The sequence below is a fragment of the Acidovorax sp. SUPP1855 genome, from assembly GCF_030158955.1.
GTDB lineage: Bacteria > Pseudomonadota > Gammaproteobacteria > Burkholderiales > Burkholderiaceae_C > Paracidovorax.
This window is the reverse complement of sequence record NZ_BQXI01000029.1, coordinates 1-55,781: the sequence shown is the minus strand read 5'-3', so window position 1 is coordinate 55,781 and position 55,781 is coordinate 1. Positions and strand designations below refer to the sequence as shown.

General features: G+C 69.4%; 50 protein-coding genes (1 of these 50 running past the window's edge). 24 read left to right on the top strand and 26 right to left on the bottom strand.

The window, feature by feature from the left end:
* Nucleotides 1-626, top strand: the 3' portion of a protein-coding gene (locus AVMA1855_RS20955; RefSeq protein WP_284427188.1) for an ABC transporter substrate-binding protein. 517 nt of this gene lie to the left of the window's left edge; the window shows 626 of its 1,143 coding nt (coding positions 518-1,143); its start codon lies off the left edge, out of view; its stop codon occupies nt 624-626.
* A gap of 22 nt (nt 627-648) precedes the next feature.
* Here AVMA1855_RS20955 and argE read toward each other — a convergent pair whose 3' ends face one another.
* Nucleotides 649-1,803: an acetylornithine deacetylase gene (argE, locus tag AVMA1855_RS20950; protein ID WP_284427187.1), complete on the bottom strand. Its 1,155-nt coding sequence runs from the start codon at nt 1,801-1,803 to the stop codon at nt 649-651.
* Nucleotides 1,804-1,888: 85 nt separating this feature from the next.
* Between argE and AVMA1855_RS20945 the strand changes: the two genes are divergently transcribed.
* The 4 genes from AVMA1855_RS20945 (at nt 1,889) to AVMA1855_RS20930 (ending at nt 6,740) form a co-directional block, all read left to right on the top strand.
* Complete coding sequence (locus AVMA1855_RS20945) at nt 1,889-3,094, top strand: M20 aminoacylase family protein (RefSeq protein ID WP_284427186.1); 1,206 nt, start codon at nt 1,889-1,891, stop codon at nt 3,092-3,094.
* A gap of 161 nt (nt 3,095-3,255) precedes the next feature.
* A complete protein-coding gene (locus AVMA1855_RS20940) occupies nt 3,256-4,359 on the top strand; it encodes a M14 family metallopeptidase (RefSeq protein WP_284427185.1) in 1,104 nt (367 codons plus the stop codon).
* Nucleotides 4,360-4,516: 157 nt separating this feature from the next.
* A complete protein-coding gene (locus tag AVMA1855_RS20935) occupies nt 4,517-6,376 on the top strand; it encodes a methyl-accepting chemotaxis protein (protein ID WP_284427184.1) in 1,860 nt (619 codons plus the stop codon).
* A gap of 109 nt (nt 6,377-6,485) precedes the next feature.
* Nucleotides 6,486-6,740: an acyl-CoA-binding protein gene (locus AVMA1855_RS20930; protein WP_272567015.1), complete on the top strand. Its 255-nt coding sequence runs from the start codon at nt 6,486-6,488 to the stop codon at nt 6,738-6,740.
* Nucleotides 6,741-6,820: 80 nt separating this feature from the next.
* On the opposite strand, the gene AVMA1855_RS20925 is transcribed toward AVMA1855_RS20930, so the two are convergent.
* Nucleotides 6,821-7,129 carry a polyhydroxyalkanoic acid system family protein gene (locus AVMA1855_RS20925; RefSeq protein ID WP_284401443.1) on the bottom strand — a complete coding sequence of 103 codons (309 nt, stop codon included), beginning with the start codon at nt 7,127-7,129 and terminating at the stop codon, nt 6,821-6,823.
* Nucleotides 7,122-8,330: an aminopeptidase gene (locus AVMA1855_RS20920; protein ID WP_284427183.1), complete on the bottom strand. Its 1,209-nt coding sequence runs from the start codon at nt 8,328-8,330 to the stop codon at nt 7,122-7,124. The genes AVMA1855_RS20925 and AVMA1855_RS20920 overlap by 8 nt, the downstream gene beginning before the upstream one ends.
* A 95-nt stretch (nt 8,331-8,425) precedes the next feature.
* Here AVMA1855_RS20920 and AVMA1855_RS20915 point away from each other — a divergent pair, with 95 nt between their 5' ends.
* Entirely contained in the window at nt 8,426-9,112 is a 687-nt protein-coding gene (locus AVMA1855_RS20915; RefSeq protein ID WP_284427182.1) for a DNA-3-methyladenine glycosylase I, read from the top strand.
* A 15-nt stretch (nt 9,113-9,127) separates the two neighbouring features.
* On the opposite strand, the gene AVMA1855_RS20910 is transcribed toward AVMA1855_RS20915, so the two are convergent.
* Both AVMA1855_RS20910 and AVMA1855_RS20905 read right to left on the bottom strand, forming a co-directional pair.
* Nucleotides 9,128-9,676, bottom strand: a complete 549-nt coding sequence (locus tag AVMA1855_RS20910; protein WP_284427181.1) for a hypothetical protein — start codon at nt 9,674-9,676, stop codon at nt 9,128-9,130.
* A 71-nt stretch (nt 9,677-9,747) separates the two neighbouring features.
* Complete coding sequence (locus tag AVMA1855_RS20905) at nt 9,748-10,182, bottom strand: helix-turn-helix domain-containing protein (protein WP_284427180.1); 435 nt, start codon at nt 10,180-10,182, stop codon at nt 9,748-9,750.
* Between the two features lie 74 nt (nt 10,183-10,256).
* On the opposite strand from AVMA1855_RS20905, the gene AVMA1855_RS20900 reads away from it, so the two are divergent.
* The 4 genes from AVMA1855_RS20900 to AVMA1855_RS20885 all read left to right on the top strand — a co-directional run bounded on the left by AVMA1855_RS20900 (nt 10,257) and on the right by AVMA1855_RS20885 (nt 15,405).
* A complete protein-coding gene (locus AVMA1855_RS20900) occupies nt 10,257-11,138 on the top strand; it encodes a class I SAM-dependent methyltransferase (protein ID WP_284427179.1) in 882 nt (293 codons plus the stop codon).
* An 89-nt stretch (nt 11,139-11,227) separates the two neighbouring features.
* On the top strand, nt 11,228-11,740 hold the full coding sequence (locus AVMA1855_RS20895; protein WP_284427178.1) for a sigma-70 family RNA polymerase sigma factor: 513 nt from the start codon (nt 11,228-11,230) through the stop codon (nt 11,738-11,740).
* The gene (locus AVMA1855_RS20890; RefSeq protein ID WP_284427177.1) at nt 11,737-12,729 is read left to right on the top strand and encodes a FecR domain-containing protein; all 993 of its coding nucleotides are present in this window, start codon (nt 11,737-11,739) and stop codon (nt 12,727-12,729) included. The genes AVMA1855_RS20895 and AVMA1855_RS20890 overlap by 4 nt, the downstream gene beginning before the upstream one ends.
* 141 nt (nt 12,730-12,870) lie before the next feature.
* Entirely contained in the window at nt 12,871-15,405 is a 2,535-nt protein-coding gene (locus AVMA1855_RS20885; protein ID WP_284427176.1) for a TonB-dependent siderophore receptor, read from the top strand.
* A 107-nt stretch (nt 15,406-15,512) separates the two neighbouring features.
* Here the strand turns inward: AVMA1855_RS20885 and AVMA1855_RS20880 are convergent, their stop codons facing one another.
* The 7 genes from AVMA1855_RS20880 to AVMA1855_RS20850 all read right to left on the bottom strand — a co-directional run bounded on the left by AVMA1855_RS20880 (nt 15,513) and on the right by AVMA1855_RS20850 (nt 22,937).
* Nucleotides 15,513-15,683 carry a hypothetical protein gene (locus AVMA1855_RS20880; protein ID WP_272567028.1) on the bottom strand — a complete coding sequence of 57 codons (171 nt, stop codon included), beginning with the start codon at nt 15,681-15,683 and terminating at the stop codon, nt 15,513-15,515.
* Between the two features lie 118 nt (nt 15,684-15,801).
* Nucleotides 15,802-16,203: a RidA family protein gene (locus AVMA1855_RS20875; protein WP_284427175.1), complete on the bottom strand. Its 402-nt coding sequence runs from the start codon at nt 16,201-16,203 to the stop codon at nt 15,802-15,804.
* Nucleotides 16,200-17,879 carry an AMP-binding protein gene (locus AVMA1855_RS20870; RefSeq protein ID WP_284427174.1) on the bottom strand — a complete coding sequence of 560 codons (1,680 nt, stop codon included), beginning with the start codon at nt 17,877-17,879 and terminating at the stop codon, nt 16,200-16,202. The genes AVMA1855_RS20875 and AVMA1855_RS20870 overlap by 4 nt, the downstream gene beginning before the upstream one ends.
* Complete coding sequence (locus AVMA1855_RS20865) at nt 17,876-19,147, bottom strand: acyl-CoA dehydrogenase family protein (RefSeq protein WP_284427173.1); 1,272 nt, start codon at nt 19,145-19,147, stop codon at nt 17,876-17,878. Before AVMA1855_RS20865 ends, AVMA1855_RS20870 begins: the two co-directional genes overlap by 4 nt.
* A gap of 4 nt (nt 19,148-19,151) precedes the next feature.
* Nucleotides 19,152-20,006, bottom strand: coding sequence for an enoyl-CoA hydratase family protein (locus AVMA1855_RS20860; protein WP_284401418.1), 855 nt, complete (start codon nt 20,004-20,006; stop codon nt 19,152-19,154).
* Nucleotides 20,003-20,503, bottom strand: coding sequence for a MarR family winged helix-turn-helix transcriptional regulator (locus AVMA1855_RS20855; protein WP_272567036.1), 501 nt, complete (start codon nt 20,501-20,503; stop codon nt 20,003-20,005). Before AVMA1855_RS20855 ends, AVMA1855_RS20860 begins: the two co-directional genes overlap by 4 nt.
* A gap of 4 nt (nt 20,504-20,507) precedes the next feature.
* Nucleotides 20,508-22,937, bottom strand: coding sequence for a bifunctional salicylyl-CoA 5-hydroxylase/oxidoreductase (locus AVMA1855_RS20850; protein ID WP_284427172.1), 2,430 nt, complete (start codon nt 22,935-22,937; stop codon nt 20,508-20,510).
* Between the two features lie 117 nt (nt 22,938-23,054).
* Between AVMA1855_RS20850 and AVMA1855_RS20845 the strand changes: the two genes are divergently transcribed.
* From AVMA1855_RS20845 to AVMA1855_RS20835, 3 genes are all read left to right on the top strand, one after another.
* On the top strand, nt 23,055-24,344 hold the full coding sequence (locus tag AVMA1855_RS20845) for a class I SAM-dependent methyltransferase (protein ID WP_284427171.1): 1,290 nt from the start codon (nt 23,055-23,057) through the stop codon (nt 24,342-24,344).
* Nucleotides 24,345-24,404: 60 nt separating this feature from the next.
* Complete coding sequence (locus AVMA1855_RS20840; protein WP_284401411.1) at nt 24,405-24,728, top strand: DUF1840 domain-containing protein; 324 nt, start codon at nt 24,405-24,407, stop codon at nt 24,726-24,728.
* A 360-nt stretch (nt 24,729-25,088) separates the two neighbouring features.
* Nucleotides 25,089-25,496: a structural protein P5 gene (locus AVMA1855_RS20835; protein WP_284427170.1), complete on the top strand. Its 408-nt coding sequence runs from the start codon at nt 25,089-25,091 to the stop codon at nt 25,494-25,496.
* Between the two features lie 36 nt (nt 25,497-25,532).
* Here AVMA1855_RS20835 and AVMA1855_RS20830 read toward each other — a convergent pair whose 3' ends face one another.
* The 9 genes from AVMA1855_RS20830 to AVMA1855_RS20790 form a co-directional block, all read right to left on the bottom strand.
* Nucleotides 25,533-26,591, bottom strand: a complete 1,059-nt coding sequence (locus AVMA1855_RS20830; RefSeq protein WP_502870355.1) for a Bug family tripartite tricarboxylate transporter substrate binding protein — start codon at nt 26,589-26,591, stop codon at nt 25,533-25,535.
* A gap of 217 nt (nt 26,592-26,808) precedes the next feature.
* Nucleotides 26,809-27,798 (bottom strand): tripartite tricarboxylate transporter substrate-binding protein, encoded by a 990-nt coding sequence (locus tag AVMA1855_RS20825; protein WP_284401408.1) that lies wholly within the window; start codon nt 27,796-27,798, stop codon nt 26,809-26,811.
* Between the two features lie 183 nt (nt 27,799-27,981).
* Nucleotides 27,982-29,229 carry a phenylacetate--CoA ligase family protein gene (locus tag AVMA1855_RS20820; protein ID WP_272567046.1) on the bottom strand — a complete coding sequence of 416 codons (1,248 nt, stop codon included), beginning with the start codon at nt 29,227-29,229 and terminating at the stop codon, nt 27,982-27,984.
* A 107-nt stretch (nt 29,230-29,336) separates the two neighbouring features.
* Nucleotides 29,337-30,146 carry an ABC transporter ATP-binding protein gene (locus AVMA1855_RS20815; RefSeq protein WP_284427169.1) on the bottom strand — a complete coding sequence of 270 codons (810 nt, stop codon included), beginning with the start codon at nt 30,144-30,146 and terminating at the stop codon, nt 29,337-29,339.
* 206 nt (nt 30,147-30,352) lie between these two features.
* Nucleotides 30,353-31,678 carry an ABC transporter substrate-binding protein gene (locus AVMA1855_RS20810; protein ID WP_284401404.1) on the bottom strand — a complete coding sequence of 442 codons (1,326 nt, stop codon included), beginning with the start codon at nt 31,676-31,678 and terminating at the stop codon, nt 30,353-30,355.
* 53 nt (nt 31,679-31,731) lie between these two features.
* Nucleotides 31,732-32,808 carry a branched-chain amino acid ABC transporter permease gene (locus tag AVMA1855_RS20805; RefSeq protein ID WP_284401403.1) on the bottom strand — a complete coding sequence of 359 codons (1,077 nt, stop codon included), beginning with the start codon at nt 32,806-32,808 and terminating at the stop codon, nt 31,732-31,734.
* 31 nt (nt 32,809-32,839) lie between these two features.
* On the bottom strand, nt 32,840-33,769 hold the full coding sequence (locus tag AVMA1855_RS20800) for a branched-chain amino acid ABC transporter permease (protein WP_272567053.1): 930 nt from the start codon (nt 33,767-33,769) through the stop codon (nt 32,840-32,842).
* Nucleotides 33,770-33,785: 16 nt separating this feature from the next.
* Nucleotides 33,786-34,571: an ABC transporter ATP-binding protein gene (locus AVMA1855_RS20795; RefSeq protein ID WP_284401399.1), complete on the bottom strand. Its 786-nt coding sequence runs from the start codon at nt 34,569-34,571 to the stop codon at nt 33,786-33,788.
* A gap of 23 nt (nt 34,572-34,594) precedes the next feature.
* Nucleotides 34,595-36,541 carry an AMP-dependent synthetase/ligase gene (locus tag AVMA1855_RS20790; protein ID WP_284427168.1) on the bottom strand — a complete coding sequence of 649 codons (1,947 nt, stop codon included), beginning with the start codon at nt 36,539-36,541 and terminating at the stop codon, nt 34,595-34,597.
* A 216-nt stretch (nt 36,542-36,757) separates the two neighbouring features.
* Here AVMA1855_RS20790 and AVMA1855_RS20785 point away from each other — a divergent pair, with 216 nt between their 5' ends.
* Together AVMA1855_RS20785 and AVMA1855_RS20780 are read left to right on the top strand one after the other, a co-directional pair.
* The gene (locus AVMA1855_RS20785; protein WP_284427167.1) at nt 36,758-38,443 is read left to right on the top strand and encodes an ExeA family protein; all 1,686 of its coding nucleotides are present in this window, start codon (nt 36,758-36,760) and stop codon (nt 38,441-38,443) included.
* Nucleotides 38,444-38,516: 73 nt separating this feature from the next.
* Nucleotides 38,517-39,338, top strand: a complete 822-nt coding sequence (locus AVMA1855_RS20780; RefSeq protein WP_284427166.1) for a general secretion pathway protein GspB — start codon at nt 38,517-38,519, stop codon at nt 39,336-39,338.
* Between the two features lie 160 nt (nt 39,339-39,498).
* Here AVMA1855_RS20780 and AVMA1855_RS20775 read toward each other — a convergent pair whose 3' ends face one another.
* Complete coding sequence (locus AVMA1855_RS20775) at nt 39,499-40,722, bottom strand: ABC transporter substrate-binding protein (RefSeq protein ID WP_284427165.1); 1,224 nt, start codon at nt 40,720-40,722, stop codon at nt 39,499-39,501.
* A 127-nt stretch (nt 40,723-40,849) separates the two neighbouring features.
* Here AVMA1855_RS20775 and AVMA1855_RS20770 point away from each other — a divergent pair, with 127 nt between their 5' ends.
* Entirely contained in the window at nt 40,850-41,635 is a 786-nt protein-coding gene (locus tag AVMA1855_RS20770) for a Crp/Fnr family transcriptional regulator (RefSeq protein ID WP_272567060.1), read from the top strand.
* On the opposite strand, the gene AVMA1855_RS20765 is transcribed toward AVMA1855_RS20770, so the two are convergent.
* The gene (locus AVMA1855_RS20765; RefSeq protein ID WP_284427164.1) at nt 41,622-43,229 is read right to left on the bottom strand and encodes a methyl-accepting chemotaxis protein; all 1,608 of its coding nucleotides are present in this window, start codon (nt 43,227-43,229) and stop codon (nt 41,622-41,624) included. The genes AVMA1855_RS20770 and AVMA1855_RS20765 overlap by 14 nt on opposite strands.
* A gap of 341 nt (nt 43,230-43,570) precedes the next feature.
* Between AVMA1855_RS20765 and AVMA1855_RS20760 the strand changes: the two genes are divergently transcribed.
* From AVMA1855_RS20760 to AVMA1855_RS20750, 3 genes are all read left to right on the top strand, one after another.
* A complete protein-coding gene (locus AVMA1855_RS20760) occupies nt 43,571-44,170 on the top strand; it encodes a methylamine utilization protein (protein WP_502870357.1) in 600 nt (199 codons plus the stop codon).
* Nucleotides 44,167-46,503, top strand: coding sequence for a putative bifunctional diguanylate cyclase/phosphodiesterase (locus AVMA1855_RS20755; RefSeq protein ID WP_284427162.1), 2,337 nt, complete (start codon nt 44,167-44,169; stop codon nt 46,501-46,503). Before AVMA1855_RS20760 ends, AVMA1855_RS20755 begins: the two co-directional genes overlap by 4 nt.
* A 353-nt stretch (nt 46,504-46,856) precedes the next feature.
* On the top strand, nt 46,857-47,585 hold the full coding sequence (locus tag AVMA1855_RS20750; protein WP_502870356.1) for a pseudouridine synthase: 729 nt from the start codon (nt 46,857-46,859) through the stop codon (nt 47,583-47,585).
* Between the two features lie 143 nt (nt 47,586-47,728).
* Here AVMA1855_RS20750 and AVMA1855_RS20745 read toward each other — a convergent pair whose 3' ends face one another.
* The 3 genes from AVMA1855_RS20745 to AVMA1855_RS20735 form a co-directional block, all read right to left on the bottom strand.
* Nucleotides 47,729-47,890 carry a hypothetical protein gene (locus tag AVMA1855_RS20745; RefSeq protein WP_284427161.1) on the bottom strand — a complete coding sequence of 54 codons (162 nt, stop codon included), beginning with the start codon at nt 47,888-47,890 and terminating at the stop codon, nt 47,729-47,731.
* Between the two features lie 84 nt (nt 47,891-47,974).
* Nucleotides 47,975-48,544, bottom strand: coding sequence for a hypothetical protein (locus tag AVMA1855_RS20740; RefSeq protein WP_284427160.1), 570 nt, complete (start codon nt 48,542-48,544; stop codon nt 47,975-47,977).
* Nucleotides 48,541-49,296 (bottom strand): type VI secretion system amidase effector protein Tae4, encoded by a 756-nt coding sequence (locus tag AVMA1855_RS20735; RefSeq protein ID WP_284427159.1) that lies wholly within the window; start codon nt 49,294-49,296, stop codon nt 48,541-48,543. Before AVMA1855_RS20735 ends, AVMA1855_RS20740 begins: the two co-directional genes overlap by 4 nt.
* Nucleotides 49,297-49,361: 65 nt before the next feature.
* Between AVMA1855_RS20735 and htpG the strand changes: the two genes are divergently transcribed.
* The 5 genes from htpG to AVMA1855_RS20710 all read left to right on the top strand — a co-directional run bounded on the left by htpG (nt 49,362) and on the right by AVMA1855_RS20710 (nt 55,698).
* A complete protein-coding gene (gene htpG / locus AVMA1855_RS20730) occupies nt 49,362-51,350 on the top strand; it encodes a molecular chaperone HtpG (RefSeq protein ID WP_272567069.1) in 1,989 nt (662 codons plus the stop codon).
* A 156-nt stretch (nt 51,351-51,506) separates the two neighbouring features.
* Nucleotides 51,507-52,064, top strand: a complete 558-nt coding sequence (gene xrtH, locus AVMA1855_RS20725; protein ID WP_272567070.1) for an exosortase H — start codon at nt 51,507-51,509, stop codon at nt 52,062-52,064.
* Between the two features lie 13 nt (nt 52,065-52,077).
* Nucleotides 52,078-52,863: an exosortase H-associated membrane protein gene (locus AVMA1855_RS20720; RefSeq protein ID WP_284427158.1), complete on the top strand. Its 786-nt coding sequence runs from the start codon at nt 52,078-52,080 to the stop codon at nt 52,861-52,863.
* A gap of 59 nt (nt 52,864-52,922) precedes the next feature.
* The gene (locus tag AVMA1855_RS20715; protein WP_284427157.1) at nt 52,923-54,338 is read left to right on the top strand and encodes a carbohydrate porin; all 1,416 of its coding nucleotides are present in this window, start codon (nt 52,923-52,925) and stop codon (nt 54,336-54,338) included.
* A 175-nt stretch (nt 54,339-54,513) separates the two neighbouring features.
* Nucleotides 54,514-55,698: a hypothetical protein gene (locus AVMA1855_RS20710; protein ID WP_284427156.1), complete on the top strand. Its 1,185-nt coding sequence runs from the start codon at nt 54,514-54,516 to the stop codon at nt 55,696-55,698.
* Nucleotides 55,699-55,781: the final 83 nt, after the last annotated feature.

Genomic DNA, 55,781 nt, shown 5'->3' with positions numbered 1-55,781 from the left:
TTTTCTACCAAAACGATGCCTATGGCAAGGCGGGCCTGGATGGCGTGGCGCTGGCACTGGGCGCCCACAAGCTCGCCCCGGTGGCGCAGGCCACGGTCGAGCGCAATTCGGTGGACGTGGCCGCGGCGGTACGCACCCTGGTGGCGGCCCGGCCCGAGGCGGTCGTGCAGGTCAGCACCTATGCCGCCAGCGCTGCCTTCGTGCGCGCCGCGCGCAAGGCGGGCTACGGCGGCACATTCTACAACCTGTCGTTCGTGGGCACGCAGGCGCTGATGGACGAGCTCAAGGCCGACGGCGCGGGCGTGGTGGTCTCGCAGGTGATGCCCTCGCCCTACCAGTCCGCCCGGCAGCTCACGCGGGAGTTCCAGGACGCGATCAAGAAGGGCGGCAACAAGGTCCAGGCCAATTACTCCAGCCTGGAGGGCTACCTGGCCGCGCGCGTGTTCACCGAGGGGTTGCGCCAGGCCGGCGGCCGGCCCACGCGCGAATCGCTGATCTCGGCGCTGGAAGGGTTCGGCACGCAGCAGATCGCGGGCTTCCAGGTGGCGTTCGGCCCCGGCAACCACATGGGGTCGCACTTCGTGGAGATGTCGATGCTCACGGGCGACGGCCGCGTGCGCGTCTGATCCGGCGCGGGGCTTTCCTTTCCTACAGCTGGCGCGTCGCCGCCAGCCCCTGCATGAAGGCCTCGCAGCGGGCGAGCTGGTCCAGCGAGACGTATTCGTCGGGCTGGTGCGCCTGCTGGATGCTGCCCGGCCCGCACACCACGGTGGGAATCCCGGCGTTCTTGAACAGCCCCGCCTCGGTGCCGAAGGCCACCAGCGTGGTGCCCTGTTCCCCGGCCAGGCGCTGAGCGAGCCGCGTGACGGCATCGTCCCGGTTGCCCAGGAAGCTCGGGATCTCGCAGATCGTCTCGAAGGTGATGCCGGTGCTGGGCGCCACTTTCTGCATCGCGGGCTCCAGCGACCGGGCATAGGCGATCACCTCGGCCTGCATGCCGGCGGCGTCCGCCGTGGGCAGGTCGCGGAATTCATAGCGGAACTCGGCATCGCGCGGCACCACGTTGTCGGCGATGCCGCCGTGGAACTGGCCCACGCTGGCGGTGGAGAAGGGCACATCGAAGCCTTCGAAGCGCGGCTCGTGCCGCTCGAAGCCCTCGGCCATGTCGCGCACGCGACCCACCACGCGCGCGGCCATCTCGATGGCGTTGACCGAATGCGACGTGAGCGAGGAGTGCGCCTCCTTGCCGCGCACGCAGCACTTGTAGCGGTACACGCCCTTGTGCGCGATGGCCGGCACCATGCTGGTGGGCTCGCCCACGATGCAGGCCAGCGGGCGGATGCCGGCGTCCTTCATGTCGGCGATGAGCTCCTTCACGCCGAAGCAGCCAACCTCCTCGTCGTAGCTGAAGGCGTAGTGGATGGCGAAAGGGGCATCGCTGTTCAGGAACGCTTCGGCCTGCGCGAGCGCGATGGCGATGAAGGCCTTCATGTCGGCGCTGCCCCGGCCATACAGGCGCCCGTCCTGCACGGTGGCGCCGAGCGGGTCGAAGGTCCAGTCCTGGCCGTCCCACGGCACGGTGTCGGTGTGCCCGGACAGGATGATGCCGGCGGGCTTGCCCTCGCCCAGTGTGGCGAACAGATTGGCCTTGGTCTTGCTTGCGTTGTGGGTCACCCGGCACTTCACCCCCAGGCGGGCCAGCGCCTGTTGCACGAAGTCGATGAGCGCCAGGTTCGGGTTCTGGCTGACCGTGTTCATGCGGACCAGGGTCTGGGCGAGGGAAAGGGCGTGGTCGGAGATCATGGGTGGAGTTTCCAATCCCCGGTTGTCGGGCTGCATGCACCGGGGCTAGACTGTGAGATCGCAAGGCAAGGAACAGACAGACATTATGAAACTCATCGATTCCATCGTGACCGAGGCGCCTTCGATCGCCTCCGTGCGCCGCGACATCCACGCGCATCCCGAACTGTGCTTCGAAGAAGTCCGCACTGCCGACGTGGTGGCCGGCAAGCTCACCGAATGGGGCATTCCCATCCACCGCGGCCTGGGCAAGACGGGCGTGGTCGGCATCGTGCACGGGCGCGACGGCGGCGCCTCGGGCCGGGCCATCGGCCTGCGCGCCGACATCGACGCGCTGCCCATCACCGAATTCAACACCTTCGCCCACGCCAGCACCCACCCCGGCAAGATGCACGCCTGCGGCCACGACGGCCACACGGCCATGCTGCTGGCCGCGGCGCAGCACTTCGCCAAGCACCGCGATTTCGACGGCACGGTGTACCTGATCTTCCAGCCGGCCGAGGAAGGCGGCGGCGGTGCCCGCGTGATGATCGAGGACGGGCTGTTCGAGCAATTTCCCATGCAGGCCGTGTTCGGCATGCACAACTGGCCCGGCATGAAGGCCGGCCAGTTCGCCGTGAGCCCCGGCCCGGTGATGGCCTCCAGCAACGAGTTCAAGATCGTCATCCGCGGCAAGGGCAGCCACGCGGCCATGCCGCACATGGGCACCGATCCCGTGCCGATCGCCTGCCTGATGGTGCAGGCCTTCCAGAACATCATCAGCCGCAACAAGAAGCCGGTGGATGCGGGCGTGATCTCGGTCACCATGATCCACACCGGCGAGGCCACCAACGTGGTGCCCGACAGCTGCGAACTGCAGGGCACGGTGCGCACCTTCAGCGTCGAGGTGCTGGACATGATCGAGCGCCGCATGAAGCAGGTGGCCGAACACACCTGCGCCGCGCACGAGGCCACGTGCGAGTTCGAGTTCGTGCGCAACTACCCGCCCACCATCAACTCGCCGGCCGAAGCGGATTTCGCGCGCCAGGTCATGGCCGGCATCGTGGGCGAGGCCAACGTGGTGCGGCAGGAACCCACCATGGGCGCGGAAGACTTCGCCTTCATGCTGCAGGCCAAGCCCGGCGCCTACTGCTTCATCGCCAACGGCGACGGCGACCACCGCGCCATGGGCCATGGCGGCGGCCCATGCACGCTGCACAACCCGAGCTACGACTTCAATGACGACCTGATCCCGCTCGGCGCCACCTACTGGGTACAACTTGCACAAGGCTGGCTGGCCCGGCCGGCCGGCTGATCCGCTGGGCCTCCCGCCCCCTTCGGCGCCAAGGGCGCCGGGGTGGCGTCCCCCCCTTTCCACTTCTGCGCACCGGTGCCCGGCGCACCTGGGCCCTGCCGCTTGCGGCGGGGCGTTCGCGCTGCTTTTTCAGCCCCCTCGGCCCTTGAACGGAGATCTTCATGATCGGTATCGTCCCGGCGTTTTCCCCCAGCTACGCGCGCGCCCGCACCCAGTTCCTGGAGGCCGCGGCGGCCGCCGGATTGCTGGTGGAGTCGCACACGCACCCGCTCAAGGGGCGCGACGGCGAGACGCTGGCGATGGACGTGGTGCGCGACGGCCCGCACCACGCGCAGCACCTGCTCATCGTGAGCAGCGCCTGCCATGGGGTCGAAGGCTACTGCGGCAGCGGCGTGCAGGTGTTCGCGCTGCACGACGAGGCCTGGCGCGCCAAGGCCCGCGAGCAGGGCGTGGCCGTGCTCTACGTGCACGGGCTCAATCCGTATGGCTTCTCGCACATCCGCCGGGCCACGCACGAGAACGTGGACCTGAACCGCAATTTCCACGACTTCACTCAGCCGTTGCCGGTGAACGCGGCCTACCGCGAGATCCAGCCGCTGCTGCTGCCCGACCAGTGGCCGCCCACGGCCGAGAACCGCGAGGCGGTGTTCCGCTTCATCGCCGAGCGCGGCGAGGCCGCGTGGCAGGCCGCCATCAGCCGCGGTCAGCATGAGTTTCCGGGCGGGCTGTTCTTCGGCGGCACGGCCCCGACCTGGAGCAACCGCACCTTGCGCCAGGTGCTGCGCGAGCAGGGCGAGCACGCCCGTCGCATCGCCTGGATCGATCTGCACACGGGCCTGGGGCCGAGCGGCCACGGCGAGCGCATCTATGCCGGCCGGGACGACGCCGCCTCGGTGCAGCGCGCGCGCGACTGGTGGGCCGGCGGCGGTGCCACGCCGGTCACCTCGATCTACGACGGTTCGTCCACTTCGGCCTTTCTCACGGGCTTGATGTGGAACAGCGTGTACGAAGAATGTCCACAGGCCGAAATTACCGGCATCGCGATGGAATACGGTACCTTGCCGGTGCTGGAGGTCATGCAGGCCCTGCGCGCCGAGCACTGGCTGAACCTGCATCCGGAGGCTCCGGCTGAGCTGGCAACCCAGATCAGGGCTCAAATGCTGGCCGCCTTCTACACCGACACCGATGCCTGGAAAGGCCAGGTGGTGAGCCAGGCGCGGCAGTCGATGTTCCAGGCCGTGGACGGGCTTTGCGGCCCGGCATAGCGCCGCAGCGACAGATTCTTGGCATCCATGGCGACACGGGGGGGCTGGCATTTCCCGTGAATAACGCGAACAATGGCCTTCGCGCGCAATCCGCAGCGCCGCGTGGGCCCGCCCTGCTGCAGGCCCGTTAGAACAATCAAATGCAGAGGGGATCGCCATGGAGGTTCGACAAGGACGGAACACGCTCGCACGCCGCCTGATGCTCATCAACGGGGCCATCCTGTTGCTGCTCGGTGCGGTGGCGGTCGCGATCTGGATCATGATGGGGCAGATCAGCGAGGATGCGGAGGTGGTGCGTTCCAGGAACGTGCCGCAGCTGCAGCGGATCGCGGCGCTGGAGCTGAACGTGACGCGCGTGTCGCTGCAGCTGCGGCACTCGATCCTGGCGCGCACGCCGGAGGAGCGCAACGCCACCTTGGCCGACATCGCCGAAAAGCGCCAGCTGCTGCAAAAGACGCTCGACGAGTTCGGCGCCAACATGGTCAACGACGAAGGACGCCGCGCCTACGAGCCCCTGCCCGCGCTCATGCGTGCGTTCTGGGCCACCGGCGAGCAGAACCTCGCGCTCATCCAGGCCGATCGCAAGGAAGACGCCTTCGCCTTCCTGGTGGACCAGACCATCCCCGCCCGCAACCGCCTGCTGGCGCCCTTGGGCCTGGAAAAGGACCGCCAGGGCGAGCGCCTGTCTTCCCGCATCAACGACGTGAAGGAATACGCTGCCACGGGCCGTGCGGTGGCGACGGCCGCGGTGCTGGCCGTGGTGGCCTGCCTGGCCGGCCTGAGCATCTACCTGCGCACGGTGGTGCGGCAACTCGGCGCCGACCCGTCGGAGCTCAAGCGTGTCGCGGACGCGGTGGCGGCGGGCGATCTGGCCTCGCGCATTCCCGTGCGGCCGGGGGACACGGACAGCATCATGGCGGCCATGGCCAGCATGAGCGCGCAGCTGGGCACGGTCGTGCGGACCGTGCGGACCAGCGCCGAAAGCGTGTCCGGCGCCAGCAGCGAGATCGACGCCGGCAACCACGACCTGTCCTCGCGCACCGAGCGGCAGGCCTCGGCCCTGGAGCAGACCGCGGCGTCGGCGGAGCAACTGGGCAGCACGGTGCGGCAGAACGCCGACAGCGCGCGCCGGGCCAACGAGTTGGCACAGACCGCCTCCTCGGTGGCCGAGCAGGGTGGCGCGGTGGTGGCCGAGGTGGTGGACACCATGCGCGGCATCCAGGACAGCAGCGGCAAGATCGGCGAGATCATCGGCGTGATCGATGGCATCGCCTTCCAGACCAACATCCTCGCCCTGAACGCGGCGGTGGAGGCGGCCCGCGCGGGCGAGCAGGGCCGGGGCTTCGCGGTCGTCGCGTCTGAGGTGCGCAGCCTCGCGCAGCGCAGTGCCGAGGCCGCCAAGGAGATCAAGGGGCTCATCACCGCCAGCGTGGACCGCGTGGAGCGCGGCAGCGCGCTGGTGGACAAGGCGGGCCACACCATGGCCGAGGTGGTGGCTGCGATCCGCCGCGCCACGGACCTCATGGGCGAGATCAGCGCGGCCAGCGCCGAGCAAAGCAGCGGCGTGGACCAGATCAGCGAAGCCATCACGCATGTGGACCAGGCCACGCAGCAGAACGCGGCCCTGGTCGAGGAGATGGCCGCGGCGGCCAGCAGCCTGAGCGCCCAGGCCAGCGAGCTGGTGCGCGCGACCGCGGTGTTCCACCTGGGCGGCGAGGGCGTGCTGCCTGCCGCGGCGGCGCCTGCGCCGGTACACCGTACCGCGCCGGTGGCGGCACCACGGTTCGCAGCTTCCGCTGCCGCCAGGCCGGCGGTCAAGCGCCTGGGGCCGGCCGTGGCCCCCAAGGCCGGGCCGCAGGCGTCGGATTCGCCGCCTGCATCGCCACCCACCGCGCCGCCATCCGCTTCGCCAGCGCCCGCAGCCAAGCCTGCACCGGCCGCTTCGGCACCGGCGGCAGCGCGCGCCGCGCCGCCGGCCTCCCGGTCCGGCTCCGAGAGCGACTGGGAAACCTTTTGACGGGATGCAGCGCTGACGCGATGGGGGCTGCGGTGCTCCGGGCGGTCCAGGGGGCAGGAGGAACAGAGGCCCTAAGATGGCAGTTCGACCACCAACGGAGACCTTTTCCATGTCCGATCTGAACACGGCGTTCGAAGCCGCCGTCGCCCAGTCCAAGAACCTCAGCGAGCGCCCCGACAACCCGACGCTGCTCAAGATCTACGCGCTCTACAAGCAGGCCACGGCGGGCGACAACGCCGAGAAGAAGCCGAGTTTTTCCGATGTGGTCGGCCGTGCCAAGTGGGATGCCTGGGAAAAGCTCAAGGGCACGGAGGGCGATGCCGCCCGCCAGCAGTACATCGACCTCATCGAATCGCTGAGCTGACGCCGCACTGAGCGCCAGCGTTTCCATGCGGGACCGTGCAGTGCGCGGCCCCGCATTTTTGTTGCGGTGGCCGATGCGGCTCAGGCCGCGCTGGGCGACGGCCGGCCCAGCAGTTTGTCGAACTGCGCATCGATCTCGGCGGCGATGCGGTCCTTGAAGGCGCTGAACAGGAAACCCAGCTCCGCCTGCAGTTCGAAGCGGTCGGCATGCACCTGCAGCGTGCCTTCGATGCCCGGGCGCTGAAAGCGCAGCGTGTCCTGCGCCGCGCCTTCTTCGTAGGCGCATTCCATGTCGAACTTGGCCTGGGCTTTCTGGGCCCACAGGCCGGCGATCTTGCGGGCCTCTGGCAGGCCGAGCCGGTGGGGGCGTTGGATGTGGATGTCAGGCAAGGGGTTTCTCCGGGGATGGCGTGGGCAGCAGGGCGCGCATGGCGGCCTGGCGTTGTTCGTGCGGCAGGGCCGCGAGGCGTTTCACTGCATCATAAAAGCGCGGCCAGTCGCGGCCTTCGCGCTCGAACAGCGCCTCGAAGGCCGGCACCCATTCGTCGTAGGCGGCCTGCGCGCCGAACGTGGCGTTGTTGGCCTCTGCCACCCATCGGTCGTAGCCCGCCAGTTGCGCGGGTGTGGCGCCTTCCTCGGCGATCCAGCGCGCGCGCAGGGCGGCGTAATCGGCGCGAAACGCTTGCATGGCCTCCTGTTTCGAGGCTGCCATCTCCGCGCTGGCAGCGGCGTTTTCGGCCGATGCGACCACCGCAGCGGTGGAGGCCGGGGCTTCCGAAGCACGGGGCGCATGGGCCGCGTAGACGGCGGCCAACCGCTCGCGTGCGGCCCGTGTGAGCGCACGGAACGCGTTGCGGCGGCCATCGCCGCGCGCGTAGTCGGCCCGCGCCTGCGGCGTGGCGCGCTCGGCCAGCCAGCGCGCCACGCCCAGGCGCTCCACGGCGGTGGCGAACGATTCATTGAACAGCGTGTCGCCATTGGCGTACACGACCTGGTGCGCCAGCTCGTGGAAGAGCAGCCGCACGAACTCGCCCTCGGGCCAGCCGATGAAGGTGTTGAGCAGCGGGTCGCCGCCCGCCCAGTTCATGTAGCCCAGGGTGGAATAGGCCGGCACGCCGTACACGCCCACTTCCAGGCCTTGCGTGGCGAGAAGCGCGGCCTCGGCGCGCGCATCGGCCTCGTTGAAATAGCCGCGGTAGCCGATGCACCCCGTGATCGGAAAGCACCAGCGGTGCAGCGTGAGCGAATCGGGCGGCGCGGCCACCACGTTCCACACGGCCGCGCGGCGGCCCAGGTCGGCATAACGCCGGTAGCTGGCGTTGTCGGGCAGCGCCAGTTCGGTCACGGCGAAGCGCCGGGCCTCCTGTGCCAGCTGCAGGCGATCTCGCAGCGGCTGCGAGGTGTCGCCCCGCGCAAGCCACGTGTCGATGGGTTCGGCCGCGTGCATGAGCTGCAGGTGCCCGCGCACCGACTGCCAGTAGTAAGCCAGCGATTGCCCCGTGCTGGCGCAGCCGGAGAGCAGGAGCGAGGCGGCCAGCAGCAGGGGGCGGGGCGACCGCAAGGGTGACGGGGGAAAGGGTGGCAGGGGCATTCGGCAATGGGTCGGCGGTCGGTGGGCCAAGGATAGCGAAAGCCACTGTGCGTCGCCGGATGCCCCCGCGTTCGGGGCGCGGGCAGAATCCCGGCATGCCCGCCCCTCTTTCCGCTCCCGTTTCCGCCCACCCGTCTCCCAGCCCGGACAGCGGCCTGTTCACCGACGAGTCCGGATGCGCCCGCTGCCAATGGTGCAGTGCCACGCCGCTGTACCGTCACTACCACGACCATGAATGGGGTTTTCCGGTCGCGGACGACCGGCGCCTGTATGAAAAGCTGTGTCTGGAAGGCTTTCAGGCGGGCCTGAGCTGGCTCACCATCCTGAACAAGCGCGAAGCCTTCCGCGCCGGGTTCGCCCATTTCGACGCCGAGCAGGTGGCGCGCTTCGGTGCGGCCGACGTGCAGCGGCTGCTGGGCGATGCCGGCATCGTGCGCCACCGCGGCAAGATCGAATCGGCCATCCAGAACGCGCGGCGCGTGCTGGAACTGCGCCGCGAGTTCGGCTCTCTGGCGCACTACGTGTGGCGTTTCGCCCCGGCCGCCGCCGAGGGGCGCCCCGGCCGCATCACGCTGGAGTCGGTGCGCGCCATGCCCACCACGCCGGCTTCGGTGGCGATGTCCAAGGACTTGAAAAAGCGCGGCTTCACCTTCGTCGGCCCCACCACGGTCTACGCCTTCATGCAGGCCATGGGGCTGGTCAACGACCACTTCGAAGGCTGCAGCGTGCGCGCGGCGGCCCAGGCGGCGCGTGCGGCGTTCGTGGTGCCCGGCCCGGGCTGATCGCCGGGCCGCGGGCTACACCACCGTGTCGGAGCGGATCACGATGCGGTCGAAGCCCAGGTGCTGCATGCATTCGCGCAGGATGAGCAGCGTGGCGGCGAAGGCGGAGCCCTCGGGCAGGCCCTCCTGGGCGGGCGGGCGGCCCAGGGCCACCGAGACCAGGCGGTTGAAGGTGCGCTCCACGGCATCGAGCGGCAGGGTCATCTCGGGCTGCGCTTCGATGCCGGCCGCCAGCGCCACCTGGCGGATGCCGGCATCCGCCGTGTAGAGCGTGGTGCCCGGCGGCAGCACCGCGTGCACGGGCATCACGGCCTCTTCCACCACCTGGATGGCATGCTCCAGTTCGCCCTCGGCCGGGGGATCGTGGCGAAAGCACGCGGCGGCCGTGGCGTAGTAGCCCACTTCCAGGGTGCGCAGCAGCCGGGCCTGCGCCTGGGTGCCGCTGGCGATGGACGAGTGGCCCGCTCCGATGCGCAGCGCTGTGATGGGGCTTCCGGCCAGCGGGCCCGCCTGCAACGCCTGGTACAGGGCGCCGGCGTCGTTCGGTGAAAGGTGGGTGGACATGGTGCGGTCCCGGCAGGTGGAAAAGGGTGGATCGATTGTGCCCTTTGCCGCAGGCCATGGGCCCCGGCGGGTCACCGGCCTGGATCGGCGGGCCGCCTGGGACGGCCGATGGCAGCCCCCGCCCCGGCGGCGCGCAGGAGGCGCCGGAAGGTGGGGCATTCCATGTGGCTGGGTGCCTTGCAGCGCGCGGCGTGCTGCAGACCGTCGCGCATGGCGGTGAGCTGGCGGATGGTGGTGTCCAGGTCGTCGGCCTGGGCCAGGAGCCGGTCGCGGTCGATGCGCGGCTGGCCGTCGCGGCCGAACATCTGCCCGATGGCGTCCAGCGAGAAGCCGGCCGCGCGCCCGAGCGCGACGAGCGCGAGCCGCTCCACCACGCCCGCATCGAACAGCCGCCGCAGGCCGTGCCGCCCGACGGAGGCGATCAGCCCTTTTTCTTCGTAGAAGCGCAGTGTCGATGCCGGCAGGCCCGAACGGTGTGCCACCTCGGCGATGTCCAGGATCTCCATGGGCTTGACCTCAAGTCGGCTTGAAGTCGCACAGTCTAGCTTTCACTCCCTTTCCAGGCACCCAGGAGGCCGCCATGAACCCACCCCTTTCGATCGATTCCCCGCAAGCCGCGCTCTGGAACGGCGCCGCCGGCCACGCCTGGGTCCAGGCGCAACCCCTGCTCGACCGCATGTTCGCGCCCTTCGAGGCCCTGCTCGCCGAGGCGGCCGACGCCCCCGGCGCGGGGCCCGGCATGCAGGTGCTCGACATCGGCTGCGGCACCGGGGCCACCACGCTGGCCATCGCGCGCCGGCTGGGCGAGGAAGGGCGCTGCACCGGGATCGATCTTTCCGCGCCCATGGTCGCCGCGGCGCGCCAGCGCGGCCTGCGCGAGGGGCTGACGGCGCCCCGCGCAGACTTCGTCTGTGCCGATGCGCAGACCCATGCGTTCGCGCCGGCTTCCCTGGATCGGCTGGTGTCGCGCTTCGGGGTCATGTTCTTCGGAGACCCGGTGGCGGCGTTCGCGAACCTGCGCCGCGCGGCCCGCCCCGGCGCCAGCCTGTGCGCCATCGCGTGGCGCAGCGCGGCGGAGAACCCCTTCATGACGGCCGCCGAGCGCGCCGCCGCCCCGCTGCTGCCGGGCCTGCCCGTGCGCCAGCCGGATGCGCCGGGCCAGTTCGCGTTCGCGGACCGCGAGCGGGTGGCGGGCATCCTGCGGGCCAGTGGCTGGGCCGGCATCGAGATCGAGCCCCTGGACGTCGTCTGCACGCTGCGGCGCGACGAACTGGTGCCTTATTTCACCGGCCTCGGCCCGGTCGGCCTGGCCCTGCGCAGCGCCCACGGGCCGACCCGCACCCGGGTCGTCGCGGCCGTGCGGGCGGCTTTCGAGCCCTTTGTGCAGGGCGAGGCGGTGCGTTTCGGCGCGTCCTGCTGGCGGATCGCCGCGCAGGCCACGGCGGGTGGTTCCCGGGGCTGAGCATCCCGGGCCGAAGAGGCGGGGTGCGATGATAAAATGAGATTCATTCGTATTTTCAAGCGGTGGCTTCCAGCCGCCTCCACCCCCCCATGCCTGCCGCTGCCTGCCAGGACGTCGAAACCCTCTACCGCGACCACCGGGCGTGGCTGCACGCGTGGCTGGCGCGCCAGCTGGGCAATGCCTTCGAGGCGTCGGACCTGACCCAGGACACCTTCGTCAACCTGATGGCGAGCCGGCAGGCGGAGCGGTTGCAGGAACCCCGCGCGTACCTCACCACGCTGGCCAAGCGCCTGCTCTACAACCGCTGGCGCCGGCGCGACCTGGAGCGGGCCTGGCTGGAGGCGCTGGCCGCACTGCCCCCCGAGGTGTCGCCCTCGCCGGAAGACTATGCGCTGGTGCGCGAGGCCATCGAGGCCGTCGACCAATGGCTGTCCGGCCTCGCGCCCAAGGTGCGCCAGGCCTTTTTGCTGCGGCGGCTCGACGGCATGAAGCACACGGAGATCGCGCAGGAGATGAACGTCTCCCTGGCCACGGTGGAGCGCTACCTCAAGCAGGCGCTGCTGCACCTGTGCAGCCTGCCGACCGGCCCGGGCCACCGATGAAAACCGGGCTCCACGCACCGGCCCTGGAGCAGGCCGCCGACTGGCATGTGCGCCTGGACTCGGACCAGGCCAGCGACGATACCCGGCGCGCCTTCGCCCACTGGCTGCAGCAGGCTCCCGACCACCGCCAGGCCTGGTCGGCCTTGCAGTCCCGCCTGCAAGGGCTGGACGCGGAGCTGCTGCAGATCCGCCAGGCCGATGCCCCCGCCGGCGGCGCCAGCCGGCGCGCGCTGCTGGCGCCGGTACCGCGCGGCGCGCAGCGCCGCCGCCTGCTGGCCGGCGGCACCGGCGGGGCGCTGGCCGTGGCGCTGGCCGCCTGGCTGCTCGACCGCCAGGCGCCCCTGGCCACCCTGGCCGCCGACCTGCGCACGGGCACCGGCCAGCGGCGGGTCCACCGTCTGCCCGACGGGAGCGAACTCACCCTGGATGCGCGCTCCGCCGTGGACATCGCCTATGGAGACCGCGAGCGCCTCGTGGTGCTGCGCGAGGGCGCGGTGGCGGTGCGCGTGGCAGCGGCCGGCACCGACCGGCCCTTCGTGGTGCGCAGCGCGCAGGGCACGGCCCGCGCCCTGGGCACCCGCTTCATGGTGCGGCAGGGCGACGGCAGCAGCCTGGTCCACGTGATCGAGCACAGCGTGCGGCTGGTACTGCCTTCGGGCCCCGAAATGACGCTGCGCGCGGGCGACAGCGCCCGGCTGGTGGGCGGTGCCATCGAGCCCGTGGTGGCACCGCCCCTGGCGCCGGCGGCCTGGGCCGATGGCGTGATCCAGGTGAAGAACGTGCCCCTGGGCGAGGTGCTGGCCGCGCTGCGGCCCTACAGCGCGGCGGTGATGCGCGTCAGTCCGGCGGCGGCGCAACTGCGGATCTTCGGCGTGTTCGCGCTGGACCGGCCGGAGGCGACCCTGCAAACCCTGGTGGACACCCATCCCGTCGCGGTGCGGCGCTGGGGCCCCTGGCTGGTCCAGGTGGACCTTCGGTCCCAGGCCTGAGGGGGCCCAGCGGGGGAGGGGCAGTCCATGCCGGAATGGGGGATGGATGGGATCGATGAGGGGTTTTGGCGCGCTCGCGTGTCAATGGGAATGCAGCGCTGCCCAACCCTCCGCATCCACCTCCCCCTCATCGAGCAATCCATGGCCTTCCTCTCCCGCGCCGCCGTCTGGCGCCATCTTCCCCGCCCGCCGGGCGCCCTGTTGCCCATCGCCATCGCGCTTTCGCTGGGCCATGCCCTGCCTGCCCAGGCGCAAGCCCAGGCGGCGCCCCCTGCGGCCGGCGCGGCCGTCCAGGCGTGGGATCTGGCCCCGGGCGCCCTGGACGACACCCTCACCCTGATCGCGCGCCAGGGCGGACGCAGCATCAGTGCCGACCCGGCGCTGCTGGCCGGAAAGCGGGCGCCGGCCATCCGGGGCCGCTTCACCGCCGAGCAGGCCGCGCAGCAGGCCCTGGCCGGCAGCGCCCTGGTGCTGGGCCGCACCGCCGGCGGCGCCCTCACGGTGCTGCCGGGCAGCGCGCCTGCCGCATCGGCCACCCCCGCCCGGGGCGCGGCCGCCGGTGCCACGCTGGCCGAGGTGCGCGTGGTGGCCGACGCCGAAACCGACGGGCCGTCGGAGGGCACTGGCAGCTATGTGCCGCGCGGCCCCAGCAGCGCCGCCACCGGCCTGGCCCTGAGCGTGCGCGAGACCCCGCAGTCGGTCAGCGTCATCACCCGGCAGCGCATGGACGACGAGCACCTCACGACCATCAACGACGTGCTGGCGCGCACCCCCGGCATCGCCACCGCGGCGCTAGGCACCGAGCGCTCCAACGCCAACGCGCGCGGCTACCCCATCACGAACTACCAGCTCGACGGCATCAGCACCCACACGGAATTCCTGGGGCTGGACGCCTTGCCCGCCCAGGGCATCGCCGACATGGCGCTGTACGACCGGGTCGAGGTGCTGCGCGGTGCCTCGGGGCTGACCACCGGCGCGGGCGACCCTTCGGGCATCGTGAACATGGTGCGCAAGAAGCCCACGGCCGAATTCCAGGGCCTGGCCGAACTCGGTGGCGGATCGTGGGGCCAGGGGCGCGGCGTCATCGACCTGTCGTCGCCGCTCAATGCCGAGGGCAGCGTGCGCGCGCGCATGGTGGCGGTGCACCAGGAGGGCGACAGCTACATCGACTTCTACAGCCGCAAGAAGGACGTGCTGTACGGCGTGGTCGAAGCCGACCTGACCCGCACCCTGAAGCTCACCGCCGGCATCGACCACCAGGAAAGCGCCTCGCGCGGATCGACGGCCTATCTGGGCTTTCCGCTCATCAATGCCGCGGGGCAGCAGAACGACTTTCCCGTGTCGTTCAGCAGCGCCAGCCGCAGCAACCGCTTCGACACGAACTCCGACAACGCCTTCGCCTCGCTGGAGCAGGTGTTCGGCAACGGCTGGAAGCTCAAGCTCTCGGTGGACAAGCTGCGCTCGCGCCAGCGCGAGGATGCCACCTACCTGGCCGTGAGCAGCAGCCTGTTCGATCCGGTCACCGGCGATGGCCTGAGGCTGGCCAGCGAGCGGCGCGACTACCGGCTGGACAACGAGACCGTCGACCTCAAGCTCAGCGGCCCGTTCGAGCTGTTCGGCCGCCAGCACGAAGCGCTGGTGGGCATCGACCACACCGACTTCCGCAGCCTGACCACCGGCAGTTTCGACACTACCGGGCTGCGCGACCTGCCGGTCAACATCCATCGCTGGAACAACAGCGGCAGCCCCGTCTTCGGGCCTGACTTCGTCACCTTCGACAGCACCCGCCGGCAGAAAAGCCTGTATGCCGCCGGCCGCTTCGAACTGGCCCCGCAATGGAAGCTCATCGTGGGCGGCAAGCTGATGAATTTCGGCAGCGACTACATCACCGACACGACCGAGGGCTACCACACGACCTCGCCGGTCTCCGAGCGCCGCGTCTTCACGCCCTACGGCGGCATCGTGTTCGACCTGAGCCCGGCGCACACGCTGTACGCCAGCTTCGCGACCATCTACGCGCCGCAGAACGCCCAGGACCGCAACGGCACGCAGCTGGACCCGACCCAGGGCGACACCTACGAGGCGGGCGTGAAGAGCGCCTGGCTCGGCGGCCGGGTGACCACCAGCGCCTCGGCCTACTGGATCCGCCAGGACAACGTCGCCGAGGCCGACAGTGGCTACTTCGTGCCCGGCACCACCAACACCGCCTCCCGCGCGATGAAGGGCGTGAAGACGCAGGGCATGGACCTGGAGGTCAACGGCACCCTGGCGCCCGGCTGGAACCTCTCGGCCTCGTACAACTTCAGCCAGTCCAGGAACGCGGCCGGCACCCGCGTGAACACCACCTTCCCACGGCAGATGGCGCGGGTCTGGACCACGTGGCGCGCGCCGGGCGACTGGAGCCGCCTGACCCTGGGCGGCGGCGTGGACTGGAACAGCGGCATCCACTACGACATCGATGCCTGGCAGATCGACCGCACGGTGACCGCGCGCCAGAAGGCCTACGCCGTGGCCAGCCTCATGGCCCGCTACGAGGTGAACGATCGCCTGTCGGTCGCGCTGAACGTGCAGAACGTGTTCGACCGCAAGTACATCGCCGCGATGTCGGGCTGGTTGTACTCGGGCATGTACGGCGCGCCGCGCAGTGCGCAGGTGACGGCGCGCTACCGGTTCTGAGCCGGCGGGCCGAGCGCGGCGCCGCCGCGTCGGGGCGCCACCATCGCACCATGAAAAAAGCCCTCCGGAGAGGGCTTTGGCGTTGCGCTGGGCGCGAAGGGGGCTTTTCAGCCGCCCTTCTTGGAGCGCTTGCCGGGGTTCTTCTTGCTGCGGGTGGCGACGCCACGCTCCAGGCTCACGCGCTGGCCGCGGCCGGGGGTGGCCAGGGTCACGCCGGGCAGTGGCTGGGGACGGGGGGTGCGCTTGCGGTCGGCTTCGGTAACGATCTTGTTGCCCATTTGGGAGGCTCCTGGAGAGAAAAGTGAAAAACACGCTATTAGGCCACATCGTGCAGCCGTGCCCGGTGCGGGCCGTTTCCGCCCCGGCCGGGGCGCTGGGAAGTGCAGGGGGCCGCGCTCAGTCCGGCAGCACGGCGGTGGCCTCGATCTCGATGCGCGCGCGCGCTTCCATGAGGCCGGCGACCTGCACGCAGGCCATGGCCGGAAAGTGCCGGCCCAGCACCTCGCGGTAGGCGGCGCCCAGCTCCTTCAGGCGCGCGTTGTATTCCTCGCGGTCCAACACGTACCAGGTCATGCGCACCAGGTGCTCGGGGCCGGCGCCGCCGGCCTCCAGCACGGCGCGCACGTTCAGGAAGGTCTGGCGGGCCTGGACGATGAAGTCGTCGCTCTCGAACTCCTGGCGGGCGTTCCAGCCGATCTGGCCGCCCACGAAGAGCAGCGTGCCGCGGGCGGCCACGCCGTTGGCGTAGCCCTTGGGGGGCGCCCAGTCGGGCGGTTGCAGTCGGGTGTGAAGGGTCATGTCTTGGGGGCGGGAATGGGTGAGGATGCGGCCGCAGCGGCCGCGCTGTCGCGGGCCAGCGCGGCGGCCTGGCGCAGCTTGAAGCGCTGCAGCTTGCCGGTCTCGGTGCGCGGCAGGGCGGTGGCGAACTCCACGATGCGCGGGTATTTGAAGGGGGCGATGCTGGCCTTCACGTGGTCCTGCAGCGCCTTGGCCAGGGCGTCGTCGCCGGCATGGCCGGGGCGCAGCACGCAGATGGCTTTGACGACCATGCCGCGCTCGTCGTCGGGCACCCCGATCACGGCGCACTCGGCCACGGCGGGGTGGCGCAGCAGGGCATCTTCGACCTCGGGGCCGCCCACGTTGTAGCCGGCCGTGATGATCATGTCGTCGTCGCGCGCCTGGTAGAAGAAGTAGCCGTCGGCGTCCTGCACGAAGGCGTCGCCGGGGTGGTTCCAGCCGTTCTTCACGTAGTTGGCCTGGCGCGCATCGTCCAGGTAGCGGCAGCCCGTGGGGCCGATCACGGCGAGCTTGCCGACCGTGCCGCGCGGCAGCTCGCGCCCGCGCCCGTCCACCACCTTGGCCTGGTAGCCCGGCACCACGCGGCCGATGGCGCCGCGGCGCACTTCGCTGCCGGCCGACGAGATGAAGATGTGGAACATTTCAGTGGCGCCGATGCCGTCGGTCATCTCGATGCCGGTGGCGTCCTTCCACAGCTGGCGCGTGGCGTCCGGCAGGGCCTCGCCGGCACTCACGCAGGTGCGCAGCGCGGGCAGGCCCAGGGCCTTGGCGAAGGGCGCCATCTGCCGGTAGAAGGTGGGTGCGGTGTAGCAGACGGTGGCGCCCACCTCGCGCATCAGCCGCACCATCACCTCGGGGGTGTAGGGCACGTCGGGAAAGTACACGCTCGCGCAGGCGGCCATGGGAAAGAGCAGCAGCCCGCCCAGCCCGAAGGTGAAGGCCAGCGGCGGGGAGCCGACCACGATGTCCTCGGGCGTGGAGCGCAGCACATGGTGCGGCCACGCGCCGCAGGCCGCCAGCACGTCGCGGTGGCTGTGCACCGGCGCTTTCGGGTGCCCGGTGGTGCCCGAGGTGAAGGCCATGAGCGCGATGTCGTCCGCCGCGGTGGGGCAGGCGGGCAGCGGCGCGCAGCCGGCCGCGCGCACCAGCAGGTCGTCGGCCGCCGGCGCGGTGTGGAAGGGCACGATGGCACGCAGCACCGGGTGCTGTGCCTGCGCGGCCTGCAGCTCGTCCAGCAGCCGGCCGTCGCACAGCGCGGCGGCGGGCTGGGCGCGCTCGATCACGTCGGACAGCTCCCGCGCGCGCAGCAGCGGCATGGTGGCCACGGCGATCAGGCCGGCATGCACCACGGCCAGCCAGGCGAGCGCCATCTCGGGCGTGTTGCCGCCGCGCAGCAGCACGCGGTTGCCGGGCACCAGGCCCAGGCCGTCCACCAGCACGCGGGCGATGCGCGCGACCTCGTCCTGCGCCTGCGCGTAGGTCCAGGTGCGCGTGGGCGAGCGCAGCAGCGGCCGCCCGCCGTGGCCTGCCTGCGCGGCGCGATCGAACAGCACCTGCACGAGGTTGGCCTGCGCCGGCACCTGCAGCGAGGGCAGGTCGTAGTGCAGCGCGGGCCACTGCTCGCGCGGCGGCAGGCGATCGTGGACGAAGGTGTCGGTCTGTGCGCTGGGGGTCATGCCTGCTCCTGCAAGACGGCTTTGCCGATGATGAGTTGCTGGACCTCGGTGGCGCCTTCGTAGATGCGCAGCGCGCGGATGTCGCGGTACAGCGATTCGATCTTGGCGCCCACCTCGACGCCGCGCCCGCCGTGCATCTGCAGGGCCATGTCGATCACGCGCTGGGCGTTCTCGGTGGCGGTCATCTTGGCCATCGCAGCGGCGACGCTGCGATGGCGAGCCTCGGTGGCGTTGCCCGCCCGCCCAGATAGCAAGCTCTCGTCGCGCATCCAGGCCGCCCGGTACGTGAGCAGCGCCGCGCCGTCGACCAGCGCCGCCATCTCGCCCAGCTTGGCCTGCGTGAGCTGGAAGTCGCCCAGCGTCTGGCCGAACATGCGGCGCGTGCGCGCATGGTGCACCGCCTCGGCGAGTGCGCGCCGCGCCATACCCAGCGCGGCGCCCGCCACCGAGGCGCGAAAGATGTCCAGCGTGCGCATGGCCAGCTTGAAGCCGCCGTGCAGCTCGCCCAGCAGCGCATCGGCCGGCACGGTGCAGCCGTCGAACGCCAGCGTGGCCAGCGGGTGCGGCGCCATCACCTGGATGTGGCGCGAATCGTCCAGGCCCGGCGTGGGCGCATCGACGATGAAGGCGCTGATGCCGCGCGTGCCGCCGGCCGGGTCGGTCTTGGCGAAGACGCAGTAGAAGTCGGCGATGCCGCCGTTGCTGATCCACGTCTTGGTGCCGTTCAGCGTGTAGGCGCCCATGGCATCGCCCGCGGTATCGGAGCCGTTTGGGCCCGATGCCGGCGGATTGTTCGCCTGTATTGCTATTGTTTTCATAGCGCCTACGTCGGAGCCGGCCTCGGGCTCGCTGAGCGCGAAGGCGGCGATCTTCTCGCCGCGCGCCACTGCGGGCAGGTAGCGTGCCTGCTGCGCGGCGCTGCCGGCCAGCGTGATCGCGCCGCTGCCCAGGCCCTGCATGGCGAAGGCGAAGTCGGCCAGGGGCGAGTGGTAGGCCAGGGTCTCGCGCAGCAGCACCAGCGCGCGGGAATCGAGTTCGGCCAGCGCGCCGCCGTGCGCGGCGGGCACGCAGTAGCGCAGCCAGCCGCCGTCGCCCAGGCGGCGCACCCACTCGCGGCAGGCGGCGCGGTCGTCGGATTCGTCCACCGCCTGCGCGGCGGCCCAGGGCACGAGGCCATCCATCAATGCCCTGTGGGCTTCGCCGAAGAACGGCAGGGCGAGGTGCGCCGTGGACGGGGCGGCAGGCGCAGGGGGCGTGGCGATGTGCATGGCCTCAGTCCCCCGCAAAGACGGGTTTCTGCTTGGCCGCGAACGCCTCGTAGGCGCGGCGGAAGTCCTGCGTCTGCATGCAGATGGCCTGCGCCTGGGCCTCGGCCTCGATGGCCTGGTCGATGGTCATGCTCCACTCCTGGCCCAGCATGGTCTTGGTCATGCCGTGCGCGAAGGTGGGGCCCTCGGCCAGCGAGCGGGCCGCGGCCTGCACGTGGGCGAGCAGGTCGGCCGATTCGTGCAGGCCGTTGAAGAAGCCCCAGGCCAGCCCTTCCTGCGCGGTCATCGCGCGGCCGGTGAACAGCAGCTCGGAGGCGCGGCCCTGCCCGATCATGCGCGGCAGCAGCGCACAGGCGCCCATGTCGGCGCCGGCCAGGCCCACGCGGGTGAACAGGAACGCGGTGCGTGCGGCGGGCGTGCCGTAGCGCAGGTCGCAGGCCAGCGCCACCATGGCGCCGGCGCCGGCGCAGATGCCGTCGATGGCGCCCAGCACCGGCTGCGGGCAGGCGCGGATGGCCTTCACCAGGTCGCCCGTCATGCGCGTGAACTCCAGCAGTTCGGGCATGGTCATGCCGGTGAGCGGGCCGATGATTTCGTGCACGTCGCCGCCCGAGCAGAAGTTGCCGCCCGCGCCGGTCACCACCACGGCCTTCACGTCGGTCGCCGTGCGCAGCGCGCCGAAGAAGTCGCGCAGTTCGGCATAGCTCTGGAAGGTCAGCGGGTTCTTGCGCTCGGGCCGGTCCAGCGTGATGGTGCCCACGCCGCGGTCGAACTGCCAGGCGAAGTGCCGTGCCGCGTAGGGGGCCCGGGGCTCGAACTGCGGGCGCATGGGGTTGCCCGCGGAGATGTAGTGCTTCATGCGTTGGTTTCCTGGAGGGTGGGGGTGGCTGCCTGGGCGTGGGCCTTCACCTTGCCGAGCAGCCGGTGCAGGCTGGCGATGTCGCGCTCGCCGAGCGGGCCGAAGGCCTCGACGATCCACTGCGCGTGCGCGTGGGCCATCGCGTCGAACTGTTCGCGCCCGCGCGGCGTGAGCCGCACGAGGAACACGCGGCGGTCGCCCGCCACGTCCACGCGTTCCACCAGCCCTTCGGCGACGAGCTGGTCGGTGATGCCGGTGACGTTGCCGCTCGTGACCATCATGCGGCGCGAGAGGTCCTTCATCTTCAGGCCCTCGGGCGCGCGTTCGAGCTGCGCCATCAGGTCGAAGCGCGGCAGCGTGGTGCCGAATTGGTCGCGCAGCCGGGTGCGCACCTGCTTTTCCACCAGTTGCGTGCAGGTGAGCAGGCGCAGCCACAGGCGCAGGGCCTCGGGGTGCTCGCTGGGGGCGGCGCCGTGCAGGCGGGCTTCGAGGTCCATCGTTTCAGTCCAGCGCATCGTTTGCTATTTTTTTAATAGCGGTATGCCCTAGTACCGATTGTGCTGGGGCCTGTTTTTGCTTGAAGGCCTCGCGCAGCAGCTGGTCGCGGCCCGGGCCGTAGGGGCGCGGCCAGTGCACGTGGCGGCTGGCCGTCTCGCCCAGTTGCGCGGCGGCGTGCAGCGTCCAGGCCGGGTCGGCCAGGTGCGGGCGGGCGAGGGCGCACAGGTCGGCGCGGCCGGCGGCGATGATGCTGTTGGCATGGTCGGCTTCGCTGATGGCGCCCACGGCCATGGTGGCGATCTCCACCTCGTTGCGGATGCGGTCGGCGAACGGCGTCTGGTACATGCGCCCGTACACCGGCCGGGCGGCGCGCGTGGTCTGGCCGGAAGAGACGTCGATCAAATCGCAGCCCGCGGCCTTGAACCACCGCGCCATCGCCACGGCGTCGTCCGGCGTGGTGCCGCCGGGCGCCCAGTCGTGGGCCGAGATGCGCACGCTCATGGGGCGATCGGCGGGCCAGGCGGCGCGCACCGCGGCGAACACTTCGAGCGGGTAGCGGCAGCGGTTCTCCAGGCTGCCGCCGTAGTCGTCGGTGCGCTGGTTGGTGAGCGGGCTGATGAAGCTGGCCAGCAGGTAGCCGTGCGCGCAGTGCAGCTCCAGCCAGTCGAAGCCGCAGGCGGCCGCACGCCGGGCGCTGGCCACGAAGGCGGCGGTGAGCGCGCTCATGTCGGCGCGCGTCAGCGCGGCGGGCGTCTGGTTCTGCGGGCCGTAGGGCAGGGCGCTGGCGGCGCGCAGCGGCCAGTTGCCGTGCGGATCGCCCTCGGGCAGGGGCTCGTCCGTGCCCTCCCAGCCCACGCGCGTGGAGCCCTTGGGGCCGCTGTGGCCCAGTTGCAGGCCGATCTTCGCGCGGCTGCTGCCGTGCACGAAATCCACGATGCGCGTGAAGGCGGCCTGCTGCGCATCGTTCCACAGCCCGGTGCAGGCGGGGGTGATGCGGCCGTCGGGCGTGGGGCTGGTCATCTCCACCATCACCAGCGCCGCGCCGCCGAGCGCGCGGGCGCCCAGGTGCACCAGGTGGAAGTCCTGCGGCACGCCCTCGACCGCGCTGTAGGTGGCCATGGGCGAGACGACGATGCGGTTGTCCAGCGTGAGGCCGCGCAGCGTGAAGGGCGTGAGCATGGGCGGCACCGCGGCGCCGCTGTCGCCGGGCACGCCGGCGGGTGCCGGGGCGGGCGCCGCGCCGACCCTGGGGCGCGCCTGGGCCAGCCAGGCCTCGTAGCCCTCCAGCCAGCGCGCATCGCGCAGGCGCAGGTTCTCGTGGCTGATGCGCTGACTGCGCGTGAGCAGCGAATACGCGAACTGCTCCACCGGCAGCCGGCTGTAGCGCGCCACGTTCTCGAACCACTCGGTGGAGTTGCGCGCGGCGTTCTGGATCTTGAGCACCTCGACGCTGCGGCGCGTCTCGTAGTCGTGCAGCGCCTGCTCCAGGGTCGCGCCGGTGGCCAGCGTCTGGGCCAGGTCGATGGCGTCTTCCAGCGCGAGCTTGGTGCCGCTGCCGATCGAAAAATGCGCGGTGTGCGCGGCATCGCCCATCAGCACGATGGGCACCGCCTTGCCGGCGATGGTTTCGCGGTGCACCCAGGTGCGGCAGATCACGCGCGGAAAGCGGATCCAGTTGGCCGAGCCGCGCAGGTGCGTGGCGTTGCTGATGAGTGCGTGCCCGCCCAGGTAGGGCGCGAAAAGCCGCTCGCAGAAGGCGATGGCCTCGGGCTGCTCCATGCGGTCCAGCCCGTGGGCCTGCCACACGGCCTCGGGCGTCTCGACGATGAAGGTGGAGGTGTCGGCGTCGAACTGGTAGGCGTGCGCCTGGAACCAGCCGTGCTCGGTCTCTTCGAACGCGAAGGTGAAGGCCTCGAACTTCTGGTGCGTGCCCAGCCACACGAAGCGGCACTGGCGCAGGTCGATGTCGGGCTGGAAGACCTCGGCATAGCGCGTGCGGATGCGGCTGTTCAGGCCGTCGCTGGCGATCACCAAGTCGGCGCCGTAGCGCGCGGCGAGCGCCTGGTCGTCGGCCACGTCGGTCTCGAACACCAGCTCCACGCCCAGCGCCAGGCAGCGCTCCTGCAGGATGTTGAGCAGCCGCTTGCGCCCGATGCCGCAAAAGCCGTGGCCGCTGGAGCGCACGCTGCGCCCGCGCAGGAACACCGCCACGTCGTCCCAGTGGTTGAACGCGTCGCCGATCTGCGCGGCGGTTTCGGGATCGGCCGCCTGCAGGTTGGCCAGCGTTTGGTCCGACAGCACCACGCCCCAGCCGAAGGTGTCGAACGGCCGGTTGCGCTCCACGACCACGACGCGGTGCGCCGGGTCCTGCCGCTTCATCAGCAGGGCGAAATAAAGGCCGGCGGGACCACCGCCGATGCACAAGATGTTCATGTGAAAACAGTTTAGGCTTAAACGAATGGCTGTCAATGGGGCCTGTGCCGATCGGGCGCGCCCGTGTCGGACAACGGCCATTGACGAGGCGTTGGGGCGGTTCAAGAATCGACGGCCATGAAACCGCTGCTGCACGCCCTGCAAGCCCGGCTGGAATCCCTGCCGGTGGACCTGTCGCTCGAACTGCCCGGCGGGCAGCGGCTGGGCCGCGCGCAGGCCCCGGTGGCGCTGCAGTTCCGCGACCGCCGCTCGCTGGCGGCGCTGCTCTCGGGCGAGGTGGGCGACCTGGGCGCGGCCATCGTCGAGGGGCGCGTGCGCTTCGAAGGCCGCATGCGCGACCTGGTGGCCGCCGCCGCCGCCCTGCTGCACGGCGACCCGGCGCGCGAGCAGGCCGGGTGGTGGACGCGCATGATGGCCCGCGCCCGCTCGCGCGCGGTGCACACCATCACGCGCGACGCGCAGCAGGTGCGGTTCCACTACGACCTGTCCGACGACTTCTACGCCCTGTGGCTGGACCCGCGCCGCGTGTATTCGTGCGCCTACTACCGCGACGGCGCCATGGACCTGGCCCAGGCGCAGGAGGCCAAGCTCGACCACATCTGCCGCAAGCTGCGGCTCGCGCCGGGCCAGCGCTTCCTGGACATCGGCGCGGGCTGGGGCGGGCTGCTGCTGTGGGCGGCCGAGCACTACGGCGTGGACGCCACCGGCATCACCCTGTCGCGCAACCAGCACGCGCACGTGTCGCGCCTCATCGCCGAGCGGGGCCTGTCGGGCCGCGTGCGCATGGAACTGCGCGACTACCGCGAACTGCAGCACCCCGAGCCCACGCCGTTCGACCGCATCGCCTCGGTGGGCATGTTCGAGCACGTGGGCCGCGCGCACATGCCCGATTACTTCGCCACCGTGCGCCGGCTTTTGCGGCCCGGCGGGCTGCTGCTCAACCACGGCATCACCTCGGGCGGCGTGGACAATGCGCAGCTGGGCGCCGGCCTGGGCGACTTCATCGAAAAGTACATCTTCCCGGGCGGCGAGTTGCTGCACGTGAGCGCCGTGCTGCACGATCTGGCGGCCAGCGGCCTGGAGATGGTGGACACCGAGAACCTGCGCCCGCACTACGCACGCACGCTCTGGGCCTGGTCCGACGCGCTGGAGGCGCGGCTGCAGGAAGCGCTGCGCGTGCTCTCGGCCGGGGTCGGCGCGCCGCAGGGCGAGCGCGCCCTGCGCGCCTACCGCCTCTACCTGGCCGGCAGCGCCATGGGATTCGAGCGCGGCTGGATGGCCCTGCACCAGATGCTGGCCGCGCGGCCCGACGGCGACCTGGCCACCGGCACCCTGCGCGGGGCCCAGTCGGACTATCCTTTCACCCGCGACTACATGCATTCACGCACCGGCCCCACCGGGCATTGACGGCTGCAAGCCACCCCATCACCCCTACCTACCCACCCTCACCAAGGACCCTCGCCACCCATGCTGTACAAGTTCAAATCCCGCGCCACCGCCGACGTCATCATGCTGGAGGCCAACGGCCGCCAGCTGCTGCAGATCATGGGCAAGTCCACCGACCCGCACGGCATCGTCACTGCCGCGCAGATCCCCGCTGCGCTTCAGGCACTGGAAGCCGCCGTCGCGGCCGACGACGCCAAGGGCCGGCCCGATGCCGACGAGGCGCAGGGCAGCGAGGACGACGATGCGGGCGAGCGCCCCGACACCGTGCGCCTGCGCCAGCGCGCGGCGCCGATCATCGACATGCTCAAACGCAGCGCCGCGGAAGGGCACGACGTGGTCTGGTGAGCCAGGCCAGGCCGGACCGGCGCTGCGGCAGGCCGCCACGAGGCCGCGCACGCGGACGTCGGCCGCGGCACGCAAGGCCCTCCTGGCAGCGAGGGTGAAGACCAGGATGGAAGCCGGCATGCCGAATTTTTCAGCCGCGAAAGTTTCGAATTTCCGCAGCGCGGCACCCGTGGCACCGATCGGGCGGGCCCGGCCTTAAAAGTTCTGAAACCTGCTTCAGCGCGGCATGGAAAGCGTGAATTTCAGGACCCGCGCGCCTACAGTTCGAGTCCGAAGCCAGGGGTCGAGCGACCGACACGCGAGACCCGGGCCCACCGCCCATTGTGGGCACCATACCCTGCGTTCTCACCGCTTTTCATGTTGACCCTCGTTCCGCGCGGCATCCGCAACCACAATCCCGGCAACATCGTGCGCGACCACATCGGCTGGCGCGGCATGGCCGAGGACCAGTCGGCCGACCCCCGGTTCGTGGTGTTCTGCGAGCCGTACTGGGGCCTGCGTGCCATGGCCCTGCTGCTGCGCAACTACCAGGCCAAGTACCAGCTGTGCACCATCGACGGCATCATCCGCCGCTGGGCGGCCTGCGGTGAGTGCGACCCCTGCGACTACGTGCGGCAGGTCGCCGGCAGCCTGGACATCAGCCCGCACGCCTTCATCTGCCTGAACGCCGCGACCCTGCCGCCGGTCATGCGCACCATCGTGCAGCTGGAAAACGGCATGCAGCCCTACCCGGATGGGCTGATCGCCCGGGCGGTCAGCGGGTACTGAGCACCCACTGGGGGGCATGCGCCCCGCCACCGCGATTCAGTCCACCTTCGCTCCCGACGCCTTCACCACCTTGGCCCACTTGCGGTGTTCGCTGTCGATGTGTTTGGCGAAGTCGGCCGGCGAGTTGCCGCCGGGGATCGCGCCCTGCGCCAGCAGGCGCTCCTTGACGGCCGGGGTGGCGAGGGCCTTGGCGGTTTCCTGCTGGATGCGGGCCACGACCTCGGGCGGGGTGCCGGCGGGGGCGAGCAGGCCGAACCACGAGCTGGCCTCGTAGCCCTTGAGATCCGGGCCGCCGACTTCTTCCACCGTGGGCACGTCGGGCAGGGCGGGCGAGCGGTGGGCGCTGGTCACGGCCAGGGCCTTGAGCTTGCCGGCCTTGATCTGCGCCATGGAAGACGGCAGGTTGTCGAACATCACGTCCATGTTGCCGCCCACCAGGTCCAGCAGCGCGGGGCCGGAGCCGCGGTAGGGCATGTGCAGCATGTAGGTGCCGGTCATGCTCTTGAACAGCTCGCCGGCCAGGTGGATCGACGTGCCGTTGCCGCTCGATGCCATGTTCAGCTGGCCGGGGTGCGCCTTGGCGTAGCGGATGAAGTCGGGCACGGACTGGATGCCCAGCGTGCGCGCCTTGTCGGCGTTGATCTCCATCACGTTGGGCACGGCCGCCACCAGGGTGATGGGCACGAAGTCCTTGATGGGGTCGTAGGGCAACCTGCTGTACAGCGCGCGGTTGATGCCGTGCGTGCCGACCGTGCCCATCAGCAGGGTGTAGCCGTCGGCCGGCGACTTGGCGACCACTTCGGCGCCGATGTTGCCGCCCGCGCCGCCCCGGTTGTCCACGACGAACTGCTGGCCGAAGGCACGGCCCAGCTCGGGCGCCACGGCGCGTGCCAGGATGTCGGTGGTGCCGCCGGGGGCGAACGGCACGACGATGCGCACCGGCTTGGTGGGCCACGCGCCGGACTGGGCATGGGCGCCGGGCATGGCATTCCAAAGGCCGGCGGCCAGGAGCAGGGCGGCGAGCGCCAGTGCGCGGCGGCGCGGCGTGGCAAGGGGCTGGCGAAGGGGCTTGGACGGGGTGGCGGAAAAGCGCATGGGGATCGGTCCTTGGGGCTGGCGGTCAATCCCCCGTTGTAGGCCCCGCTGCGCGAGGCGGGCAGAGGGATGACCCGTAGGCCGGAGCGCGTTCCACGCCTCGCAAAATGCACGTCCCAAGAAAAAACCGCCCGGGGCGCAAGGCCAGGGGCGGTCGGGGCGATGCGCGGGCGCTGCGTGTGGCGCAGTGCCCGGCCCGTCAGTGGGATCAGTCGGATCAGTCGGCGTAGGTGCCGGCGGCCTTGATGATGGGGCCCCACTTGTCGATCTCGGCCTGCACGAACTTCTTGTGCTCGGCCGGTTCGACGCGCTGGTCGGCCGCCACCACGGCGCCCAGGCCTTCCTGCTTCTTGATGAAGTCGGGGTCCTTCAGCGCGGCCTTCAGGGCGTCGTTGAGCTTCTTGAGCACGTCGGCGGGCGTGCCCTTGGGCGCGTACAGGCCGTGCCAGATCGTGACCTGGAAGTCCTTGACGCCGGACTCAGCCAGCGTGGGCAGGTCCTTGAGGGATGGCGTGGTGAGGCGCTTGGGCGTGGTGACCGCGTAGGCCTTGACCTTCTTGGCCTCGATCTGCGAGGTCGTGTTGGTGGTCTGGTCGCACAGCAGGTCGATCTGGCCACCGATCAGGTCGGTGATGGCGGGTGCCGTGCCCTTGTAGGGCACGGGGGTCATCTCGACCTTGATCGCGCTCTGGTACAGCAGGCCGCACAGGTGGGACGCGGCGCCCAGGCCCGCATGGCCCAGGTTGATCTTGCCCTTGTTCTGCTCGATCCAGGTGGCCAGTTCCTTGTAGTTGTTGGCGGGCAGCGTGGGGCGGGCGATGAGCGTCATGGGCACGTCGTTCACGACGCCCAGGTACTCGAAGTCGTTGGGCACGCTGAACGGCAGCTTGCGGTACAGCGCCGGCATGGTGGCCATGGCGATGTGGTTGAGCAGCAGGGTGTAGCCGTCGGCACTGGCGCGCGCCACCTTGGCGGTGCCGATGCTGCTGCCTGCGCCCGCGGCGTTGTCGATCACCACGCTCACCCCACCCAGCGGCTTGCGCATGGCCTCCGCCAGATCGCGTGCCACGCGGTCGGTCGGGCCACCGGCGGCGAAAGGAACGACGATCGTGACCGTCTTGTCCTTGGAGGGAAAACCCTGCGCCTGCGCGCCGAAAGCGGCGGCCACGGCAACGGCCACCAGTGCGGTCTTGAATGTAGTTTTCATGAGGTTCCTTTGAAAAGACGCGCCATGATAGCCACCGGTTTTTACACCGCCATCAAGGTAATTACTTAGCAGTAACGTGTAGGGGTTTAAAGGTTTATAGGCCTGCAGCGCTTGTCTGTATTGGTTTTTCAGCTATTAATATGGGAGCGGCGGGTGCGGCGATCCGGTGGGCGGCTGCCGGGCTCATCGATAGCTGCGTGCGTCCTCGATCACACGTCCGTCGTTGGGCAGCGTGCCGGGGGCCACCATCTCGACCTCGCCGCGCAGCTTGGTCTGCTCGCGCATCGCCTCGGCCAATTGCACGGCCAGGCCAGCGGCGGTCTCGGTGGTTTCCACGCGCAGCAGCATCTGGTCGCTGGCCATCTCGCCGCTCACCACCAGGCGCGCGCGCAGCACCTGCGGAAAGCGCCGCACGATGTCGGCCACCTGGCCGGGGTGCACGAACATGCCGCGCACCTTGGTGGTCTGGTCGGCCCGGCCCATCCAGCCCTGGATGCGGGTGTTGGTGCGGCCGGTGGGGCAGGTGCCGGGCAGCACGGCCGAGAGGTCACCTGTGCCGAAGCGGATCAGCGGGTAGTCGGGGTTGAGCGTGGTCACCACCAGTTCGCCCACCTCGCCTTCGGGCACCGGGTCGCCGGTGCCGGGCCGCACGATCTCCACGATCACGCCCTCGTCCAGCACCAGGCCTTCGCGCGCGGTGGTTTCGTACGCGATCAGGCCCAGGTCGGCCGTGGCATAGCACTGGTAGCCGGCCACGCCCCGCCCGGCCAGCCAGTCGCGCAGCGAGGGCGGAAACGCCTCGCCCGAGACCAGGGCCTTGCCCACGCTGGGCAGCGGCGTGCCCAGCTCGGCCGCCTTGTCCAGCAGGATCTTGAGAAAGCTCGGCGTGCCGATGTAGCCCGCGGGTTTCAGTTCGGCCATGGCCTGCACCTGCTGCTCGGTCTGGCCCGTGCCGCCCGGGAACACCGAGCAGCCCAGCGCATGGGCGCCGGTTTCCATCATCGAGCCGGCGGGCACGAAGTGGTAGCTGAAGCTGTTGTGGATCAGCTCGCCGGGCCGAAAGCCGGCGGCGTGGATGGCGCGCGCCATGCGCCAGTAGTCGCGCCGCGTGCCCTCCGGTTCGTACAGCGTGCCGGGGCTGGCGAACACGCGCGGCATGGCGGCGCCGAACGACAGCGCGCTGAATCCGCCGAACACGTTGGTGGCACGGCCGGCCTGCTGGCGCGCGAGCAGCTCGTGCTTGCGCGTGACCGGCAAGGTGGCCAGCGCCTGGCGCGTGGCGATGCCCGCCGGATCGATGCCCTGCAGGATGCCGGCGAACGCGGGCGAGGCCCGTTGCGCATGCGCCACCTGCGCGGGCAGCGCGGCCATCAATGCGCTTTCGCGGGCTTCGGGCGGGCGGGTTTCGAGGTCGTCGTAGAAAACGCTCATGGATATACCTCCGGGGTGCACGTTCTGGGCGTGCTGGGGATGGGAGACAGGCAAATGGTGGGCTGGACTGCGCCGCGCGGTCGCGGCGCGCCGGATTCGCGGGGGACCTAGGCCAGCCAGCGCTTGCGGCGCTTGTAGCTCTTGACGTCCTTGAAGCTCTTGCGCTCGCCGCCGCCGACGCCCAGGTAGAACTCCTTCACGTCCTCGTTGTTGGCCAGGTCGCTCGCCGCGCCGTCCATCACCACGCGGCCGCTTTCCATGATGTAGCCGTAGTCCGAGTATTTGAGCGCCATGTTGGTGTTCTGCTCGGCCAGCAGGAAGGTCACCTTTTCCTTGGCGTTGAGGTCCTTCACGATGTTGAAGACCTCCTCCACGATCTGCGGCGCCAAGCCCATCGAGGGCTCGTCGAGCAGCACCATGCTGGGGTTGGCCATGAGCGCGCGGCCGATGGCGCACATCTGCTGCTCGCCGCCCGAGGTGTAGGCGGCCTGCGAGGTGCGGCGGGTCTTCAGGCGCGGGAAGTACGCGTACACCTTCTCCAGGTTGGCCGCGATCTCGGCGCGGCTGGTGCGGGTGTACGAGCCCGTCATCAGGTTCTCTTCGATGGTGAGGTGGGCGAAGCAGTGGCGCCCCTCCATCACCTGCACCACGCCGCGCTGCACGAGGTCGGCGGGCGAGAGGTTCTCGATGCGCTCGCCCCGCAGCTCGATGCTGCCCTTGGTGACCGCTCCGCGCTCGCCCTGCAGCAGGTTGGAGATGGCGCGCAGCGTGGTGGTCTTGCCCGCGCCGTTGCCCCCCAGGATGGCGACGATGCCGCCCTCGGGCACCTGCAGCGAGACGCCCTTGAGCACGAGGATCACGTGGTTGTAGATGACCTCGATGCCGTTGACGTTCAGGACGATGTTTCTGGGTTCCATGGTGTTGCCTTCGCTGTGCCAATCGAAAGCGCTGCGGTGCAACGCTTTCGATTGGCGGCTGTGAACACAGCCTCAAAAAGCCGGCGCGCCCCACGCCAGCAGACGCCGCGCAAGGGCCGCCCCGCGGCGCTGGCGTCGTCCCCCTTCCGCTTCGCACAGCGAAGCCAGAGAAGGGGGAAGCCGCGCAGCGGCTCAGGGGGTTGTCCTCAGCTCTGGCAGTCGGCCGCATCCCGCCGCGTCATCTTCTTGTCGGCCAGGTACTTGTCGGAGCCGGCCTTGATCATGGGCTTCAGGATCTGCTCGTCGGCCTGGTACCAGTCGGAGGAGAAGTCCCACTTCTTGCCGTCCCAGGTGTGCACGCGCGACCAGGTGGAGCCCATGTGGTCGGAGCAGCTCGTGGACAGCGGCCGCATGATGCCGTTGAAGCCCAGCGCGTCGAGCTTCTTCTGATCAAGCGCGAGGTTCTCCATGCCCCAGCGCACCTGCTCGCCAGTCATGACCTTGCCCTTGCCGAAGCGCTCCTGCGCGCGGCGCACGGACTCGACGGCCAGCATCTGGATGATCACGCCGCGCGTGTACAGCACCGATCCCACCTCGTCCTTCGGCCCCGTGCCCTGGCCCTTGTCGTGCACGTTCTTCAGGATGTCCTGGATCACCTTGGACTGCGTGCCGTAGCCGTTCAGCGCCAGCGCGTGGTAGCCCTTGGCGCCTTCGCCCACGTCGCGCACGTCCGGCTCGGCGCCGGCCCACCACACGCCATAGAGCTTGTCGCGCGGGAAGCCCGTGGCCTGCGCTTCCTTCAGGGCGGTGGAGTTCATCACGCCCCAGCCCCACAGCAGCACGTAGTCGGGGCGGCTCTGGCGCACCTGCAGCCAGGTGGCCTTCTGCTCCACGCCGGGAGCGGTCACGGGCAGCATCTGCAGTTCGAAGCCGTGCATCCTGGCGCGCTCCTGCAGCACGGGAATGGGCTCCTTGCCGAAGGGGCTGTCGTGGTAGACCAGCGCGATCTTCTTGCCCTTGAGCTTGTCCAGCCCGCCGGCCTGCTTGCCGATGTGCTGGATCAGGATGTCGGCGCCCGTCCAGTAGCTACCCATGAAGGGGAAGTTCCACTTGAAGGCCATTCCGTCCTGCGCGACCGACAGGCCGTAGCCCAGCGTCATCAGCGGGATCTTGTCCACCGGGGCTTTTTCGGTCAGCGCGAAGGTGATGCCGGTGGCCTGCGGATCGAACAGCGCCACGCCGGGGCGGCCCTTCAGGCGCTCGTAGCACTCCACGCCGCGGTCGGTGGCGTAGCCGGTCTCGCATTCCTCGAACGTGAGCTTGACGCCGTTCACGCCGCCATCGCGCGCGTTGATCATCTTGATGTAGTCCTGCTTGCCGTTGGCCCATGGCACGCCGTTGGGCGCATACGGCCCCGTGCGGTACGACAGCAGCGGAAAGAACTGCTCCTTGGCCTGCGCGACGGCGCTGGTCGCCACGGACACACTGCCTGCCGCCACGAGGGCGGCGATCACGAGTTTCGAAAGCTTCATTTGTCTCTCCTTGGAAATTGAATGGATTGAAGCGCGGGGGGGAACCGGGTGGATCAGTGTGGGAAGGGCCACAGGCGCAGCTTTTGCTTGGCCGTGGACCACAGCTTGGCCAGGCCGTGCGGCTCGACGATGAGGAACCACACGATGAGCGCGCCGAAGATCATCAGCTCGGCGTGCGACACGCCGGCCGTGGAGATGTTGATGCCGAACAGGCCCATCAGCGCGGGCAGGAACTGGTTGAGCACGATGGGCAGCACCACGATGAAGGCCGCGCCGAAGAAGCCGCCCATGATCGATCCCAGCCCGCCGATGATCACCATGAACAGCAGCCGGAACGACACCTCCACCGAGAACGCCGCAGGCTCCCACGCACCCAGGTGCACGAAGGCCCACAGCGCGCCGGCCATGCCCACGATGAACGAGCTGACGGCGAAGGCGCTGAGCTTGGCGTACATGGGGCGGATGCCGATCACCGCGGCGGCCACGTCCATGTCGCGGATGGCCATCCACTCGCGGCCCACCGCGCCGCGCACCAGGTTCTTGGCCAGCAGCGCCACCACCACGAGCAGGGCGAGACAAAAGAGGTACTTGGACTGCGCGCTCTCCAGGGCCAAGCCGAACACCTGCAGTCCGTTGACCGACACCGAGCCCGAGTCGGAATTGTTGGTGAACCACTTGATGCGCAGGAACATCCAGTCGCTGAAGAATTGTGCTGCCAGCGTGGCCACCGCCAGGTACAGGCCCTTCACGCGCAGGCTGGGCAGCCCGAAGAGGATGCCGAAGAACGTGGCGCACAGCCCGCCCAGCACGATGGCCGGAATGAGCGGCAGGCCCGGCACGCGCACGAAGAAGTTGTAGGCCCCGTAGGCGCCCACGGCCATGAAGGCCCCCGAGCCCAGCGAGATCTGCCCGCAGTAGCCCACGAGGATGTTCACGCCCAGCGCGGCCATGGACATGATGACCAGCGGAATCAGGATGGCACGGAAGAAATAGTCGCTCGCCAGCATCGGCACGGCGATGAAGGCCACGGCGAGCAGCACCACCATGGCGATGCGGTCCTGCGCGATGGGAAAGATCTGCTGGTCGGCGCGGTAGCTGGTCTTGAACTGGCCGTTTTCGCGGTAGAGCATGGCGTGTCTCCTGTGTTCTTGTCGTTATGGGTTACACGCGGTCAATGATCTTCTCTCCGAACAAGCCCTGGGGCCTGAAGAGGAGAAAGACCAGTGCCAGCACGTACGCGAACCAGATCTCGATGCCGCCGCCCACGAACGGGCCCAGGTACACCTCGGAGAGCTTCTCGCCCACGCCGATGATCAGCCCGCCGATGATGGCGCCCGGCACCGAGGTGAGGCCGCCCAGGATCACCACCGGCAGTGCGCGCAGTGCCACCGTGGTGAGCGAGAACTGCACGCCCAGCTTGCTGCCCCAGATCATTCCGGCCACCAGCGCCACCACGCCCGCCACGCACCACACGATCACCCAGATGCGGTTGAGCGGAATGCCGATGGACTGCGCCGCCTGGTGGTCGTCGGCCACGGCGCGCAGCGCGCGGCCGGTGGAGGTCTTCTGAAAGAAGATGCTCAGGAGGATCACCAGCCCCGCGGCGATGGCGGCGGCGATCACGTCTTCCTTGTTGATGAGCACGCCGCCCTCGAACATCGATTCGAGGGCGAAGATCGGCTCCTTGGGCATGCCGATGTCGATCTTGTAGATGTCGCTGCCGAACATCGTCTGGCCCAGGCCTTCGAGGAAGTAGGTGATGCCCAGCGTGGCCATGAGCAGCGTGGCGCCTTCCTGGTTGACCAGGTGGCGCAGCACCAGCCGCTCGATGCACCAGGCCACCACGAACATGAGCGCGCCGGCCAGGACGAAGGCCGCGATGCCGGCCAGGAGCCGGCTGTCGATGCCGGTCCATTGGGGAATCCATTCGGACAGCCGGGCCATCGCGAGCGCCGCGAACAGCACCATCGCGCCCTGCGCGAAGTTGAAGACGCCCGAGGCCTTGTAGATCAGCACGAAGCCCAGGGCCACCAGCGAATACAGCATGCCCGCCATCAGGCCGCCGATCAGGGTTTCGAGAAAGAAAGCCATGGTGTGTGTTCTCCGGTCAGTGCGAGGTGCCGAGATAGGCGCTGATCACGTCGTCGTTGCTGCGCACTTCGTCGGGCGTGCCGTCGCCGATCTTCTTGCCGTAGTCGAGCACGACCACGCGGTCGGAGATGTCCATCACCACGCCCATGTCGTGCTCGATGAGCACGATGGTGGTGCCGAACTCGTCGTTCACGTCGAGGATGAAGCGGCACATGTCCTGCTTTTCCTCCACGTTCATGCCGGCCATGGGCTCGTCCAGCAGCAGCACCTGCGGCTCCATGGCCAGGGCCCGGCCCAGGTCCACGCGCTTTTGCAGGCCGTAGGGCAACTGGCCCACGGGCGTCTTGCGCCAGGCCTGGATCTCCAGGAAGTCGATGATGCGTTCGACGAACGCGCGGTGGCGCATCTCCTCGCGCTCGGCCGGGCCGATGCGCAGCGCCTGCAGGAAGAGGTTGCTCTTGATCTTGAGGTTGCGCCCCGACATGATGTTGTCGATCACGCTCATGCCCTTGAACAGCGCCAGGTTCTGGAAGGTGCGCGCCACTCCCATCTCGGCCACCTGGCGCGAGTTCATGTGCGAGAACGTCTTGCCCCGGAAGGTGATGGAGCCGTCCTGCGGCGCATAGACGCCGTTGATGCAGTTGAGCATCGAGCTCTTGCCCGCGCCGTTGGGGCCGATGATGGCGCGGATCTCGTGCTCGCGCACGTTGAACGAGATGTCGGTGAGCGCTTTCACGCCCCCGAAGCGCAGGCTGATGTTCTGGACGTCGAGGATGACGTCGCCGATCTTCTTGGTGGTCATGGTGGGGTCTTGCGGCGTTGCGGTCAGGCGGCCTGCTTCGTCGGGGCGAAGGTCCGGGCGTCGTCGAGCTTGAGCGTGGCGCTCACGCTGCCCGTGCGGCCGTCCTCGAACTTGACCTGCGTCTCGATGAACTGTTCGGTGCGGCCGGCGTACAGCGCCTCCACCAGCGTGCCGTACTTGTCGGCGATGAAGCCGCGGCGGACCTTGTTGGTGCGCGTGAGCTCGCCGTCGTCGGCATCCAGTTCCTTGTGCAGCACGAGAAAGCGGCTGATCTGGCTGCCCGCCAGCAGCGCATCGCCCGCGAGGTCGGCGTTCACCTTCTCCACGCAGTCGCGGATCAGCTCGTACACCTCGGGCTTTTGCGCCAGGTCGGTGTAGCCCGCATAGGGCAGGTTGCGGCGCTCGGCCCAGTTGCCCACGGCGTCGAAGTCGATGTTGACCATGGCGCACACCTTCTCGCGCCGGTCGCCCAGGGCCACGGCCTCCTTGATGTACGGAAAGAACTTGAGCTTGTTCTCCACGTACTTGGGCGCGAACATGGCACCGTCGTTGGCGCCGCCCTGGATGCGGCCCACGTCCTTCACGCGGTCGATGATCTTGAGGTGGCCGTGCGCATCGAGAAAGCCTGCATCGCTCGTGCGATACCAGCCGTCGGCCGTGAGCACCTCGGCCGTGGCGGTGGGGTTCTTGTAGTACTCCTTGAGCAGGCCGGCGGACTTGACGAGGATCTCGCCGTTGTCGGCCACCTGGATCTGCACGCCGCGGATCGGCACGCCCACCGTGTCGGCGCGCGCCTGGTAGTCGGGCTGCAGGCAAACGAACACGGCGGTCTCGGTGGAGCCGTACAGCTGCTTCAAGTTGATGCCGATCGAGCGGTAGAAGGTGAACAGGTCCGGCCCGATGGACTCGCCGGCCGTGTAGGCCACCCGCACGCGCGAAAAGCCCAGGTTGTTGCGCAGCGGGCCATAGACCAGCAGGTCGCCCAGCGCGTACTTGATGCGGTCCAGCAGGCCCACGGGCTGGCCGTCCATGCGTGCCGGGCCCACGCGCCGGGCCACCGCCATGCAGGCGTGGAACATCTTGCGCTTGAGCGCGCCCGCGTCTTCCATGCGGATCATCACGCTGGTGAGCAGGCCCTCGAAGATGCGCGGTGGGGCGAAGTAGTAGGTGGGGCCGACCTCCTTCAGGTCGATGGAGACGGTGCCGGCCGACTCGGGGCAGTTCACCACGTAGCCGCAGGCCAGCCACTGCGAGTAGCTGAAGATGTTCTGCCCGATCCACGCGGGCGGCAGGTAGGCCAGCACCTCCTCGGCGGACGTCAGGCGGTCGAACTCGGCGCCGGCCTGCGCGCGGTCGAGCAAGGTGGCGTGCGTGTGCACCACGCCCTTGGGGTTGCCCGTGGTGCCCGAGGTGAAGAACATGGCCGCCACGTCGCCGGGCTGCACCCGGTCGACCTGCGCGCGGAACCAGCCGGGGTTCTGCGCCACGAAGGCGGTGCCGGCCTCGACCAGGGCATCGAGCGACGCCAGGCCCGGCTCGCTGTAGTTGCGCAGGCCGCGCGGGTCATCGAAATACAGGTGCGACAGGGCGGGGCACTGCGCGCGGATCTCCAGCAGCTTGTCCACCTGCTCCTGGTCTTCCACCACGCAAAAGCGCACCTCGGCGTTGTTGAGCGGGTAGATGCATTCGGCGGCCACCGCATCCTGGTACAGCGGCACGGGAATGGCGCCCAGCGACTGCGCCGCGAGCATGGTGGCATACAGGCGCGGGCGGTTGGCGCCGACCACCACCAGGTGCTCGCCCGCCTGCAGCCCGGCCTGGTGCAGGCCGGCGCACAGCGTCTCCACCATCGCGGCCAGGCCCGCCCAGGTGTGGGTCTGCCAGATGCCGTATTCCTTTTCGCGCAGCGCCGCGTCGGTGGGCCGTTCGGCGGCGTGCCGCAGTAGCAGTTGGGGGAAGGTGGTCGTCATGCCTGTTCCTACCGGTGGTGTCCGCCGAGGCTGCTGGCGGGACGCGCAGCCATGCAAGGGAGATGCAACGGATGGTAGGAACCGCTTTGACGTCTTCTTGTCTTGCCGACGACAATTTGCGGGAAACTCCTGACGGGTGTAACCCTGCCCGTGGCGGGTCCAGGGGGAAAGGGCGCCGCTGCAGGACCGCCACGGCAGGGCGGTATCCTTGCCGCCATGTACGCCCCGTTTTTCGGCCTGGAGCACGCGCCGTTTTCCATCGCCCCCGACCCGCGCTATCTGTTCATGAGCGACCGCCACCGCGAGGCGCTGGCGCACCTGCTCTACGGCCTGGACGCCGGTGGCGGCTTCGTGCTGCTGACCGGCGAGATCGGCACCGGCAAGACCACGGTGTGCCGGTGCTTCCTGGAGCAGATCCCGGCGCATTGCAACGTGGCCTATATCTTCAATCCGCGGCTCACGGTGGGCGAACTGCTGCGCTCCATCTGCGACGAGTTCGGCGTGGCGCACACCCCGGCGGTGCCGGGCTCCGAGACGGTCAAGGACTGCATCGACCCGTTGAATGCCTTCCTGCTGCAGGCCCATGCGGCGGGGCGCAACAACGTGCTCATCATCGACGAGGCGCAGAACCTCTCGGCCGACGTGCTGGAGCAGTTGCGCCTGCTCACCAACCTGGAAACCAGCGAGCGCAAGCTGCTGCAGATCATCCTGATCGGCCAGCCCGAGCTGCGCGGCATGATCGCCGGCCCGTCGCTGGAGCAACTGGCCCAGCGCGTGATCGCCCGCTTTCACCTCGATGCCCTGAGCGCCGAGGAAACCCGTCAGTACATCGCCCACCGCATGGCGGTGGCTGGCCTGCAAGGCGCGCTGCCGTTCACGGCGCGCGCCCTGCAGCGCGTGCATGCCCTGGCGCGCGGCGTGCCCCGGCGCATCAACCTGCTGTGCGACCGGGCGCTGCTCGGCGCCTATGCCGGCGGCGTGCGCGAGGTGAACGAGGCCATCGTGGACCAGGCCGCGCGCGAGGTGTTCGATGCCGCGCCTGCCGCCCGCACGGGCGCTGCGCGGGCGCTGCGCTGGGCGGTGGCGGGGGCCGGCGCCCTCGCCGGTGCGGCGGCCGTCGCGTGCGCGGGCTGGGCGCTGGGCTGGTGGCCGCCCACGGGCGCTGCAGTGGCGGGCCCGGGCCCGGGGTCGGTGGTGGCGGCCGGGCCGGCGTCCTCCGCGGTGCCAACGGCGGCCTCCCACGCGGCCTCCCTGCCCGCCGCCTCGGCCGCGGCCACCGTGCCCCCTTCGGCGTTGCAAGGCTTCCTGGCCCTGCAGCCCGAGGGCGACCACGACGCCTGGCGAGCGCTGGCCGCGGCCTGGGGCGCCCCTTCCGCGCCCGGAGCCGATGCCTGTGCGGGCCTGGCTGCCCAGGGGCTGCGCTGCTTTCGCCAGCGCCGCACGGCGCTGGGCCTCGTGCGCCAGCTCGACCGGCCGGGCGTGATCACGCTGTTCACGGCGGACGAGCGCCCGGTGGCCGTCGTGCTGTCGCGGCTGGACGGCGCCGTGGCCACGCTGTCGGGCGCGGGGCGCACACTGCAGGTGCCCCTGGCCGATCTGGCGCAGGCCTGGCGCGGCGAGTTCGCCACGCTGTGGCGTGCGCCGCCGGGCCTGCAGGACGGCAGCGATCTGGCAGACCAGCCCGCCACGCTGGCGTGGCTGGACGCCCAGTTGCCGCCTGCGGCCGATGCCGCCGCCGCGCGCAGCGCCCCGCGCGCGGAAGCCACGCAGCGCCGCGCCCGCATCCAGCGCTTCCAGGTCGCGCAGGGCCTGGTGCCCGATGGCCGCGCCGGGCCGCTGACCCTGATGCTGCTCAACCGCGCCGCGGGCGTGGCCGAGCCGCGCCTGAGCACTGGAAGCTAGCGCATGCCAGGCCTTCTCCGCATTTCGATGTCCCCACCCGGCGGGCACCGCCCCACGCACTTTTTTCCATCCTATGTCCTACATCCTTGACGCCCTGCGGCGCGCCGAAGCCGAGCGCGGCCGCGGCGCCGTGCCCGGCCTGCACACGCCGGCCGTGCCGGCGCCGGGCGCACCGTCTGCGGCCGAACCGGCGCGCACGGGCGCCCTGCCGTGGCTGCCGGTGCTGGCGGTCGGCGTGGCCGTCGCCGGCGCGGCGGCGGGTGCGTCATGGTGGTTCGCGCACCGCACGGCGGTGCCGTCCGAGCCGGTGCGGCTGGCGGCCGCGCCCGCGTCCAGCCCCGCAGGCCCGGTGGCCGCGCCTGCCGCTGCGGTGACGGCACCTTTGCCTGCGCCGGCCCCCGCACCCGCCGAAGCACCCGCCCGCAATCGCGTGGCCCCGTTGCCGGCGCCAGCCCCTGCTCCGGCGCTGCGGCCGGAGCGTGTGGCCCCGGTCGCCGTGCCTTCGGCGCCGGCGGCTCCTGCGCCCGAACGCGCCACCGAGCGCGCAGCGTCCGCCCCGCTGTCGCGCGCTTCGGCCGCGGCGGCGGCCACCGCGCGCCTGCTGCCGCCGGCCCAGGCCCCGGCCGCACCCGCCGTGGCGCCGCCTGTCCAGGCCCCGGCCCAGCCCGTCGTGGCGCAGCGCGATCTGCCGCCGTCCGTGCGCGAGCAATTGCCGGCCATGCAGTTCAGCGGCGCCACCTATTCGGCCAACCCGGCCTACCGCATGGCCATCGTCAACGGGCAGGTGCTGCACGAGGGCGACCAGGCCGCGCCGGGCGTGGTGCTGGAGAAGATCGAGCCGTCCCGCACGGTGTGGGCATTCCGGGGCTACCGCTACGCCGTGCCGTCGCAGTGAAGGCGAAGCCGAGGGCGAAGTCGAGGGCGCAGCGGATGCGCTGGTACAGGCCAAAACAGGCCCATGCCGGCGGATTGCATGCCTGTATTGCTATATATTTAATAGCAAATGATTCGTCCACCGCGCTCCGATGATCGCGGGCCGGCGACCGCTGTGCGGCTCAGCGGATGAACCGCCCGTCCCGCCCCACGAGGGTCAGCTCGACGAAGCGCGAGGCGCTGCGTTCCGGGCCGGTGGCGTTCACCTCGAAGCCGCCCAGGTCCCAGTTCTTGAGGCTCCAGGTGGCGTCCACGAAGGCGGCGCGCGACGGGTTGCGGCCCGCGCGCTGCAGGGCCTGGGCGAACACGCGGGCGTTGATGTAGTCCTCCAGCGCCAGGTGCGAGGGCTCGGCCGTGGCGCCCACGGCTTTCCATGCGGCCTGGAATTCGCGCACCACCGGCACCACCACGTTGGTGGGCAGCGGCACGACCTGCGAGATGGTCAGGCCGACGGCATCCGGCCCCAGGGCCTTGACGGCGGCCGAGGTGCCCATCACGGAGGTGGCATACAGCGCGGTGCCGCGCCGAAGGCTCCGGAAGGCCTTCACGAACTCCAGCGCCGGCTTGCCGGCCAGGCCGATCAGCACCGCCTCGGGGTTGCCGTCGGCGACCTGGCGTGCTGTGGCGCCGGCATTCGACGCATCGCTTTCGACGGTGCCGGACAGCGGTTCGCCCAGCTTCAGCCGGGCCATGGCGTCGCGGGCGGCGTTGAACACCTCCTTGCCGAAGGCGTTGTTCTGGTAGGCCACGGCGATGCGCCGGATGCCCAGCGTCGAGAAGTGCTGGACCAGCTTGTCGGCCTCTTCGGCGTAGGTGGCGCGCACGTTGAACACGCTGCGCGCGCCCTTCACGCGGCTGAGCATGGCGCCGGTGAACGGGGCGAAGAACGGCATGCCCGAGGGCAGCACCTTGGGTAGCATGGCTTCGACCATAGGCGTGCCCATGCAGTTGAAGAGCGCGAACTGCTCGCGGTCGGCGAGGAATTTGTCCACGTTGGCCAGCGCGCGGGGAATGTCGTAGCCGTCGTCCAGCGTGGTGAGTTCGATCGTCTGGCCCTGCACGCCGCCCTGGGCGTTGATGGCGGCGAAGGCGGCCTTGGCGCCCTGGTGCATGGCCGAGCCCAGGTCGCCCAGCGGGCCGGTGAGCGCGGTGGACTGCGCGATGCGCAGCACCGTGCCCTGTGCGCGTGCCGGCGCCGCGCCGATCCACGGCAGGGCCAGCGCGGCCGCCCCCGCGAGCAGGTGGCGGCGCTGCAGCGGGGCCGGCGGCGCATCGCGGTGCAGGTGGCGGGTGGTGGGCGAGGCAGGCGCGGTCGAACAGGGGGCCTGTTGGAATGTTCTTGGCATGGTGTCTCCGTGGCCAGTGGGCGGATCATCGGTGTGCGCGGGTCGATTCTTTGTCGCCCCGGCAACAGTCCGCGTCGTGGTATTCCCGCAATCGCCGGGCGGCCTTCCTGCGCCATGCTCGCAATCCATGAACGACGACCTTTCGCTGCACCAGCGCCGCCGCCTGCCGTCCCAGGTGGAGCTGGACGGCATTCCCTGGCTGGCGCTGCTGTCCGCGCCCGAGCGCGAGCGCGCCGTGGCCGCGCTGCTGGTGGGCGATGCGAAGGTGGGCGACTACGTGTGCCGTGTGGGCCGGCCGGTGACCTACTGGTTCGGCGTGGTGGAGGGGCTGCTCAAGATGAGCACCGACAACGCCCAGGGCCAGACGATGACCTTCACCGGCGTGCCCCCGGGCGGGTGGTTCGGCGAGGGCACGGCGGTCAAGCGCGAGCCCTACCGCTACAACATCCAGGCGCTGCGCAAGAGCGTGGTGGCGGGCCTGCCCATCGACACCTTCCACTGGCTGCTGGACCACTCCATCGGCTTCAACCGGTTCGTGATGAACCAGCTCAACGAGCGGCTGGGCCAGTTCATCGCCGCGCGCGAGATCGACCGGCTGGGCAACCCCGACGTGCGCGTGGCGCGCAGCCTGGCGGCGCTGTTCAACCCGGTGCTCTACCCCGGCGTGCGCGAGGTGCTGCGCATCACGCAGCAGGAGCTGGCGTACCTGGTGGGGCTGTCGCGCCAGCGCGTGAACGAGGCGCTGGCCGAGCTGCAGGCGCAGGGCGCGATCTGCGTGGAATACGGCGGGCTGCGGGTGCTGGACCTGCCCGCGCTGCGCGAGAGCGTGTTCGCCGCGCAGGCCGAGGCGCCCGTGCGGCGCGCCGTCCGCGCGCCGGAGGCCCCGGATGCCCAGGCGGTCATGCGCGGCTGACGGGCGCTGCCAGCTCGGGGGTGCGCGTCAGGCGGAAGGTGCCCACCATGTCCGTGAGCCGGCCGGCCTGGTCCTTGAGGCTGCCGGCTGCCGCGCTGCTTTCTTCCACCAGCGCGGCGTTCTGCTGCGTCATGGTCTCCAGCGCGCCCACCGACTGGCTCACTTCGGCGATGCGGTCGCTCTGCTCGCGGGCCGATGCGGTGATCTCGGCCATGATGCCCGACACCTGCTGGACCGACTGCACCAGTTCGCCGATGGTGGCGCCCGCGTGGCCCACCAACGTGGTGCCTTCCTGCACCTGATTGGCGCTGGCCAGGATCAGTGCCTTGATCTCGCGCGCGGCATCGGCCGAGCGCCCCGCCAGCGCGCGCACCTCGCCGGCCACCACCGCGAAGCCGCGGCCCTGTTCGCCCGCACGCGCGGCTTCGACCGCGGCATTGAGGGCCAGGATGTTGGTCTGGAAGGCGATGCCGTCGATCACGCTGATGATGTCCGCGATCTTGCGCGAGCTGGCGCTGATCACGTCCATGGTGCGCACCACCTGCGAGACCACCTCGCCGCCGCGCTCGGCCACCTGCGATGCGGCAGCGGTCATCTGGTTGGCCTGGCGCGCGGCGTCGGCGCTTTGCTGCACGGTGTGCGTCAGGTCTTCCAGCGCGGAGGCGGCCTGCTGCAGGTTGCCCGAGGTCTGCTCGGTGCGCTGGCTCAGGTCGAGGTTGCCCGAGGCCACTTCGGAGCTGGCCAGCAGGATCGAATCCGCCGTGGTGCCGATGCCGCCCACCAGCGAGCGCAGCTGCTCCTGCATGGCGGCGATGGCGTCCAGCAGCCGGCCGGTCTCGTCCTGGATGCGCACTTCCACGCGCGAGGTGAGGTCGCCGCGCGCGATGCGTTCGGCCACCACCACCGCCCGCCCGATGGGCTGGGTGATGCTGGCCGTGGTGCGCCAGGCGATCAGCGCGCCCAGCACGATGGCCAGGGCCACCAGCCCGCCGCCGATGGCGCGGGCCCGGTTTTCCATGCGCGACGCGCCGGCCGCGGCTTCGGTGTTGAGGGTGTTCTGCAACTGCACCAGTTCGGCCAGCTTGTCGCGCCAGGCGGATTCGGCGGGGGCCACGCGCGTCATGAGCGAGAGCGTGGCGCTCACGGTGTCACCGTCGGAGATGGCCTTGAGTGCCGTGTCCAGCTCGGGCCGGGTCTTGCGGGCCAGGGCCTGGATGTCGGTCTGCAGCTGGCGTTCGGCCGGCGTGGCGCCGGAGTCGAGCAGCGTGGCCAGTTCGGTCTCCTGCGCCGCGTAGCGCTGCAGCGCCTGGCCGACGCGGCGGGTCTGCTCTTCGGCGCTCTTGGGATCGACCTCGCCGAGCATCGCGGCCGAGCGCCCCTGGATGCCGATGGCGCTCACGTTCTCCAGCATGCTGTTGACCAGCCGCATCTTGGCGGCGCTGGCGCCGGTCATCTGCTGCATCTGCTGGTTGACCTCGTTCAGCGAGGCGTGCGCCACGAAGGCCACCGCGATGAGCAGCGCCAGCATGCAGCCGAACCCCAGGAAAAGACGGCGGGAGATGGAGAGGGTCTTGAAGAACGAAGCGGTCTGCATGGTGTTTTCCGTGGCCGATGGCCTTTGAACGAAATGCACAGCAAAAGCAGTGCCAGTGATCGGTGCGCGGCGCCGTCCGGGCCATGGCCGGCATCGCAATGGATGTTACATATGAAAGACCCACCGCAGAGTATCTGCCTCTAAAGTGCCGGGAGGACGGCGCACTTGTATGAATTGATTTAATCGCTCATATCTTATTAAATGCATCGTTCCGATGCTATTTTTTTGGTAGCGTAGCGCCGTGCCATTTTTGCGCATTCCACTTTGGCGCCCTTCGATCCGCCGTGGACTTGTTACATTTTTTGGAAGGAACCGGCCCCATGATCCGACTTCGCTCGCCCATGCCCCGGGGCATGGTTGCCGTGCTCTGGGCACTGGCATGGCCGGCGATGGCCGCGGAGGTCCAGGTGACCGTGCAGGACGGCTCCGGCAAGCCGCTGCTGGGCGCGATCGTGTTCCTGGATTCGCCGGAGGCGCACAAGCTGGTGCGACCCATGGCCCAGCAGGACATGGGGCAGCTCAAGCGCCGCTTCGTGCCCGAGGTGCTGGCCGTGACGGTGGGCACCGAGGTGCGGTTTCCGAACCGGGACAACGTGCGCCACCATGTGTATTCGTTCTCGCCGGCCAAGAAATTCGAGCTGCAGCTCTACTCCGGCACGCCGGCCAACCCCGTGCTCTTCGACAAGCCCGGGGTCGTGGTGCTCGGCTGCAACATCCACGACCAGATGGTGGCCTGGATCCTCGTGCTGGAGACACCGTATTTTTCGCAAAGCGCCGCGCCGTTCGGCATCGCGCGCATCGAGAAGGTGCCCGCGGGCAACTACACGCTGCGCGTGTGGCACTCGGGCCTGCCGGTGGGCGCCGCGGCCTACGCGCAGCCGCTCACGGTGGCGGAAGGCGGGGCGCCGGTGGTCGTGCGGCTGGCGGGGGTGACGCCTTGAACCTGCGCGCACTGCACCGCAGCCTGATCCTTCGGCTGGTCGGAATTTCCCTGCTGCTGCTGCTGATCGTTCAGGCGGCGGGGTTCGCCGTGGTGCAGACCTTCATTGTGCGCAACGCCCGTGCGCAGATCGAGCGCAGCCTGGACGTGGACGAACGCGTCTGGCGCTGGCTGCTGGCGCAGAACGCCGTGCGGCTGCAAGAGGCCTCGGCCCTGCTGGCGGCCGACTACGGCTTTCGCTCCGCCGTGAATTCGGGCGATTCGGCGACCATCCAGTCGGTGCTGGAGAACCACGGCGCGCGCATCGGCGCCGCGATGACGGCGCTGCTGGACACCCGCATGCACCTGCAGTCCACCAGCCCCTCGCGCACCGCGGCCGACTACCAGAGCGCGGTGGACCAGGCCGTGCCCGCGCTGGTGGCGCAGCCGCAGGGCAGCCAGATCGCCGTGGTGCACGGCATTCCGTACCAGTTCGTGATGGTGCCCATGCGGGCGCCGCTGCTGGTGGGCTGGGTGCTGATGGGTTTTCCGGTCAACGAGACGCTGGTGTCCGAGATGCAGCAGCTGCTGTCGGTGGACGTGGCCATCCAGGTGCGCGACGCCACGGGTGCCGTGGCCGTGCCGGTGAGCACCCTGCCGGACCGCGCGCTGGCCGATCTGCGCGACTTCCGCATGGGCGGGGAGCAGGTCCTCGGCGGCGAGACGCTGCTGGTGCGGCCCGTGCGCCTGGACAGCGGCACCACCAGCGCCCGCGCGCTGCTGCTGCGCTCGCTCGACGACGTGGTGGCGCCCTACCGCCAGCTGCAGGCCCTGCTGGGGGTGATCACCGTGGCCGGCCTGGTGCTCTTCGCGCTGGGCAGCGCCTTCATGGCACGCCGCGTGACGATGCCGCTGCGCTCGCTGGTCTCGGCCACGCACCGCCTGTCCCAGGGCGACTACGACGCCCCCATCGAGCACACGCGCCGCCATGACGAGATCGGCAACCTCGCCCGTTCGTTCGACCGCATGCGGCTGGACATCGCCGGTCAGCAGGGCGAGATCCTGCGGCTGGCCGACACCGACCGGCTGACCGGCGTGCCCAACCGGGAGCGCTTTCGCCGCGCCATCATGGAGGCCATCGGGCCCGGCAACGGCCAGCGCCCCGTGGCCGTGCTCGCGCTGGATCTTGACCGCTTCAAGCACGTGAACGGCGTGCTGGGCTACGCGCTGGGCGACCGGCTGCTGCAGGCCGTGGCCGAGCGCATCAGCGGGCAGACGCGATCGCCGCAGGCCGTGATCGCCCGCCTGGGCGGCAACGAGTTCGCCATGCTGATGCCCGGCGCCGACGAAGCGGCCGCGCGCGACATGGCCCAGCGCATCCTGCGCGCCTTCGAGACGCCCATGGCCTTCGGCGACCGCACGGTGGATCTGAGCGCGGGCATCGGCATCGCCTGCTGGCCCGGTGCGGCGCACGATGCCGACACCCTGCTCAGCCACGCCGAAATCGCCATGTACGCGGCCAAGCTGCGGCTCAGCGGGGCGCTGCTGTACGAACCGTCGATGGATTCCTCCAGCGCCGTCTCGCTCTCGCTGCTGACCGAGCTGCGCCGCGCGGTGGACCGCAACGAACTGCGCCTGTTCCTGCAGCCCAAGGTGACGCTGACCGGCCAGCCGGGCCATGCGGCCGAGGCCCTGGTGCGCTGGCAGCACCCCGAGCGCGGCATGGTGCCGCCGCTGCAGTTCATTCCCTTTGCCGAGCAGACCGGCTTCGTGCGGCAGCTCACGCTGTGGATGTTCGAGCAGGCGGTGATCTTCCTGGCGCAGCCGCGCGTGCAGCCCTTGGCGCTGCGCATCTCGATCAACCTGTCCACGCGCGACCTGCTCGACCCTGAACTGAGCAACCGCCTGGGCGCGCTGCTGGCGCGTCACGGCGTGAGCGCCGAGTCGTTCTGCCTGGAGATCACCGAGAGCGCCATCATGGACGAGCCCCTGCGGGCCGAGGCCATGCTCAATCTTCTGTCCGAGCAGGGCTTCAAGCTGTCCATCGACGACTTCGGCACGGGCTATTCGTCGCTGGCCTACCTCAAGCGGCTGCCGGTGGACGAGTTGAAGATCGACAAGTCCTTCGTCATCGGCATGGCCTCCGACGACGGCGACGAGCAGATCGTGCGCTCCACCATCGACCTAGCGCACAACCTGGGCCTGAGCGTGGTGGCCGAAGGGGTGGAGACCGTGTCCATTCTGGAGCGCCTGCGGGCCCTGCATTGCGACGATGCGCAGGGCTACTACATCAGCCGGCCGCTGCCCATGGACGACTTTCTCGCCTGGCACGCTTCGGCCGCCGAGCGAAAATAGCGCCCATGTCCGATTCGCCGCCCCGTCGCCGCCTCTCCCTTCCCCCCGCCGCCCCCGCCAAGGTGGCGCCGCCTGCGACCACCGCACCCTCCGCACGCCGGGCACCGGCCACCGCGCAGCCCGCCGCCCGGGCGAATGCCGGCCCCGCCGCCCGGCCGTTCAACGGCCCGAATGCCGGCGCCAACAACGCATCGCCGCGTCCCGCTGTCCGTCCTGCCGCGGCCCAAGCCCCGTCCCGGCCCGAGCCTTGGCAGGGCCGGTCGCCGGACCGCGCACCGCAGGCGGCCGCCCGGCGCGGGCCTGCCGCTGCGCCCCCGGCGGGCGAGGGCGGCACCTCGCGCCTGAACAAGCGCATGGCCGAGCTGGGCCTGTGCTCGCGCCGCGAGGCCGACGACTGGATCGCGCAGGGCTGGGTCAAGGTCAACGGCGAAGTCGCGCCGATGGGGCTGCAGGTGCTGCCCACCGACCGCATCGAGGTCGAGCGCGTGGCGCAGGGCTTTCAGGAGCAGAAGGTCACCATCCTCATGCACAAGCCCATGGGCTACGTGAGCGGCCAGGCCGAGGACGGGCACACGCCCGCCGTCGCCCTCATCAACCCGCGCACGCACTGGCGCGAAGACCCGAGCCGCATGCGCTTTTCGCCGCCGCAGCTGCGGGGCCTGGCACCCTGCGGGCGGCTGGACATCGATTCCGTCGGCCTGCTCGTGCTCACGCAGGACGGCCGCGTGGCGCGCCAGCTCATCGGCGAGGACTCCGATGTCGAGAAGGAATACCTCGTGCGCGTGCAGTACGGCGACGTGGCGCTGAACGTGCAGGACGCCTTTCCCGCCGACCAGCTGGCCCGCCTGTGCCATGGCCTGGCCCTGGACGGCCAGCCGCTCAAGCCCGCCCGCGTGGACTGGCAGAACCCCGAGCAGCTGCGCTTCGTGCTCAAGGAAGGCAAGAAGCGCCAGATCCGCCGCATGTGCGAACTGGTGGGCCTGAAGGTGGTGGGCTTGAAGCGCATCCGCATCGGTCGCATCACCCTGGGCAACCTGCCTGTGGGGCAGTGGCGCTACCTGGGGGCGCACGAGAAGTTCTGACGCCGGGCGCGGGGCATGCCGCCGCGGACGTCCGTGGCAGGATTTTGGGCGATTTTGCCTTCATGCCCTAGTGAATCATGCCTTGATTGCTATTGAATTAATAGCAATCTCCTTGTGCAGGTCCTATCGGGGCACCGGCGCGCTCAGGGCACGGCGCCCCCGGCGGTGCCGATCACGCCGACGCCCGCCTGCCGACGCACCGAGCGGGCCGTCTCGGCGGCGGATTGCGGCGCGATCAGCCAGGCCCGCCACGCACCGCCCTGGGCAACCTGCCCGTGGGGCAGTGGCGCTACCAGGGAGCGCACAAGAAGTTCTGAGGCAGCGCAGGCGATGGGCGCGGGCGGCATCGCAATGACCCAGTAACTGGGCTTCTCTGTCCTGCCTCTCGTTCAAGGGCCTGGACAGGACTTCGGAAATGCCTGCACCGCGGATGTCGGCGCAATGCCGAAATCCTCGTTCGGCAAGCGCTGGAAGGCGGACCATTGCGGCGCCTTGAGCGTGACGGCGCCCTGCGTGCATACGGCATCGATGCGTGCCGGCTCGGTGCTGCAATCGACCGAGGAGAAGATGCAGCGTTGCCCGGTGGTGATGCCCAAAGCCGGTAAATCGCGCACCGCTATGAGCATGTAGCTGTTGTCCTGGTTGGCGCGCAATGGGCTTGAGCGGAGGGTTTTACCCAGGAAAAGGGAAGCGGGTATGGCCACGGTGAGCAAAGACAAAATGGCCAGGGCGGCGAAAGGGCGCCTGCCCTGGCGGGCTTGGCGCCGCATCAGGGCATGGCCGATGCCTAGGAAGGCGATCCAGGCACCGGCAATGGCGCCGACCAAGGCCGAAATGTTGCAGCCTCCATCGCAGTCGCCAGCTTGGAACGTCCTGACGAAGAAGAAGCCTCCCGCCAAGCAGGAAAGAAAGGCCGCGCAGACCAGCGCCAGAAGGTGGGCAATGGATCGTCGCATCATGCCAAGGCCCAGAAAAGGACCGCGCGGGAGTTTTCAAGGTTGGAATACACCGAAGGGATGCGGGCGATTCCCAGCGTGAACCGCGTGAAGTTCTGCCACGAAGGGGTGAGCCGGTCCATGTTCCAGAGGTCGATGTGATCGCCCGTGGGCGATTTTTCTCCTTCGCGCATCCAGTAGTCTTTAAAGAACACAATGCCTCTGCGTGCGGCAAGGGTTTTGTGAAAGCCTTTGCCGGCCAATTGAATAGACGTGGGGCAGTTGGCGAAAGGCTTTGTATTCAACCAGTCTGCCAACTCTTGTGCCCTGAGCGCCATGCCATTTCCTCGGATGCCAAACTCACAACGCGGCCCCTTGAAGCTCTTGAAACTGACTCCCGACTTTTCAAGAGCCATTCCCACTCGAATGGCGCATTGATTGTCATACGCCTTCTTTCGATTGGCAGGGTTGACGCATGGATCGCTGCTGGGGTAATTGCTCCAAAGCGCGTCAAAGCCGACGCTGACCTTTTCTGATGGTTTGTCCTGAATTGCCATTGGCACTGACCCCTTGATGCGCTTTACGCTGTTGAAAACTCGTCTCTTCCGATGGGTTCGCCGCAGCCGGCAAGCCATCATGCTCTGGGCGCGCATGATAGACATTGAAAAGAGACTGCGGCCCATCGCCGCCATCGCCCTCCGAGAGGGCATGCTGCCGACCCCAGCCCAAGCATTTGCGCGAGCGAGCGATACGCATTGCAGACCTTGATAATGCATGCCCCGTCCCTAGATGGCGGGACATCCCTCTTTTTGTGAATGACCCCGACCTCCCAATCCACACCATGAGCAAACAGACCCATTCCTTCCAGGCCGAAGTGGCGCAACTGCTGCACCTGGTCACGCATTCGCTGTACTCCAACCAGGAAATCTTCCTGCGCGAGCTGATCTCCAATGCGTCCGACGCCTGCGACAAGCTGCGTTTCGAAGCCCTGAACAACAACGCCCTGTACGAAGACGCGCCCCACCTCGAAGTGCGCGTGGCCTTCGACAAGGACGCCAAGACGCTCACCATCACCGACAACGGCATCGGCATGAGCCAGCAGGAGGCCATCGACCACCTGGGCACCATCGCCAAGAGCGGCACCAAGGACTTCATGGGCAAGCTCTCGGGCGACCAGAAGGCCACCGCGTCCGAACAGGGCCAGTTGATCGGGCAGTTCGGCGTGGGCTTTTATTCCGGCTTCATCGTGGCCGACAAGATCACCGTGGAATCGCGCCGGGCCGGCCTGCCCGCCGAGCAGGGCGTGCGCTGGATCAGCGGCGGCACGGGCGACTTCGAGGTCGAGACCATCACCCGCCCCGAGCGCGGCACCAGCATCATCCTGCACCTGCGCGACGACGCCGAAGAGTTCCTGAACGCCTGGAAGATCAAGTCCATCATCGGCAAGTATTCCGACCACATCAGCCTGCCCATCCTGATGGAAAAGGAAGAGTGGAAAGAGGGCGAGCTGATCAATCCCGGTGACGAAAACGGCGGCCGCCAGCCCGGCGGCATGGTCAAGACCGGCGAGTGGGAAACCGTCAACAAGGCCAGCGCCCTGTGGACCCGCCCCAAGAAGGACATCACGGAAGAGCAGTACCAGGACTTCTACAAGGCCATCAGCCACGACCACGAGAACCCGCTCACCTGGAGCCACAACCGCGTGGAGGGCAACACCGAGTACACGCAACTGCTGTACGTGCCCGCCAAGGCCCCGTTCGACCTGTGGAACCGCGACAAGAAGGCCGGCGTGAAGCTGTACGTCAAGCGCGTGTTCATCATGGACGACGCCGAGGCGCTGATGCCCACCTACCTGCGCTTCGTGAAGGGCGTGATCGACTCCAGCGACCTGCCGCTCAACGTGAGCCGCGAGCTGCTGCAGGAAAGCCGCGACGTGCGCGCCATCCGCGAAGGCTCCACCAAGCGCGTGCTCGGCATGCTGGAAGACCTGGCCAAGCACGACAAGCACACCGCCGGTGAAGAAGGCGCCGACGGCGTGACCGATGTGGTCAGCGACGAGGACAAGGCCAAGGAAGGCAAGTACACGGCGTTCTACGCCGAGTTCGGCGCCGTGCTCAAGGAAGGCCTGGGCGAGGACTTCGGCAACCGCGAGCGCCTGGCCAAGCTGCTGCGCTTCGCCTCCACGCAAAGCGATGCGGTCACCGTCTCGTTCGCCGACTACAAGGCGCGCATGAAGGAAGGCCAGGACGCCATCTACTACATCACCGCCGACACGCTGGCCGCCGCCAAGAACAGCCCGCAGCTCGAAGTCTTCAAGAAAAAGGGCATCGAGGTGCTCCTGATGACCGACCGCGTGGACGAGTGGGCGCTGAACTACCTGCAGGACTTCGACGGCACGCCGCTGCAGTCCGTGGCCAAGGGTGCGGTCGATCTGGGCAAGCTGCAGGACGAGGCCGAGAAGAAGGCCGCCGAGGAAGCCGCCGAGGCCTTCAAGCCGCTGCTGGCCAAGCTCAAGGAAGCCCTCAAGGACAAGGCCGACGACGTGCGCGCCACCACCCGCCTGGTCGATTCGCCCGCTTGCCTGGTCGTGCAGGACGACGGCATGAGCACCCAGCTGGCGCGCATGCTCAAGCAGGCCGGCCAGCAGGCGCCCGAGTCCAAGCCCGTGCTGGAGGTGAACCCCGATCACGCCCTGGTCAAGAAGCTGGACGGCAGCGTGCACTTCCACGACCTGGCGCACATCCTGTTCGACCAGGCGCTGCTGGCCGAAGGCGGCCTGCCCGAGGACCCCGCCGCCTATGTGAAGCGCGTGAACGCGTTGCTGGCCTGATCGGCCTCCAGCGCATGATTCACTAGGGCGTATTGCTATTAAATAAGTAGCAAACAAAAGCCCGGTCTTCTTGGGAGGCCGGGCTTTTTGCATGGCGGCGGGCCTGCTGGCCGATAATGCGCCCGTCTGAAACGCCACCCCTTCGAGGCCGCCGCCATGCTGCGCTTTTTCCTGCTCTTCCTGACCCTGCAGTTGACGATGTTCGGCATCAACATGCTGGGCTGGGTGCAGCAGCACCTGGTGCTGCCGTGGACGGCGCTGCTGGCGCGCATCTGCGCCGGGTTGGTCACCTGGTTCGACAGCTCGGCCGCCGCCTCGGGCAAGGTGCTGTGGAACCAGGCCACGGGCTTCGGCGTCTCCATCGAGGCGGGTTGCAACGGCATCGAGGCGTGCATCGTGCTGTTCGCCGCCGTCATGGCGTTCCCGTCCACCTGGCGGCACAAGCTGGTCGGCCTGGTCGCCGGCTTCGTGGCCGTGCAGGCCATGAACATCGTGCGGGTGGTCAGCCTGTTCTACCTGGGGCAGTGGAACACCGCCATCTTCAACTTCGCCCACGAATACCTCTGGCAGGCGCTCATCATGGTGGACGTGCTCATCGTCTGGCTGCTGTGGGTGCGGGCCGGCAGCCGGGGCGGCGCGGGCGCCCCGCCGAACGAGCCGCCGGCGGCACCGCCCTCGGCGCCGTCCACCTCCCCTGCGGCCGTGCCGGCGTGATCCGCGGCACCGCATGCGCCGCGCCGCCAGCCTGAAAATCTTCGTCCTCGGCCTGTTCGCCGGGGTGGTGCTGCTCACCCTGCTGTGGATCCGGGTCTCGCCCTGGACCTCGTATCCCGTGGGCATGGTGGCCGGCGCGGTCCTGGAGCACGCCGCCCCCGGCTGGGTGCGCGAGACGCGGCTGCGGCCCGGGGCGTTCGAGGTCGATACCTCGGTGGCGGTCGCCACGCCGCAGACCGGCAACCGCCTGGTCGAGATCACCGTCGAATCCGACCCCGGCCGCTATGCCTACGGCCTGCCCATCTTCCTCGCCCTGCTGCTGTCTGCGCGCGGCCCGGGGCGCACCTGGCGCGCGCTGGCCGGCTTCGCGCTGCTCGTGCCGCTGCAGGCCTTCAGCCTGGTGATGCACCTGCTCATGCAGGTGGTGCTGACGGCGCAGCTCGACGTGCGCGTGCTCAAGGTCGCCCAGTGGCAACTGGAAGCCCTGGTGTACGGCTACCAGGTGGGCGTGCTGGTGCTGCCCACGCTCGCGCCCATGGTGCTGTGGCTGTGGCTGGACCGGCAGTTCGTCAACGAGGTGGTGATCGAGGCCTGGCGCCGCTCTCTGCCGGCCGCGCGCGCCGCTGCGCCCGTGCCGGCTGCAGCGGCGGTGGTGGTATCGCCCGAGCCTGCCGCGGGCGTGGTGGCCGAGCCTGCGGACGCCATCCCTGAGCCGGTCCCCCACGTGCCGCCCGGGCTGGGCGGCAAGGTCTCGGCCAGCGCCGCCGCCACGCTGCCTGTGCGCAAAAAACCACGCTGAAGCGCGCGGCGGTCGCGCGGACACGCGCAGGCCACCGGGGCCTGACAGAATGCCGCCGCATGCTGTTGCTCCTCTCCCATTTCTTGCGTGGCTTCGGGCCCCGGCGCGTGCTGCAGGCCGCGCTGGGTGGCACCGCGGCCGTCCTCGCTGCCCAGGCCCTGGCCGCCCCGTCCGGGGATGCCGGCGGCAACCCGGCGGACGGTGACCCGCCCCCCTGGGCCCTGCATGCGCAGACCACCTACGTCTGGCAGCACAAGCCTTCTTTCGACGCGCCCTACACCGGCCGCAACAGCCTGGTGCCCACGGCCGAGCGCTCGTATTCCTTCACCGCCACCGCCGACCTCGGGCTGCGCCCCTGGAGCGGCGCGCAGATCCACTTCAACCCCGAGGCCGGGCAGGGCGTGCCGCTATCGCACCTGTCGGGCGCGGGCGGGCTCTCCAACGGCGAGCTGGCCCGCACCTCGGGCGCGCAGATCAAGGCCTACCGCGCGCGCCTGTTCCTGCTGCAGCGCTGGGACGCGGGCGGCGACACCGAACGCATCGAGCCCGACTTCAACGAACTGGGCGGCAGCGCCAGCGCGCGCCGGTGGACCCTGGTGGCCGGCAACATCTCGCTGCTGGACTACTTCGACAACAACCCCTACGCCAAGGACCCGCGCGAGCAGTTCTTCAACTGGTCCTTTCTGACGCCCGGCGCCTGGGACTACGCGGCCGATGCGCGCGGCTACACCTGGGCCGGCATCCTCGAATACCGCACGCCGCAGTGGGCCGTGCGCGGCGGCCGCGCCCTGCAGCCGCGCGAATCCAACGGCCAGCCGCTGGACCGCTCGTGGACCAAGCACTACGGCGACCAGATCGAGGCCGAATCCGACCTGCCGGTGGCCCTGCCCGCCGGCCCGCTGCGCGGGCGCGTGCTGCTATTCCGCAACCGCGCCGTCATGGGGGCGTTCGCCGATGCGCTGACCGCGTCCCGGGCCGTTGGCGGCACGCCGGACGTCGGCGCCGTGCGCCGCCTGCAGACCAAGACCGGCTGGGCCCTGACCCTGGAGGCCCCGCTGGCGGAAGACGCCGGCGTTTTCGTGCGCGCCAGCCGCAGCAGCGGCCGCCAGGAAACGTATGCCTTCGCCGAGATCGACCGCCAACTGTCCTTCGGCGGCCAGATCGGCGGCGCCGCCTGGGGCCGCGCCGCCGACCGCGTGGGCGCTGCCTTGGCGGTCAACGGGTTGTCGGCCGACCACCGTAACTACCTCGCAGCCGGGGGGCTGGGGGCGTTCCTGGGCGACGGGGCGCTGCGCTATGGCAACGAGCGGGTGTGGGAGGCGTATTACCGGTTCACGTTCGCCCCGGTGCCCATGCCGGGCGGGCCGCTGCAGTCCGCCGTGTCGCTGGGGGTACAGCACATCGTGCACCCGGGCTACAACCGCGACCGGGGGCCGGTGGATGTGGTGTCGGTGCGGGTGCATGCGGAGTTTTGATCAATCAAATACTGGGTTCAGCAAAAGTCCAACGCTCAGTGCGTTGGCGAGGATTGAGTAGCAAAGCCATTTGCTTAAAAGTTAAGATGCAGTGGCGTCAGCGTGCTCTTCAATCAGTGCATGAATTGATATTCTTATCCACAAGTTAAAGCACCGGTATTAATCGCTGTCGGCTATGAACGATCAGCATAGAAAGGGTGGGGAAATGCAGCATTCAATCAATTTAAAGCTTCGGAAGTTGCCATTTTTTTTCTACGGCATCACTGGCTTAATTCGCTTTTTCCTGTTGGTGTTGTGCTTTTGCGGTGGTTCCGTCAATGGCGTTTTGGCGCAAACTGCCATCGCGCCATCGGTACCTGCCTCCCATGCTGGCGCTCTCCAGATGCCGTCACGGTCAACGGTCTTATCCGGTCTCGTTTCATCGAATGCGCAGCGGTCTTCGCTGGCTGCTGATGCTTCTTCCCAATCTTGCGTTCCCTCTGCGGCCTATCAATCGTTCAAGGCGCAATGCGATGCGTTCGGTGCTCAGCGCATCGTCGACATGGCTGCCTGCCACGCGGCGGTATCTCCCGAATGGTGCGGATCCATTGGTGTGTTGGCGGAGGTGCGTGAAGAGCCCACCCGATTGATTTGCTTTTGGGATGGCGCGTTGCCGCCAGTGGTGGGTGGGGCATATACATCGGGCATTCCTTACACGCTGCCGTGCAGCCCCGTCTATGCCATCAGCCTAATGGTGATGAATGCCGTGGAGCCAGGCAAGGGCATACCTGTGTATGCCACCGTCACTCATAACGGTCAGCCCGCCGCTGGAATCTCAATTACTGCTGTCGAATCCCCGACACCCTTGGGGGGCAGCTTGAGCTGCCCAAATGCCACGGATTCCAATGGCGCGGCCACATGCAGCTACCAAAGCCCAGCCAAGGGATCTACGTCAGTGCGTAGGGATCAGGTCGCTGCCACTTGCGCTGACTGCCAAAACACCGCTCGAACCGGCGTTACTTTGCTGGGACTCAATATTTGTCCAGCACCAGGTTCGCCTGGAGCTTCTGCTGATGGAGGTACGGTTGGCAACCCCATCCGTCCCGCCACCGGCGAGAAGAGTCAGTTCGAGGCCGACTATATTGATCAGGGGCAGTATCCTCTCAGCGTCATTCGCAACTATCGCACCGCGTTTGGCGAGAATGGTCTCGCAGCAAGTTGGGACTGGGCCGGTAGTGCACGCATTGCTGGAGACGCATTGGTCTCCCATGTGCTTTTCGATGGCGGCCAAGTTCGCAGTTTCCTCTACGAGTCCGTCGGCTCCACAGGCAGCTACGGCTGTGACCCGTCCTGGAATAGGTTGACACCTATGCGGGACTGAACCCTAGCCGTAATTGGCTTGCAAGAGACGCCCGGTGCACCGCATCGGGCGTTTTGTATTCTAGGGACAGGTGGGGCCGCTGC

Coding starts and splice junctions, on each gene's coding strand:
- argE (WP_284427187.1), bottom strand. CDS start 1,803: ATGATCTCCGACCACGCCCTTTCCCTCGCCCAGACCCTGGTCCGCATG.
- AVMA1855_RS20945 (WP_284427186.1), top strand. CDS start 1,889: ATGAAACTCATCGATTCCATCGTGACCGAGGCGCCTTCGATCGCCTCC.
- AVMA1855_RS20940 (WP_284427185.1), top strand. CDS start 3,256: ATGATCGGTATCGTCCCGGCGTTTTCCCCCAGCTACGCGCGCGCCCGC.
- AVMA1855_RS20935 (WP_284427184.1), top strand. CDS start 4,517: ATGGAGGTTCGACAAGGACGGAACACGCTCGCACGCCGCCTGATGCTC.
- AVMA1855_RS20930 (WP_272567015.1), top strand. CDS start 6,486: ATGTCCGATCTGAACACGGCGTTCGAAGCCGCCGTCGCCCAGTCCAAG.
- AVMA1855_RS20920 (WP_284427183.1), bottom strand. CDS start 8,330: ATGCCCCTGCCACCCTTTCCCCCGTCACCCTTGCGGTCGCCCCGCCCC.
- AVMA1855_RS20915 (WP_284427182.1), top strand. CDS start 8,426: ATGCCCGCCCCTCTTTCCGCTCCCGTTTCCGCCCACCCGTCTCCCAGC.
- AVMA1855_RS20910 (WP_284427181.1), bottom strand. CDS start 9,676: ATGTCCACCCACCTTTCACCGAACGACGCCGGCGCCCTGTACCAGGCG.
- AVMA1855_RS20905 (WP_284427180.1), bottom strand. CDS start 10,182: ATGGAGATCCTGGACATCGCCGAGGTGGCACACCGTTCGGGCCTGCCG.
- AVMA1855_RS20900 (WP_284427179.1), top strand. CDS start 10,257: ATGAACCCACCCCTTTCGATCGATTCCCCGCAAGCCGCGCTCTGGAAC.
- AVMA1855_RS20895 (WP_284427178.1), top strand. CDS start 11,228: ATGCCTGCCGCTGCCTGCCAGGACGTCGAAACCCTCTACCGCGACCAC.
- AVMA1855_RS20890 (WP_284427177.1), top strand. CDS start 11,737: ATGAAAACCGGGCTCCACGCACCGGCCCTGGAGCAGGCCGCCGACTGG.
- AVMA1855_RS20885 (WP_284427176.1), top strand. CDS start 12,871: ATGGCCTTCCTCTCCCGCGCCGCCGTCTGGCGCCATCTTCCCCGCCCG.
- AVMA1855_RS20880 (WP_272567028.1), bottom strand. CDS start 15,683: ATGGGCAACAAGATCGTTACCGAAGCCGACCGCAAGCGCACCCCCCGT.
- AVMA1855_RS20875 (WP_284427175.1), bottom strand. CDS start 16,203: ATGACCCTTCACACCCGACTGCAACCGCCCGACTGGGCGCCCCCCAAG.
- AVMA1855_RS20870 (WP_284427174.1), bottom strand. CDS start 17,879: ATGACCCCCAGCGCACAGACCGACACCTTCGTCCACGATCGCCTGCCG.
- AVMA1855_RS20865 (WP_284427173.1), bottom strand. CDS start 19,147: ATGCACATCGCCACGCCCCCTGCGCCTGCCGCCCCGTCCACGGCGCAC.
- AVMA1855_RS20860 (WP_284401418.1), bottom strand. CDS start 20,006: ATGAAGCACTACATCTCCGCGGGCAACCCCATGCGCCCGCAGTTCGAG.
- AVMA1855_RS20855 (WP_272567036.1), bottom strand. CDS start 20,503: ATGGACCTCGAAGCCCGCCTGCACGGCGCCGCCCCCAGCGAGCACCCC.
- AVMA1855_RS20850 (WP_284427172.1), bottom strand. CDS start 22,937: ATGAACATCTTGTGCATCGGCGGTGGTCCCGCCGGCCTTTATTTCGCC.
- AVMA1855_RS20845 (WP_284427171.1), top strand. CDS start 23,055: ATGAAACCGCTGCTGCACGCCCTGCAAGCCCGGCTGGAATCCCTGCCG.
- AVMA1855_RS20840 (WP_284401411.1), top strand. CDS start 24,405: ATGCTGTACAAGTTCAAATCCCGCGCCACCGCCGACGTCATCATGCTG.
- AVMA1855_RS20830 (WP_502870355.1), bottom strand. CDS start 26,591: ATGCGCTTTTCCGCCACCCCGTCCAAGCCCCTTCGCCAGCCCCTTGCC.
- AVMA1855_RS20825 (WP_284401408.1), bottom strand. CDS start 27,798: ATGAAAACTACATTCAAGACCGCACTGGTGGCCGTTGCCGTGGCCGCC.
- AVMA1855_RS20820 (WP_272567046.1), bottom strand. CDS start 29,229: ATGAGCGTTTTCTACGACGACCTCGAAACCCGCCCGCCCGAAGCCCGC.
- AVMA1855_RS20815 (WP_284427169.1), bottom strand. CDS start 30,146: ATGGAACCCAGAAACATCGTCCTGAACGTCAACGGCATCGAGGTCATC.
- AVMA1855_RS20810 (WP_284401404.1), bottom strand. CDS start 31,678: ATGAAGCTTTCGAAACTCGTGATCGCCGCCCTCGTGGCGGCAGGCAGT.
- AVMA1855_RS20805 (WP_284401403.1), bottom strand. CDS start 32,808: ATGCTCTACCGCGAAAACGGCCAGTTCAAGACCAGCTACCGCGCCGAC.
- AVMA1855_RS20800 (WP_272567053.1), bottom strand. CDS start 33,769: ATGGCTTTCTTTCTCGAAACCCTGATCGGCGGCCTGATGGCGGGCATG.
- AVMA1855_RS20795 (WP_284401399.1), bottom strand. CDS start 34,571: ATGACCACCAAGAAGATCGGCGACGTCATCCTCGACGTCCAGAACATC.
- AVMA1855_RS20790 (WP_284427168.1), bottom strand. CDS start 36,541: ATGACGACCACCTTCCCCCAACTGCTACTGCGGCACGCCGCCGAACGG.
- AVMA1855_RS20785 (WP_284427167.1), top strand. CDS start 36,758: ATGTACGCCCCGTTTTTCGGCCTGGAGCACGCGCCGTTTTCCATCGCC.
- AVMA1855_RS20780 (WP_284427166.1), top strand. CDS start 38,517: ATGTCCTACATCCTTGACGCCCTGCGGCGCGCCGAAGCCGAGCGCGGC.
- AVMA1855_RS20775 (WP_284427165.1), bottom strand. CDS start 40,722: ATGCCAAGAACATTCCAACAGGCCCCCTGTTCGACCGCGCCTGCCTCG.
- AVMA1855_RS20770 (WP_272567060.1), top strand. CDS start 40,850: ATGAACGACGACCTTTCGCTGCACCAGCGCCGCCGCCTGCCGTCCCAG.
- AVMA1855_RS20765 (WP_284427164.1), bottom strand. CDS start 43,229: ATGCAGACCGCTTCGTTCTTCAAGACCCTCTCCATCTCCCGCCGTCTT.
- AVMA1855_RS20760 (WP_502870357.1), top strand. CDS start 43,571: ATGCCCCGGGGCATGGTTGCCGTGCTCTGGGCACTGGCATGGCCGGCG.
- AVMA1855_RS20750 (WP_502870356.1), top strand. CDS start 46,857: ATGGCCGAGCTGGGCCTGTGCTCGCGCCGCGAGGCCGACGACTGGATC.
- AVMA1855_RS20740 (WP_284427160.1), bottom strand. CDS start 48,544: ATGATGCGACGATCCATTGCCCACCTTCTGGCGCTGGTCTGCGCGGCC.
- AVMA1855_RS20735 (WP_284427159.1), bottom strand. CDS start 49,296: ATGCATTATCAAGGTCTGCAATGCGTATCGCTCGCTCGCGCAAATGCT.
- htpG (WP_272567069.1), top strand. CDS start 49,362: ATGAGCAAACAGACCCATTCCTTCCAGGCCGAAGTGGCGCAACTGCTG.
- xrtH (WP_272567070.1), top strand. CDS start 51,507: ATGCTGCGCTTTTTCCTGCTCTTCCTGACCCTGCAGTTGACGATGTTC.
- AVMA1855_RS20720 (WP_284427158.1), top strand. CDS start 52,078: ATGCGCCGCGCCGCCAGCCTGAAAATCTTCGTCCTCGGCCTGTTCGCC.
- AVMA1855_RS20715 (WP_284427157.1), top strand. CDS start 52,923: ATGCTGTTGCTCCTCTCCCATTTCTTGCGTGGCTTCGGGCCCCGGCGC.
- AVMA1855_RS20710 (WP_284427156.1), top strand. CDS start 54,514: ATGAACGATCAGCATAGAAAGGGTGGGGAAATGCAGCATTCAATCAAT.